A 57671-nucleotide genomic window follows, 5' to 3' on the forward strand; every position below is an offset into this window, starting at 1 on the left:
GCAGAACACCACCGACCTGTTGTTCCGCGAGCTGTGGTTGCGGCCCGATCTCGCCCCGCGCGACCGCAGCCTGGTCACGGTGACCGCGCTGATCGCGACCGGCCAGGCCCTGGCGGTGCCGTATCACCTCAATCGCGCGCTCGACAACGGCCTCACCCAGGCCGAAGCCGGCGAGGTGCTGACCCAGCTCGCGTTCTACACCGGCTGGCCGCGCGTGTTCTCGGCGCTGCCGGTGTTCAAGCAGGTGTTCGAGCAGCGCGCGGCCAACGCGCACTAATTCGCGCATTCATTGCCAGAGGAACATCCGATGAGCACTTTGCAACGCAACGGGTCACAGGCCTTCATCGACGGCGGCACCATGAACTTCACCGGCCGCGCGCGTTTCGCGCCGCTGTTCACGTCGGCGGGTCCGGCGCCGGTTTCCGGCGCGGTGGTCACCTTCGAACCCGGCGCGCGCTCGAACTGGCATACGCATCCCTGCGGCCAGATCCTGATCGTCACCGACGGCCTCGGCTGGACGCAGTGCGAGGGTGAACCGAAGCTGGAAATCCGCCCCGGCGACGTCATCACCTGCCCGCCCGGCAAGCGCCACTGGCACGGCGCATCGCCCCATTCACCGATGACCCACATCGCCATCGCCGAGGCCGATGGGCGCGGCATGGTCGTCGACTGGATGGAGCCGGTCACCGATGCGCAGTACCACAGCCCACTGGACACCTCGAGGTAAGCCGCCATGCGCGCAACGATCATGTACCAGGCCGGCGACGTGCGGATCGAGAACATTCCCGACGCTGCCATCAGGCAACCCACCGATGCGCTGATCCGCGTCGCCCGCGCCTGCATCTGCGGCAGCGACCTGTGGCCATATCGCTTGAAGCCAGCCGATGGCCAAGGCCAGAACATGGGCCACGAGGCCATCGGCGTGGTCGAGGCCGTCGGCCACGACGTGCGCACGATCGGGGTCGGCGACGTGGTCATCATGCCGTTCGCCTGGTCCGACGGCCGTTGCGAGTTCTGCCACGAAGGCTTGCAGACTGCGTGCGTGCACGGCGGCTTCTTCGGCAATGCCGAGGTCGGTGGCGCGCAGGCCGAGGCGCTGCGCATTCCGCAGGCCGACGGCACGCTGTATCGGCTGTCGACCGGCGAGGATCACGCCCTGATGGCCTCGCTGCTCACGCTGTCGGACGTGATGGGCACCGGCCACCATGCGGCGGTCGTGGCGCGCGTCGGCAAGGGCCGCAAGGCGGCCGTGATCGGCGACGGTGCGGTCGGGCTGTGCGGCGTGATCGCGGCCAAGCGCATGGGCGCCGAGCAGATCATCATCATGGGCCGGCATCCCGCCCGCCTCGCGCTGGCCCGACAGTTCGGCGCCACCGACGTGGTCAGCGAACGCGGCGCTGCGGCCATCGAGCGCGTGCGTGAATTGACCGGCGGTTTCGGCGTGCACTCGGTACTCGAGTGTGTCGGCACCGAGCAGGCGATGGCCACGTCGATGGGCATCGTGCGCGCCGGTGGCGCCGTCGGTCGCGTCGGCGTGCCGCACTACGACGTCGTGCCGCAGGCGCAGCCGATGTTCTACCGCAACGTCCTCGTCGGCGGCGGCCCGGCGCCGGTGCGCGCCTATATCGACGAACTGCTGCCCGACGTGCTCGAAGGCCGCATCCAGCCGGGCCTGGTGTTCGACCGCACGGTGGACCTGGACGGCGTACCCGACGGCTACCGCGCGATGGATGCGCGCGAGGCGATCAAGGTGATGGTGCGGCCCTGAGCCGCATCGAGCCCGGCTTCACGCGGGACGAATCCCGAAAGAAGTGGCAATGGCAATCCCTGTGCCCCATACCAAACTCGAGGCGGCCTCATGATCGGATGGCCCAAGAACACATTGGACAGGATCGCCGCAAGCGACGACCTGCATATCGCGCCGTTCCGCGATGACGGCGTCACCCATGGCACGCCGACCTGGATCTGGTCGGTGGTGGTGGACGATGCGCTCTACGTGCGCGCCTACAACGGCACCCGTTCGCGCTGGTACCAGGCCGCGCTGCGGCAGAAGGCCGGTCGCATCAGCGCCGCCGGCACCACGCAGGAAGTCGCCTTCGCGCCGGTCGACGGCGCGACCAACGACCGCATCGACGAGGCCTATCGCACCAAGTATCGCGGCAGCCCCTACCTCGCGCCGATGATCGGCCAGCGCGCACGGGCGGCGACCATTCGGATTTCCCCAGCTCCATCGACACTGCAAGGTCCATGAATCATGCACACGCGCACGCTCGGCCCGCTCCAAGTCTCCGCCCTCGGCCTTGGCTGCATGGGCATGAGTTTCAGCTACGCGACGAAACTCTCGACGCCCGAAGGCGTGGCACTGATCCGCGCCGCGGTCGATCGCGGCGTGACCTTGTTCGACACGGCGGAGGTCTACGGCCCGTTCACCAACGAGAAGCTCGTCGGCGAAGCGCTGCGGCCCGTGCGCGACCAGGTGGTGATCGCCACCAAGTTCGGTTTCGACATCGATTTCGCCAGCGGCGAGAACCGCGGCGTTTGCAGCCGGCCCGAGCGCATCCGCCAGGCGGTCGAGGGTTCGCTGCAACGCCTCGGCGTCGACACGATCGACCTGCTGTACCAGCACCGCGTCGATCCGAAGGTGCCGATCGAGGATGTGGCCGGCACGGTCAGGGACCTCATCGCGCAGGGCAAGGTGCGTCACTTCGGCATGTCGGAACCCGGCGTGGCCACGCTGCGCCGCGCCCATGCGGTGCAGCCAGTGGCCGCGGTGCAGAACGAGTACTCGCTATGGTGGCGCGCGGTGGAAACGAACGGCATCCTCGCGGCCTGCGACGAGCTCGGCATTGGCCTGGTGCCGTACAGCCCGCTCGGCAAGGGTTTTCTCACCGGCGCCATGGGCAAGGATTTCAGGTTCGGTGACGGCGACTTCCGCCAGTCGGTGCCGCGCTTCGCGCCCGCGGCGATCGCGAACAATCAGGCACTGGTGGACCTACTCAAGCGCGTGGCCGGCGACAAGGGCTCCACGCCGGCGCAGATCGCACTCGCATGGCTGCTGGCGCAGCGCGATTTCATCGCGCCGATTCCCGGTACCACCAAGCTGCATCGGCTCGAGGAGAATCTCGGCGCCGCGAATCTCGCGCTGACGGCAACCGACCTGCGCGAGATCGAACAGGCCGCCGCACGGATCGACATCGTTGGCGAGCGCTACGCGCCGGCGCAGCAGGCGATGGTCGGACGCGAGGCAGCGCCGCAGCGTTGACGCAAGTGAGGTCGGCGTGGGGCCGCATCGACGCGCGGCGGCCGGCCGGCCCGCGCGCAACGCGTTCCGCGTGCCGCCAGGCTCAACCCCAGGCCCGCGCGGCGCTGGCGGCGATGGCCAGCACCATGACGGCGCCCGCACGCAGCAGGTCGATGGCATGGCGCCAGGCCAGTTCGTCCTGTTCACGGCCGATAGTGATGCGACGGGCGTGGATCTGCTGGGACATGACGCGGCTCGCTGCTGGATTCCCCACAGTCGTCACTGCATCATTCGTGCCAGTTGCCGGAGCCGCGACCGTGGCGGCCACGGCGCGCGGCGGCGCAGCGGGTGGCGCATGGCGTGGCTGGCCGTGACAGCCCGCGGCAGGAACTGCCACGCCGCGCACCGGCAGGCGCGCGCCGGCGCGCTCAGGGCGCGATCTTGCGCTTGAGCGCCTGCGCGAGTGGCGCCGGCAGTTTCGGCAGCGAGCGCAACAGCCATGGCAGCAGCTTGCGGCGCGTGCCGGCCAGCGCTTCGGGAATGATGGCATCGATCAGGTGTGGACCGCGCTGCGCGAACGCATAGTCGAGCGCCTTGCACAGGTCCTCGGCGCTGTCGACGCGTACCGCATGCACGCCCATGCCCTGCGCCAGCCGCGCGAAGTCGAGCGGCGCGCCGCCCAGCTCCAGTTGCGCGCGCGCCTTGGGCCCGCCGGCCTGCGTGCCGACGCGGTCGAGCTCGACGTTGAGCACCGAATAGGCCGCGTTGTTGCAGATGATCGCGGTGACGTCGAGCTGCTCGCGCGCCAGCGTCCACAACGCCTGGATCGTGTACATCGCCGCCCCGTCGCCGACGAGCGCGACCACCGGCCGCCGCGGACAGGCCAACGCCGCGCCGATCGCATTGGGCAGGGCCTGGCCGATCGCGCCGCCGGTCAGCGTGAGCAGGTCGTGGCGGGGCGCACCCTGCGTCATCGCGCCGAGCATGAGGCCCGAGGTGATCGCTTCATCGATGAGGATCGCGCCCTCCGGCAGCAGATGGCCGACCGCCTTGCACAACTTGGGCGCGCTGAGACGGCCGCGTGGCCGCACCGGGCGCTGCGCAACCTGCCGCTGCGCCTCGCTGTGCTGCGCGTCGAGCAGCGTCACCAGCGCGTCGAGGCTCGCCTCGGCATCCTGCGCGCTGCCCGCCAGCGTGTGCACGGTGCAGCCGTCGGGCACCAGGTCGCTGGGCTTGCCGGGGTAGGCGAAGAACGACACCGGCGACTTGGCGCCAACGAGCACGAGGTGCCGATACGGCGCGAGCTGCACCCCGGCCATCTCGGCCAGATAGGCGATGCGCTCGACCGGCGGCAGGCCCGCACCGCGCTGCATGCGGGTGGGAAACACTTCGGCGAACAGCTTGACGCCATGGCGCGCGGCGATGCGTGCGGCGGCGACCAGACCCGGCTCGCGCAGTGCGCGGCCGCCGAGCAGGAACGCGGTCGGCGCGCCGCTGCGCACCACGTCGGCGATCGCCGCGAGCGTGGCGGCGTCGGCGCAGGGTGCGGGCGCGAGCACGGGCGGCGCACTCGGCTCGCCGCCCTCGCCCCACGACACGTCGGCCGGCAGGATCAGCGTCGCCACCTGCGGCGGATGTGCCTGCGCGGCGGCGATCGCCTCGACCGCGTCGACGCACAGCGTCGCCGTGGTGCGCGCGCTGCGCACGAATCCGGGCGAGACATTGCGGGCGACGGTCTCGATGTCGGACTGCAACTGCGCGTCGTACTTGACGTGCCAGGTCGCGTGGTCGCCGACGATGTTGACGATCGGCACCTGCGCCTTGCGCGCGTTGTGCAGGTTGGCCAGGCCATTGCCGAGTCCGCAGCCCAGGTGCAGCAAGGTCGCCGCCGGCTTGTCGGCCATGCGCGCGTAACCGTCGGCGGCGCCGGTGGCCACGCCTTCGAACAGCGTCAGCACCGCGCGCAGGCGCGGCTCGCCGTCGAGCGCCGCGACGAAATGCATTTCGCTCGTGCCCGGATTGGTGAAGCACAGCTCGATGCCGGCATCCGCCAGCGTCTTGACCAGTGCCTGTGCGCCATTGCTCATCGAACCGCTCTCCCGTGTCCTGGCCAGTGTGTCCGCCGCGGCGCGCCGCCTTCAACGCGGCGCCGCGCGCACGAGGTCGGCGCATTTCTCGCCGATCATGATGGTCGGCGCATTGGTGTTGCCACCGATCAGGGTCGGCATGATCGAGGCATCGGCGACGCGCAGGCCGGCGATGCCATGCACGCGCAGCTCGTGATCGACCACGCTCATGGCGTCGCCGGCCGGCCCCATGCGGCAGGTGCCGACCGGGTGGTATTCGGTATCGGCGCTGCGGCGCAGCTCGCGCGCGATGCCGTCGGGATCGTCGCTGGCCAGCGGCGCCAGCATCGCGCCGCGCCACGGCGCGAGCGGCGGCTGCGCCATGATCGCGAGCGCACGCTGCACGCCCTTGACGAGCTGCGGCAGGTCGGCCGGATCACTGAAATAGCGCGGGTCGATCAGCGGCGCGGTGCGCGTGTCGGCGCTGGCCAGCCGCACCTCGCCGCGGCTGCGCGGCCGCAACAGCGTCACGTGCAGGCCCATGCCGTGGCCCAGGTGCAGCTTGCGGTTGTGGTCGTCGACGATCGCCACCACGAACTCGATCTCGATGTCGGGCACGGCCAGTGCCGAATCGGTGCGCAGGAACGCGCCGGCCTCGGCCACGTTGCTGGTGATGCAGCCGCGGCGCTCGCGCCGCCACTGGCCGATGCCGCGCCAGATCATCGCCGCGCCGGCCAGCGAGATGCCGAAGCCGCCGTCACTGCGCGGCGAGCGCCAGTTGAGGCTGGCGCTGATGTGGTCCTGCAGGTTCTGGCCCACCCCCGCGAGCTCGTGCACGACCTCGATGCCGAGCGCGCGCAGCGGCGCGGCCGGGCCGATGCCCGAACACATGAGCAACTGCGGCGAGCCGTAAGCGCCGGCGCAGACGATGACTTCGCGGCGCGCCTGCAGCACCTGCGGGCGACCGTCGAGCATGACCTCGACCCCGCTGACGCGGCGCCCGTCCCAGCACAGGCGCCGTGCGGTCGCGCGCGTGAACACGGCGAGATTGGCGCGCGTGCGGGCCGGCGCGAGATAGGCCCGCGCCGCGCTGCAACGCTCGCCGTCACGCATCGTCACCTGCGCAGGCCAGCAGCCCTCCTGCTGCGCGCCATTGCAGTCGTCGGTGCGCGCGATGCCGCTCGCGACACAGGCTTCGAGGAAGGCCTGCGAGCTCGGGAACGGACTGCGCAGCCAGCTCACCGCAAGCGGACCGCCGCTGCCGTGATAGTCGTTGGCGCCGAAACAGGCGCTGTCCTCGCCGCGCTTGAAGTAGGGCAATACGCTGGCGTAGTCCCAGCCGGGATTGCCGGCCGCGGCCCAGTCGTCGTAGTCGCGCCGATGGCCGCGGCAGTACACCATGGCGTTGATCGCACTGCTGCCGCCGAGCACGCGCCCGCGCGGCTGGAAGCCGCGGCGGCCGTCGAGCCCCGGTTGCGGCACGGTCTGGTAGCGCGCCACGTGGCGACTGATCGCGCCCGACACCGCAAAGCCGAGCGGCGCGCGGATCAGCACGCTGGCGTCGCTGCCGCCGGCTTCGAGCAGCGCGACGCGGCACTGCGGGTCCTCGCTGAGCCGCGCCGCGACCGCGCAGCCGGCCGAGCCCGCGCCAACCACGATGCAATCGAATTCGTGAGCCATGCGCTCAACCTCCAGCCAGGATGGAGCGCGCCGCCGCGCGCGCGGTCAGGATGCAGCCCGGCAGGAAGGTGCCTTCGAGCGAGCGCTTGCCGCAGGCGCCGCCACCGCCAAAGCCCGCCGCCTCGCCGACGCAGTACAGCCCGGCGATCGGCGTGTCGCTCGCGTCGAGCACGCGACTGCCGAGGTCGGTGCACAGCCCGCCGAGGCTCTTGCGCGTGATGAGCTGCACCTGCACCGCGATGTAGGGCCCGGCTCCGCGCCGCTGCAGCGGCGCCGGCTTGCAGGTGCGCAGACGATCCGACCCCCACTGCCGCGCATGGCGGATCAGGCGCAGTTGCGCGTCGTTCTCGAGGCGTGCGCCGCGCGCGAAATTGGCGTCGAACGCATCGACCGTGGCCTGCAACTGCTGCGCGTCGACATCGAGCGAGGCGGTGAGCTCGTTCATGCGCGCGGCCAGTTCGGCCAGCGTGTCGGCGACGAGGAACTGCCGGCTCTCGCGCTGCATCTGGCGCAGCAGGCGCGCGTTGCCAAACAGCGTCTCGGCGAGGAAGTGCAGCCACTGGCGGTCGCGGATGCGCGCATTGTGCTCGGCGCCCGAGATCGCGAACTCGCGCAGCGCGATGCGCCGGTTCATGAGCTGCCAGGTCCACGGCTGCGCCTGTTGCGCCACGCGCTGGCACAGCCAATGCGTGTCGAAGCCGGTGACGAGCGGTTCGGGACCGATGCGCCGGCCACGGTGATCGAGCCACAGCGCCGACTTGCACGGGATCAGCGACAAGCCGTGGCCCGGGAAATGCGGATACGGATGCTCGATGCCGGCCGCGTAGTTCCACATCTCGCCGACATGGGTCAGGCGCGCAGCGAGCGCCTTGGCGGCCCAGTGGTGCAGGACGCCATCGGCCAGCGGACTGGCGCCATTGAGCATCCGCGCCGGCTGCGGTCGTGCGCGCGGCCAGTTTGCGCGCACCTGGTCGTGGCTGCCGTTGATGCCGCCGCTGGCGAGCACCACCACGGGCGCGTCGATGTACGTGCGCGCGCCGCTGGCTTCGTCGCAGGCCCAGGCGCCGCAGACACGTCCATCGTGCAGTTCGAGCGCGTCGACGCGGTGACCGTGCAGCCGTTCGAGCCGGCCGCCACGATCGGCCTGCGCGAGCGCGTCGATGAGCGTGGTCGTCAACGCCAACGACGTGCCCCACACGATGTGGTAGCGCGGCAATGAATTGCCGTCGCCGTGGCGACCGCGCTCGACCCAGTTGACCGCCGGCATGAAGCGCACACCGGCGGCGACGAGCCAGTCGTGCACGTCGGCGCGCGAGCGCTCGGCATAGTGACGCGCCCACGCCACCGGCCAGCGCTCGCCGGGGTCGAGCTCGCCGAAACGCAGCCAGTCGGCCAGCGCGCGCTCGGGCGTATCGGCAATCTTGAGGCGCGCCTGCAATGGCGTGCCGACGAGGGCCATGCCGCCGAAGGCCCAGCGCGCGAGCCCGCCGAAGCGCTCGCGTGTGTCGCGGTCGACGAGGATCACGCGCTGCCCGCCGCGCAGCAGCTCGAGCGCGGCGACGATGCCGGCGATGCCACCGCCGATCACCAGCACATCCGCCTGTCGTGTCGTCACTGCAGCCCCCTGCGCGAGCCACCACGCACGCTGCGCGATGCCGCCCCGGCTAGCCTACCCGAGTCGATGGTGGCGCGGTCAAGCATGGCGAGAGATGCCGGCGCGCAGCGCCACGCGCGCCGCCCGGCTCAAGCCGCGTCAGCGGCCAGCAGCCCGACGAGCTCGCGGCCATTGCGCACGCCCTGATCCTCGTAGTTGTTGTTGAAGATCACATGCACGCGCGCGGCCGCCGCGGCCAGCGCGCGCAACGGCGGCACGAACTGCGCCAGTTCGGCCCGCGAGTAGTCGTAGTTGAAACGGTCGCTGGCGGCCGCGAGGCCCGGCTCGGTCCAGGTGGCGGCATTGCGGCCATGCAGGCGCAACAGCGCGAGCGTGGGCGAGGTGACCTCCCACACCGCGGGAATGCTCTGCTGGAAGCCCTGCGGCTCGTCGACGACCACATTGCACAGGTCCAGGCTGCGTTCGAGCGCGAGCGTGGCCGCGCGTTGTGCCGGCGCGAACCACGAGGCGTGGCGGAACTCGATCGCGACGCAATGCCCGGGCAGGCGCGCGCGCACGTGTTCCAGATACGCCTGGTTTTCGCGCCGCGCGGTGAACCACGGCGGAAACTGGAAATGCAGCGCGCCGAGCTTGCCGGCCTGCGCCAGCGGCGCCACCGCGGCGCTGAAACGTGCCCACAGCTCGTCGCGCACTTCGCTCGGCAGATCCTTGTAGTAGATGTTGCTGCGGGTGCTGGCCGGCAGCGCCGCCAGCAGGTCGCGCGGCAGCGCCTGGCGCGGCGTCTGGTGCTGGGTCAGCGCGCGAAACGCCTTGACGTTGAAGGTGAAGGCCGCCGGCGTGCGCTCGGCCCACAAGGCCGCGTTGCGGGCGCTCGGCATCGCGTAATACGACGAGTCGACCTCGACCAGCGCGAACTGGCTGGCGTAATGGCGCAGGCGCAGTTCGGCCGTGCTGCAGCCGCGCGGATAGAAGCGCTTGCAGTCGATCAGCGTCTTGTCGGTCCAGCTCGCGGTGCCGACGAGGATCGGGCTCATGCCGGCATGCTAGCGCAGCGGCGGCGCCGGAACCGCGCTGCGCCACATGCGTCCAACGCCGCTCCACGCTAGACTCGGCGCCGATGCGACACCGGCCTGCCAACTCCGTAGCCACCGCAACGCGGCCAGCGCGCCGCGCGGCCGGCGCCTGCGCGGGAGCGACGCGATGACGCCGCTACGGTGCCTGCGCACGCGGCGCTGGCGGCTGCGCCTGGCCTGCCTGGCGCTGTTCGCGCTGCTGCAGCAGGTGGCGATCGCGGCCTGGGCCTGCCCGGTGTTCGAGCAGCAACCGGCCACGCCACCGGCGGTGGCCGGCCACTGCCATGGCGAGCCGGCAGCACCGACGCGGCCGAGCACCGATGTACTGTGCAGCCAGCACTGCCAGGGCAGCCATCTCACCAATCCCGACCTCAGGCTGCCGCAGGTGCCGCCGCTGGCGCTGCCGCCGGGCGCATTCGCGCTGGGCCAGAGCCTGCTGCCGCAACCGGCCGCACGCGCCTACCACGATGTTCCGCTGTGCCGCTCCGATCCACCGCCGGCACGGCGCTTCTGCAGCCTGCAGATCTAGACCTTCGACCGCACACCGTGAATGCGCGCCACCGCAGCGTGGCGCGTGGCTTGTGCCGTGTCCGGAGGTTCCATGTCCCGCGTTCGTCATCGTTTCCTGCGCCCATCTGCGGGCGCCGTACTGGTCGTGCTGTGGCCGCTCGCCGCGGCCGGCCAGGAATTGTCCCTGAACGCAGCGCTCGCGCGCGCCGAGCAGGCCGCACCGGCTCTCGTCGCGCGCGCGGCGCAGCTCGATGCCGCGCGCGAAGACGCGGCGCGCGCCGCAGCCCTGCCCGATCCGCGACTCGTGGTCGGTGTGGCGAACCTGCCGATCGACGGAGCGCATGCCTTCGACCTGCGCGCCGACGACATGACGATGAAGCAGATCGGCCTCATGCAGGAGATTCCCGCACGCGCCAAGCGCGAGGCGCGCGCCGCGCTCGCGGCGCGCCAGGTCGATGCCGCGCAGGCCGACAGCGAAGCGGCCCGGTTGCGCCTGCGCCAGGCCACCGCGCAGGCCTGGATCGCGCTGCGGGCGGCGCAGGAGCTGATCGACGCCATCGAGGCCCAGCGCGAGCAGGCCGCGCTCGCGATCGAACTGGCCAAGGCACGCCTCGCCGGCGGCCGTGGCAGCGTGGTCGATGCGATGGCCGCCCAGGCCGCCGCGCTCGACCTCGACAACCGCCGCGACAGCGCCCAGGGCCAGCTCGAAGCCGCGCGCGCCGCACTCGCGCGCTGGCTCGACGTCGATCCCGCGCATCTGGCCGCCAGCGGCAGCTGGCCCGATTTCGCCGCGCTGCCGACCAGCGAAGCCGAACTGCTGGGCCGGCTCGACCACCAGGCCGCGCTGCTGCCATGGCAGGCGCGCAGCGACCTCGCCCAGGCCGCCGTCGATGTCGCGGTGGCCGGCAAGCGCCCCGACTGGAGCATTTCCGCCAGTTACGGCCAGCGTTCGCGCAGCCCCGGTGGCATGCGCCGCGACGACATGCTGATGTTCGAGGTCGCGGTCGGCCTGCCGCTGTTCGCGCGCAATCGGCAGGATCGCGATGTGGCGGCGCGGCGCGCCGAACTGGCCGCCGTCGAGGCCGAACACGAGGACGCGCGGCGCGCCCAGCTCGACACGCTGCGCGAGACGCTCGCGCAGTGGCACGCGATGCAGCGCCTGGTCGCGCGCAAGCAACAGCAACTGCTGCCGCTCGCCCACGACCGCAGCCGGACCGCGCTCGCGGCCTATCGCGGCGGCGGCGCGCTGCAGCCTTGGCTCGACGCGCGCCGCGACGAACTCGAACTGGAAGTCGAGCACACCACCCATCTGAGCGAACTCGGCCGCGCCTGGGCCGCGCTCGCCTTCCTGCTGCCGACCGCGGAGACCACGCCATGAATCGTCGTCCATCCACTCGCGCCGTGCGCCTGGTTGCCGCCGGCGCGATCGCGCTCGGCACGCTCGCTGCCGCATGGCTGCATGCGCAGTCGGCCACGACGGGCCGCGAGCCCGCGAGCGGCGATCCGCACGCAGGCCGCGCGATGCCGGCGCCCGCGAGCGGCGATCCGCATGCGGGCCACGCGATGCCGGCGCCCGCGAGCAGCGATCCGCATGCAGGCCACGCGATGCCGGCGCCCGCGAGCAGCGATCCGCACGCGGGCCACGCGTTGCCGGCGCCCGCGAGCGGCGATCCGCACGCAGGCCACGCGATGCCGGCGCCCGCATCGGCCGGATCGGCCAATGCCGAGCGCAAGGTGCTGTACTGGTACGACCCGATGGTGCCCGACCAGCACTTCGACAAACCCGGCAAATCGCCGTTCATGGACATGCAGCTCGTGCCACGCTATGCCGACGAGGCCGGCGGCAGCAGCGTGCGCATCGATGCGGGCGTGCAGGCCAACCTCGGCATCCGCACCGCGCCGGTCGAGCTCGGTACGCTCACGCGCAGCCTGCGTGTGCCAGGCACGCTGGCCTGGAGCCTGCGCGACGAGACCGTGGTCAGCGCGCGCGTCGACGGCATCGTCAGCCGCCTGCAGGTCAAGGTGCCATTCGAGGCGGTCGCGCGCGGCCAGCCACTGCTCACGTTGCTCGCTCCCGAGTGGAGCAGCGCCCGCGCCGAAGCACAGGCGCTGGCGCAGGCCAGCTCGCCCGCCGCACGCGAGCTGCGCGCAGCGGCGCAGGCGCGCCTGCGCGTGCTCGGCGCCACCGGGCGCGGTGGTGCCGACGGTGTCGTGCTGACGGCGCCGGGCGCCGGTGTGGTCAGCGAGATCCTCGTGCGCGAGGGGCAGACGGTCGCGCCGGGCACGCCGCTGATGCGCATCAACGATCCGCGCGTGCTGTGGCTCGAAGCGGCGATCCCGCAGGCCGACGCCAGCCTGCTCGCCGCCGGCACACCGGTCGAGGCCAGCGTCGATGCGCTGCCGGGTGAGTCGTTCCCGGGCACGATCGATGCGCTGCTGCCGCTGGTCGATGCGGCCACCCGCACGCAGCGCGCGCGCATCGTGCTGGCCAATCCGCAGGGCCGGCTCGCGCCGGGCATGTTCGCGCAGGTGCGCATCGAGCCACCCGCGCAGACGCGCCGGCCGCTGGTCCCGAACGAGGCATTGATCGCGACCGGCGACGACAGCCGCGTCATCGTGCGCGGCAGTGATGGCCGCTTCGCGCCGCTGCGCGTGCGCACCGGACGCAGCAGCGATGGCCGCACCGAGATCCTTGCCGGCCTGCACGGTGGCGAGCAGGTGGTGGTGTCGGGGCAGTTCCTGCTCGACTCGGAGGCGAGTCTCACTGGCGCCCTGCAGCGTCTGTCGGCACCGGCCGCGCATGACGCGCAGGCCCAACCATGATCGCCGCGCTGATCCGCCTGTGTCTGGCCAATCGCGGGCTCGTGCTCGCATTGGCCGCGGGCCTGGCCGTGTGGGGTCTGTGGGCGCTGCGCCACACGCCGCTCGATGCGCTGCCGGACCTGTCCGACACCCAGGTCATCATCCGCAGCGAATGGCCCGGCCAGGCGCCGCGCATCGTCGAGGATCAGGTTACCTATCCGCTCACGACCACGATGCTGTCGGTGCCGGGCGTGCGCGCGGTACGCGGCTACTCGTTCTTCGGCGACTCGTTCGTGTACGTGCTGTTCGACGACCACACCGACCTGTACTGGGCGCGCTCGCGCGTGCTCGAGTATCTGAGCCAGGTGCGCGAGCGCCTGCCGGCCGGCGTCACCCCCGCACTCGGTCCCGATGCCACCGGCGTGGGCTGGATCTACGAATATGCACTGGTCGACCGCAGCGGCCGTCACGACGCCGGCCAACTGCGCAGCCTGCAGGACTGGTTGCTGCGCTACGAGCTCAAGACGATCCCCGACGTGGCCGAGGTGGCCACGATCGGCGGCATGGTCAATGCGTGGCAGATCGTGCCCGACCCGCAGGCGCTGGCCGCGCGCGGCATCACGATCGCGCAGCTCGTCGCGGCGATCGATGCCGCCAACGGCGCCAGCGGCGGTTCGGTGATCGAACAGGGCGAAGCCGAGCTGATGGTGCGCAGCGAAGGCTACCTGCACGACGCGCGCGCGTTCGAGCAGGTGCCGGTCGCCACTTCCGCCGGCGTGCCGGTGCTGCTGGGCGAGGTCGCCAGCGTGCGGCGCGGTCCGGCGCTGCGGCGCGGCATCGCCGAGCTCGATGGTGAGGGCGAGGTGACCGGCGGCGTGATCGTGCTGCGCAGTGGCAAGGATGCGCTGGCCGCGATCGAGCAGGTCAAGGCACGGCTCGCGCAGTTGCAGGCCAGCCTGCCGGCCGGTGTCGAGATCGTGACCGTCTACGACCGTTCGTTGTTGATCAAGGCCGCGGTCGGCAACCTGAGCCGCAAGCTGGTCGAGGAGTTCCTCGTGGTGGCGCTGGTGTGCCTGCTGTTCCTGTGGCACCTGCGCTCGGCCCTGGTCGCCGTGGTGACGCTGCCGCTCGGCGTGCTCGCGGCGTTCATCGTCATGCACTACCAGGGCATCACCGCCAACCTGCTGTCACTGGGCGGCATCGCGATCGCGATCGGCGCAATGGTCGACGCCGCCGTGGTGATGATCGAGAACACGCACAAGCATCTGGAGCACTGGCGCGACGAACATGGCTGCGAGCCGCAGGGCCAGGCGCGCTGGTCACTCGTCGCGCGCGCCGCGGGCGAAGTCGGGCCGGCGCTGTTCGCGAGCCTGCTCGTGATCACGCTGTCGTTCGTGCCGGTGTTCGCGCTGCAGGAACAGGAAGGGCGCCTGTTCGCGCCGCTGGCCTGGACCAAGACCTGGGCGATGGCGGCTGCGGCCGGCCTGTCGGTCACGCTGATCCCCGTGCTCATGGGCTATCTGATCCGCGGCCGCATCCGCGCCGAGGCGGCCAATCCGCTCAATCGCGCGCTCATCGCGCTGTACCGGCCACTGCTCGACGCCGTGCTGCGCCACCCGCGCATGACGCTCGCCGCGAGCGCCGTGCTGCTGGCGCTGACCGCACTGCCGGCCCTGCGCATCGGCAGCGAGTTCATGCCGCCGCTGGACGAGGGCAGCTTGCTCTACATGCCGACCGCGCTGCCGGGACTGTCGGCCGGCAAGGCCAGCGAACTGCTGCAGCAGACCGACCGCATGATGATGAGCGTGCCCGAGGTTGCGCACGTATTCGGCAAGGCCGGGCGCGCCGAGACCGCGACCGATCCGGCGCCGCTGGAGATGTTCGAGACCACGATCACGTTCAAGCCGCGCGACCAGTGGCGCCCCGGCATGACGGCGCAGAAGCTGCGCGAGGAACTCGACGCGGCGGTCAAGGTGCCGGGCCTGACCAATCTGTGGGTCGCGCCGATCCGCAACCGCATCGACATGCTCGCCACCGGCATCAAGAGCCCGATCGGCATCAAGGTCACCGGCCCCGACACGCGCGTGATCGAGCAACTGGGTCGACGCATCGAGGCCGTCGCGCGGACGGTGCCTGGCGTCGACTCGGCGCTCGCCGAGCGCATCGGCGACGGCCGCTACGTCGACGTGACGATCCGCCGCGACGACGCCGCGCGCTACGGCTTCACCCAGGCGCAACTGCAACGCCTCATCGCCACCGTGGTCGGCGGCGCGCCGATCGGCGAGACGATCGAAGGCCGCGAACGCTATCCGATCGTGCTGCGCTATCCACGCGCCGAGCGCGATTCGCTGGCGGCGCTGCGTGATCTGCCGCTGCTGGCGGCGGACGGCGCCCAGTTGACGCTGCAGCAGGTCGCCGACATCGCCGTCAGCGCCGATCCGCCGATGTACCGCAGCGAGAACGCGCGTCTGGCCGGTCTGGTCTACGTCGACGTCGGCGGCGGCGACCTGGGTTCGGTGGTGGTCGCGCTGCAACGCGCCGTCGCACGCGAGGTGCCGCTGCCGGCCGGCTACAGCCTCGTCTGGTCGGGCCAGTACGAATACCTCGCGCGGGCGCAGGCACGCCTGCGCTGGGTGGTGCCGGCGGCGCTCGTGCTGATCTTCGGCATCATCCATCTCGTGTTCCGCCGCATCGACGAGGCGCTCATCATCATGCTGAGCCTGCCGCTGGCGCTGGTCGGCGGTTTGTGGCTGATCTGGCTGCTCGGCCATGCGCTGTCGGTCGCGAGCATGATCGGCTTCATCGCGCTCGGCGGCGTCGCGGCCGAATTCGGCGTCATCATGCTGCTGTACCTGCGCCAGGCCTGGGAACGGCAACTGGCGGCTGGCCAGGCGCCGACCCTCGCCGCACTGCAGGCCGCGATCCGCGACGGCGCGGTGCAGCGCGTGCGACCCAAGGCGATGACCGTGGCGGTGATCCTGGCCGGCCTGCTGCCGCTGTTCGTCGGCACCGGCGCCGGCTCGGAAGTCATGCAACGCATCGCCGCGCCGATGCTCGGCGGCATGCTCACGGCACCCCTGCTGTCGATGCTCGTGATCCCGGCCGCCTACTACCTCGTGCGCCGCCGCGAGATCGCGCGGCGGCGCTGAGCGCCGGCACGGCGGGGGCGGCGCGGCGGGAGCCGCCCGCCACGCCCAGCGCCGATCAGGGCGCCTGCGTGATCGCGTCGAGCGCGCCGATGCGGTGCATCGGCGCCAGCAGCGCAACGAAGCCACTGCCACGCGGCACGAACAGGAAGTCACCGCCGACATGGCCGGCGAAGCGCAGTTGTCCGTACTGCGGCTCCTGCTGTTCGCCATAGCCATCGGCCGCGCGCTGCACGCGCGCCGCGATCTCCTGATAGAGCTGGCGTGCCTCGAACGGCGCGTCGGCGTGCCGCCGCAACGCATCAAGGAACTCCGCGGCGAATACCGAGTGGCCACCGCGACCGCCATCCATGACCTCGCGGATGTTTCCCGAGCTCATGACCTTGCGGCTTGGAATGCGCGCGCGACGCTGCATCGCCGCGACATCGCCAACCGGACCGTCGTCGACGATCGATTGCACGAACACGCCCGAATAGCACGAATCGGCCACCACGAGGATCTGCCGCGCGCGCATCACGCTGATCTGGTCGGTGACGTCGGACGAGGAGATGAAATTGGCCACCGAATCCTTGTCGCCATCGACCGGCACCCAGTAGCCCTGCAGATTGCCGGCGTCCCAGCTGCCGTGGCCGGAATAGAACACGATGAGATTGTCGTTCTCGCCGAGCTTTCTGCGCAGCTCGGCCAATGCGCGGAAGGTCTGCGCGCGCGTGGCATCGAGCAGCAGTGTCACCTCGAAGCCATAGCGCTCGCGCAGCGTGGCGGCGATGTCCTCGGAAGTGTGATGTGGCGTGTCCAGTGGCGCCCAGCTCGCATAGCGTGCATTGCCGATCACGAGTGCGTGGTAGCGGCCCGGCGCTGCCGCGTCGGCCGCCGCCGGCGCGGGCAGCGCGCTGTCGCCGGCAAGCAGCAGTGACAGCAGCGCGCGACGGCCACTGGTGTCGAGCGCCGAGACCTCGACCGGCGTCGCCTTGCCGTCGAAACCGATGTCGGCCGCGTAGTCGCCATCGCCGAGCGCTTCCGCGCGATGCTCACCGATCCGCACCTCCTGCAGTGGCGATTGCGCGCGCACGCGCACGCGGATGTGGGTGCGCGCGCCGCCGCGCACTCGCACCACGGTCAGCCCACGCACCGGCGTGGGCGCGGGCTCGACCAGCTCGATCTGCGGCGCGTCCGACGCGGGCGCCGGCACCGCGGGATCCTGCTGGGCCAGCTGTTGCGCCGCCCCCAGCTGCTGCGCGGCCTGTTCCGCGCTGGCCTGGCGCTGGATCTCCTGTTCGAGCGCCTGTTTGATATTGCGCAAGGTGCCTTCGATGCCGCTGCCCGACCCGCCCGCCCCCTCCCGTTGCAAAGCCTCACGCAGACGCGCCGCCTCATCCTCGAGTTCGCGCTGGCGCCGCGCTGCACTGTTGCGCTGTGCGCGCGCCGCGCGTTGCGCCTCGGCGAGCTCGCCCTGCAAGGCCCGGATCTGCACATCGCGCGCACTCACCTCGCCGGCGTAGGCCAGCGGCTGCTGCAGATTCGCCGCGCGCCGGTACAGTTCCAGCGCCGCCTGCGCGTTGCCGCCACTGACGAGGCCACGCTCGTAGAGCATGCCGAGCGCGGTCATCGCCTGCGCACTGCCGGCATCGGCCGCACGCTGGTACCACTGTGCGGCCTTGGCCGGATCGCTCGGGCGGCCCAGGCCTTTTTCGTAGATCTGACCGACGTTGTACTGCGCCTGCGCATCGCCGTCCTCGGCCGGCGCCAACCACACGCGCAGCGCAGTCTCGTAATTGGCACGATCGGGACCGGCATAGTAGCCACCACGCAGGCCGCAATCATCGGCGCTGGTGCGGATCGCGCGCGCGCGACCGGTGGTCGCGTGTGCGGTGCCGATGTGCAGGATCACGCCGGGCAACTCGCAGTCGACGATGTCGTAGCTGTCGAGCCGCCCGGTGGCGACGGTGGCGCAGGCGCCGAGGAAACTCAGCCCAACGAGGATCGAAAGTAGTCGGATCATGGGGTCAGCCACGCAAGGTCATAGCGGAACTCGCACACCGAGCAGCAACGCGCGACTACGATAGTCGCTGCGCCCGAAGCCGGTGTCGAAGCCGACGAAGGCCGATATCGGTTGCGCGCGCAGCGAGGTCATCCAGGTCAACGCCAGCCGCGCGGTTCCGTAACGGCGATCAGGCTTCTCGAGCGGCACCACGACCGACGGCCCGCCAGCCATGAGCCGCGCGAAGACCGCTTCGACATTCTGGCTGTCGGCCTGGTACTCCACGGCGAGCGAAGGAATCCACACGCCACTGCGCGTGCTGAAGGCGCGGTCGATGTTGGCGCCGGCACCGAGCGTGGCGCGGCTCATCGAAGTCCCGCTGATCGACAGGCGGTCATTGCAGGCGCCCTGTTCGGTGAAGGCATCGAGCGAGGCGTTGACGCGTTGGTAGCGCAGGTACGGCGTGAACCGCAGCGCGTGGTGGGCGAGCGAATAACCCGCCTCGATCATCAACGCGCGATGGGTGCTGGCGGTGCGCGCGGTCAGGGCCGCTCCGCAGCCGGGACGACGCAGATCGAAATCCTCGCCGCCGACATTGAGCGCGGCGCTGACATAGGCACGCTCATACGGCAACCATTGCCCGTACAGCGAGCCGCTGCCGCCGTGGGCGCGCTGACGACCACCACCGTCGACATCGGTATCGGCCCGCATGCCGCCGAGCGCGGCGCCGACGACGAACCCCGGGGTCAGTCGCCAGTCCGCGCCAAGCGTGAGGCCACGACTGCTGACTTCGAAGCCGTTGCGCCGACCGCGGACCGGATCGCGTTTACCCATATCGACGCTACCGGCGACGAAGACGTTGAAGCGCTGCTGGCTGCCCTGTCCATCCTGGCCGGCAGCCACGGGCACGCTGCCGTTGCCGGCGTTGATCGCGATGCCCGAGCCGGCAGCCCCGCTGCGCAGACTGCGCAGGTGGCCACCGATATTGTCGAATTGCACGAGCGGTGTATCGAGCGATTGTTGTATGAGCGGCCACACGATCGCCTCGGCGGGATCCTCGATCGCGGCCTTGCGGTTGCGAATCGGTACCTGCACGCATACATCGGAGCGGTCGCGCACGCAGGCGGTCAGCGTGGCCGCCAACGCGCTGTCACGCAGCGTGAGCGTCGGCACCGCCGTGCCGTCATCAGCTGAACGCAGCGTCGCATCGATGGTACCGGCCGCGGCGGGTGCGAGGACGAAATCGAGCGTCGACCCACCGATCGGTTGATCCTGGCCGTCCTTGACCGTGAACGAAACCGCCGTGGCCACCTCGGGCGGAACGATCAGGATGCTCTCGCCCGAGGTGAGCACCACACTCACCGAGCGCTGATCGGGCCCGCGCAGCAGCAAGGTCAGGACGTCGGTCGATGGCGGTGGCGGCGTGACCGTGACGCGGCGGTTGCCGCTGGCGCAGCCGGGCACGAAGCGCAGCGTGGCCTGGCCAAGCGCATCGGTGGTCAGACTGCCGCCCGCCGGTTGATCATGGTCGACACAGCCGGCCTTTTGCGTCGAGGCCGCCTCGGCCTGGACCTGCCAGGCCAGGTTCGCTGCCGCGACCCGCTCGCCATTGACGTCGAGGGCAACGATCGGCAACGCAACTTCGACGCCGGGCGTCGCCACCAGTGGCGGTGCGGCGGCGCCGAGCGCCGCGTGCACGATCAGATCAGGTACCGCGCCACGAGCCAGGTCGACGACGAGGAGTTGGGTGGATGGTGGCGGCGGCGTGATCGTGATGCGGCGACTGCCATCGGCGCAGCCGGGCACGAAGCGCAGCATGGCCCGTCCGTTCGCGCCAGTCATGAGGCTGCCGCCACTGGGCTGATCGTCGTCGACGCATCCGGCCTTGCCCTGCGTCGCCATCGTTTCGATCTGCCAAACCAGGATCGCTCCCGCCACCAGCGCGCCATTGGTATTCCGGGCGACGATCGGCAATGCCATCTCGACGCCTGGCACGAACTCGAGCGCTGGCGCGTCGTTGGCGAGTTCCGCGTACACGGTCGGGGGAGGCGGCGGGGCACGCGTCAGATCCAGCACGAGCAGCTGGGTCGATGGCAGTGGCGGCGTGATCGTGATGCGGCGGGTGGCATTGGCGCAGCCGGGCACGAAGCGCAGCATGGCGTGGCCGCCCGCATCGGTCGTCAGGGTGCCGGCACTGGGTTGATCGTCGTCGACGCATGCGGCGGTCGGTTGTGCAGATCCCATCGCCTCGACTTGCCAGGCCAGTGTTGCTGCCGCCACTGGCTCGCCGTGTGTGTTCAGCGCAATGACCGGCAGCGCCACTTCGACGCCAGGCGTGAACTCGAGCGCCGGTGCGCCATTGCCGAGCGCCGCATGCACGAATGGATCACGCACATCGATCTCGATCGTCGTGACGACCTCGATCGCCTTGGGGGCGATTGTCCCGGATGCCGCGAACGGCGCGCCGCAGATGAGCACCGCGTGTGCCGTGAGCGTGTAGTGGCCGGCCGGAACGTCTTCCCAAACAACACTGTAATAGGGATCCAGATCCGTGTCGCCGATGTATTTCCCATTGGCCGAATAGTCCACGTCCCCACTGCAGTCCCAGCCGGGAACGCCGGGCACGACGAGGGTGCTCAGGGTGATTTGCGCCGGCTCGTCGAACACGGCGCCATCGGTCGGACTGACGAACGTGATCTGCGTAGTCGACTGGGCGGCCGCCGGAACGAGCCACAGCAACAGCAGCGCCAACAGCAGGTGCAGGCACCGATGCCAACGACGCGCCATGCGCGCAACCGATGGCGCCGAAGTCGATGCGTCAAGAGCCGTCGCCGGCATGAACGCCTCCTTGAAGAACGAGTTGGATACGACCGCCGTGGTGCGCGGTGCACGACTGCCCGCCTCGGCAGCCGTGCCTTGTGGTGCCTTGAATCAGACGACTCAGCCCAAGCGGAACTGCACCCGACGATTGCGCGGATCGAACGGATGTGCCGAATCGAGCGGCGCGCGCTGACCGAAGCCGTGGGTCTGCAGGCGCTCCGCGGAAATGTGATGCTGCTGTTGCAGGTAATGCTTGACGGCCTCGGCGCGGCGCTGCGACAGCAGCTCGTTGAACTGCGGCGTGCCGGTGGCGTCAGTGTGGCCATCGATGACGATGGTCGTGGCCGGATCGAGCAGCTTCAGCCCCTCGGCGATCGCGTCGAGCTGAGCCGTGGCCTGGGGCTGCAGCTGCGCCGAGCCCAGCGCGAAGCCGATTGCGACATCAAGCGTGCCGCCGGCTTGGACATCGCCGCCAACATCGGTGCCGGTTGTCGCATCGACCTCGGCCGCCGATGGTGCCGGCGTGGCGGCACCGTCATCGAACGACAGGCCACGCGTGCGAACCCGTGGACGGAAATTCTGCCCCGCCAGCGCGCGCGCCACATCGATCGGCCGCGGCACTTCGTTGGTGCCGATGTAGCGGGCGTTCTGCGCCTGCGCGGTCGGCGCGAGCGCGGCGGCGAATGCGGCGAGAACGGCGATGCGGAAGTTCATCTCGATGCTCCAGGGGTGGGTCCGCTGCATGAGTCGGCGCCGGGGCGCGATCGGTTCAAGGCGTTTTGGGCGGCCGCGGCGCCGGCAGACGTTCCACGCCGACCACCGAGCGCACAGCTGGCGCCGCACGCAGGCCGTCGGTGGCGGCGATCGCGCGCTGGCTCGGCACGGCCAGGTAATAGTCGCCGCCTTCGCCGGGGCCGGCGACGATCGAGGCCTGGTAGCGCGCGAGCAGCAGCCGCATCTGGGCCTCGCTGACCGCTGGATCGAACGCGACGCGCAGCAACACCGAATCGGCTGGAATGTGCGCGCCCGCCGTCTCGTCATGGGTGGCGCTGCCGCGCATGAGGTTGTGTCCATCGGTGCGCGTCACCAGCAGCGCGACCGATTGGGCCACCACGACCAGCAACGTGCAGGCCAGCGCGGGCCGCAGCCAGCCCTCGGGCAACGCCAACAGCCGACCCAGCAATGACCTGACCGGCGCCTGCCGCGAAGCGGGCGCGTCGCGGCGGGCCACGTGCGTGCCTGTTTCGCGGCGGATCCGCTCCAGCGTGCGTTGCAGCGCAATGTCCTCGGCCACGGCATCAAGGCGGCTCTGGCCTGTCGCAACCTGCTCCCAGAACGCCAGTTCGTTGCGCAACGCCGGATCGTTGCGCAGCCGGCGCGCCAGTTCGGCGCACATGGGCCCATCGAGGGTACGGTTGACGTACCAGGGCATTGAGTCGTGCAGGTCAGGCATGATTGGCGGTCCTCGTACTGGCGCGTCCTTCGTTGATCAGCAACAGGCGCAGGCAGTTCTGGATGTTCCTGCGCGCGTGGAACAGGCGCGTCTTGACGGTATTCTCGGGACAGTCCTGCAACACCGCGACGTCGGCCAACGGCGCGCCCTCGTAGAACACCAGATGCAGGCATTCGCGGTGCACGTCTGACAGCTTGTCCATGCAGTTGCGTACGCCGCGCTCGCGCTCCTGCGCAGCGACCGATTCGAACGCCGACACGTCCTCGGCCGGCAATGCCTCGTCGATCTCGGTACTGGTGGCGTCGAGCAGGCGCGACGGCGCGCGCAAGCGATCGAGCACGCGATGACGTGCGATGCCGAGCACCCAGGTGGAAAAGCGCGACCGCCCCTCGAAGCGCGTCGGGTTGCGCCACACCTCGAACATCGTGTCGGACACGACTTCTTCGGCCTGATCGTGGTTGCCGAGCAGACGCAATGCGTAGGCAAAGATGCGGCGTCCCATCGCCCGATGCAGCGTGATGAACGCCTGCTCGTCGCGAGCGGCCACACGCTGCAGCAGATACAGCGCCGTGTCATTGTCCAGATCAGATCCCGCGGACCGCGTCTGGGATGCCGAGTCAGTGCGCATGGGTATGCTCCCGCCCATTCACTCTATCACGCACAATGCATTCTGCAGGTCGTACAGGCGCAGGCCTTCGCCCTTGCCGGTCGCCACCGGCACCGAGCGCTCGGCCTCGGCCGGCGGCGCCGCAACCGTGCGCTCGACGATGAGATAACCCTTCTGCCAGCAGCGCAGCGTGTGGCGCTTGCCTTGCGGCGCTGGCAATGCGGTTGCAGTGAGCGATTCGATCTCGCCCAGGCCACGCGCGGCGCTGGCTTCACCGGGCTCCACCGCCGCCATGACGCGCTGCGTCACGGCCATGCCGCAGGCAACCCACGGCATCATCAAGATCATCGACCAGGCACGCTTCACGACTCAGCCCCCATACGGATTGGCGGCAAGGGCGGCGCCCACGCCCTTGAACTGGATTGCCGGCGCGACGGCATCGGGTGCCAGCCGCGTCAACAGCGCGCGCAATGCCGCCAGATCCTTGATTGCCGGCAGCGGCGCCAGATCACCGCCGGGCAGTGCGCCACCGAGCGCACTGTCGATGTTGCGCGTGGTGACGAAGCACTGCAGGTACTGCACGGTGGGCGCGGTGGTGATCTGGAAGCGGCCGGCCGGCAGCTCCAACGCGCGCCCGGCTGCCAGGCGCGACTGACCCTGCCAGCGGTTGGGATGGATGCGTGCAATCACGCCGGCCTCGTCCTGCAGGAAGCAGTACGCGTACGAATCGAGACTCGCCGTCAGCCGAAAGCGCACGGCGGTCGACTTGGCCGGATCGACCGGCACGGCCTGCAGCGTGGCGCGCAAGGTGGGCTTGGCCGCAGCCTCGAGTTTGGCCATCACCTGCTGCTGGTCGGCAGCGAAATGCGCCTTCATCAGCGCCAGCGAGAACTCGCCGCTATAGGGTACGCCAAGCACGTCGAAGTAGCGTCGCAGCGCGGTCTTGAATGCCGTCGGATCGGTCGGCTTGCCATCATCGGGCAGCAAACCGATTGCAGTCAGGTGACGGATATAGAACGCGAGCTTCTCGGCGCCGCCCATCCCATCCTGCCAATCCTCGATCTCGGCAACGACGTCGGGCTGGTTGCCATCCACGCCAAGGCATTTCCAATACGGCACCTTGGTGAGCTTGCCGATGAGCTCGATCGCCGACAGCTCGACGAGGTTGCGCACGGCAACAGTCTTGCCGTCGGACTTGGAAAAGCTCGTCATGTAGTTCACGCCGAGCTTGGAGAACGCCGCCTCGCCATCGAGGCCGTCACCTTCCTGCAGGATGGCGGCGCTGTTGCGCGAATTGACGCCGGGCACGATCGAGAAGTCGCTGGCGCGCACCATGGTGAGATCGAGTGCGAGCATGTTGATCGAAGTGCTGCGCGAAGCGCCCACGCCAAGAAAGTTCTTGCTGGCGATGCCGAGCGTGAGGCCGGCATCGGCAGTGCGCTTGGCCAGGTTGTCGTCGAACTGGGTGATGGAGCCACGCACGGTATAGGTCGGGATCAGCTCGGCCTGGAACGCAGCCAAGGAATTGGACTGCAGCATGTACGAGCTGAGGTTCTTGACGTCATCACCGAACGCCATCGTGCGGATCGCATGGCTGCGCCGCGTCATCTGCGACATCGCCGAGATGAACATCTGCGTGGTGCCGACCGAGACCTTGCCGGTCTTGTCGTTGAGATCCTCGACCAGCAGCGATGCGCTCGCGCCATAGGTCTCGAGCATCTCGTCCATGCAGCGCAGCGGCTTGTCGAAATCGGTGACCACGCGCTGCACCGGCAGCATCGTGCGCTGCACGCGCTCGCCGTACTCCTTGACCACCGGCGTGCGCGTGTCGGCCATGGACTGGCAGCCGCCGAGCGCGGTGACGAGCCCGGCCGCCAGCGCTGCGCTGCGCAGGAAGCGCGTCAGCGATTGCATAGCTGCACGATGTTGCCGGTCACGACCGTGACCGCCCGGCGCGGCGTCGGCGTGCGAGTGGGTGAGTTCGATTGCGGGCTGGCCACGTTCATCTCGCAGCTTTCGCTGGTTTGTCCAGGACTGCGGATCGCCGACTGGCGGCCGTTCTTGCCATCCTCGTAACGGTGGATCTTCGACAGTTCCTTGACGACGCTGGCGCGCGTGCCCTCGTCGAGGTCGCGGATGCTCGATCCAATACTGCCGCCACCAGCCCACACGGCCTGGGTCGCCAGCATGCCGGCGGCGATGAGCATCGATTGCAAGGTGGTCGTTTTCACCGTGGTACCTCCGTCAGGGCGATGGTGGATGGCGTGCCAGACGGCACGCCATCGGTCACTGGTGACACCCCGCGATCACTCGGCGTTGCCGACCTTGATGTCCTGCGTCGCCTTGGAACCCATCACGGCCGCGTTGGTCACGATGATGTTCTTGGTGGTCAGCGTGGCCTCGCCACCGTTGGCGGCATTGCCGAGCTTGAGGTTCTGCTTGGCCGTCGAGCCCATCACGGCCGCATTGGTCTGGATCAGGTTGTCGAACTTGACCGTCGACTTGCCGCCACCGCTGGCGTTGCCGATCTGTGTGCTCTGCTCGGCCTTGGAACCCATCACCGCGGCGTTGGTGACGATGACGTTCTTGCCGTTGACCGACGACTGGCCACCGTCCTTCGCATTGCCGATGTCGATCGACTGCTTGGCGGTCGAGCCCATGACGGCGGCATTGGTGGTGATCACGTTGTCGATCTTGACGTCGGACTTGCTCTTCTGCGCGTAGGCAACCGGCGACAACGCGAAAGCAAGCACGATGGCGGCGACGAGCTGGTTCTTCATGGGAATCTCCTGGATGAGTTCGATCAGGGTTGTGGTCCCCCGGTGGTGCTGTCGCTGCCAGTCCGGTGGTGTCCGTTCAGCTCAGTCGCATCGCGGCGCACGCAGGTTCAAACGATTTTTCGGGCCGACCGGGCAGGCCCGTCCCGCCGGGCACGCCGGAGCAGGCCCGCGCCGCGCGCACGACCGCGCCCGATGCAGCCGGGGACTGGCCAACACGGGTCCTTGCACAAGGGCGGCGTCACCAGCGTCCGCGGCCAGGCGCCGCCGCATGGCGGTGCGCCACGGACGACGCCCGCGCGGGCTAGCCGGGCGCGCTCAGATACAGCGCCAGCGCGAGCATGAGCGCGGCGTAGGCGCCGGCGATCACGTCATCGAGCATCACGCCAAGGCCACCGTCGACGCGGCGGTCGGCCCATGACACGGGCCAGGGTTTCCAGATGTCGAACAGGCGGAACAGCGCGAAGCCGGCCAGGAGCCACGGCCAGCCACGCGGCGCGAATACGAGCGGCAGCAGGGCGAGCCACTGGCCGACGAACTCGTCGATGACCACGCAACCGGGGTCGCTGCGCTGCAGGCGCGCCATCGCGACGTTCGCTGCCCACACCCCGAGCGCGAAGCCGAGCGCGAGCAGCACGAGATACCACGGCCACGGCAGTTCGCGCAGCAGGGGCCACGGCAGCAGCGCGGCGAGTGAGCCGGCGGTGCCGGGCGCGAGCGGACTGAGGCCCGAGCCGAAGCCGCAGGCGATCCATCCGCCCGGGTGACCGAGCAGCGCACGCCGCTGCGCGCGGTCGAGGCTCATGCGAAGTGCTCCCAGCCGGGCTGCGCCAGCGCGACCGGTCGATCGGCCGCATCGACGAGCTGCACGCCGCTGCCGGCCACCACGCTGCCGATCCGCGTGGCGCCACAGCCGAGTGCGGCCAGCTCACGCAATATGAAGTCCTCGTGCGCGGGCGGCGCGCTGAACGCGAGCTCGTAGTCGTCGCCGCCGGCGGCCTGCAAGGCGATGCGCAGCTCGCCGGCGCAGGCGGCGCGCAGCGCCGGTGACGCCGGCAGTTGCGCGGCGTGCAGGCGGATGCCGACCGCGCTGCGGCGCGCGACGTGGCCAAGGTCGGCGACGAGTCCGTCGGAGACGTCGATGCAGGCACTGGCGATGCCGCGCAGCGCGATGCCGGCGGCGACGCGCGGGGTGGGCCGGCGCATGCGTTGCAGCAGCGCCGCGCGACTGGACGGGTCCACGCCGTCGCGCCGCGCGCGCGCTTCATCGAGCCAGCGCAATCCGGCGGCCGCATCGCCGAGCGTGCCGGTGACGAACACCGCGTCGCCGACCTGTGCGCCGTCGCGACGCAGCGCGCACCCGGTCGGTACCAGGCCGTGCGCGGTGACGCCGATCGCGAGCGGACCGCCGGTGGTATCGCCACCGACCAGCGCCACGCCATGCAGTTGCATGAGCTCGGCAAAGCCGCTCGCGAAGCCGTCGACGAAGGCCGCATCGGCCTGCGGCAGCGTCAGCGCAAGCAGAACCCAGGCTGGCATGGCGCCCATCGCGGCCAGGTCCGACAGGTTGACCGCGAGCGCCTTCCAACCGATGTCGGCGGCATCGGCGCCGTGCGGAAAATGCACGCCGGCGACCAGGGTGTCGGTGGTGACGGCCAGCTCATGGGCGGCGGGCACGCGCAGCAGGGCCGCGTCGTCACCGATGCCGAGCACCACATCGGCACGCGCGCCGGTGCAGCGATCGCGGATGCGCTCGATCAGCGCGAATTCCATCGCCCGCGTCCGCCGCGCCGTCAGCGCGAAACGCTGTATTCGGCCGCGCGCAGGCTGGCCGCGAGCCGATCGAGAACGCCGTTGACATAGGTGTGGCCATGTTCGGCGCCAAACCGCTTGGTGGCCTCGACCGCTTCGTTGATGACGACGCGATAGGGCACGTCGATGCGCTCGCGCAATTCATAGGCGGCGATGCGCAGCGCGGCGCGCTCGATCGGGTCGACCCGCGCAACCTCGCGATCGAGCAGCGGCAGCAGCAACGCATCGAGCTCGGCCTGGCTGCGCGCCACCCCGCGCACGAGCTCCTCGAAATACGGCAGGTCGGCGATCTGCATGTCCTGCTCGCTGCGGAACTGCTCGACGATGCCCTCGATGCGGTTGCCCGACATCTGCCAGGCATAGACGGCCTGCAGCGCGCGTCGCCGCGCCCGCGACCGCGCGGCCGGATCGACGCCGGATGGATGCGATGGCTGGCTCATGGTGTCCTCCACAGGTCGATCATCTCCAGTGCGGCCAGCGCGACTTCCTCGCCCTTGTTGCCGTGCGCGCCGCCGGCGCGTGCCTGCGCGTCGGCGTGACGCTCGACGGCAAGCACGCCGTTGAGCACGGGCAGGCGGTGGTCGAGCGCGACCCGCAGCAGGCCTTGCGCGCAATTGTCGGCGACATGTTCGTAGTGGCGGGTGTCACCACGCACCACGCAGCCCAGCGCGAGCAGCGCCGCGTAACCGCGCCCGGCCAGGTGCGCCGCCAGCTGCGGGATCTCCCAGGCGCCGGGCACGCGGACCACGTCGATGTCGGCCTCGGCCACGCCATGCGCCTGCAGGCAGCGCCGGGCGCCGTCGACCAGCGCATCGACGATGGCCGGGTTCCAGCGACTGGCGATGATCGCGATGCGTGCACCGGCATGCGGTCGCAGCTCGCCACTGAGCGTTGGCATGGGTCAGATCGTTCCAATCGGGCGGGCCTCGCGGCCCGGCGGGTTGCGGCCCGGCGCGCACGCTCGTGCGTGCGCCCGCGGGCACCTGCCGCCGCCGGCGCAGGCCAGCCCATTGTCGCGCGTTTTTGCGCTCATGCGGTGCCGTCGCGCGGCAGATCCTCGTAGCCGTCGACGTCGAGGCCGAAGCCGCCGAGCGCGGCGAAGCGGCGCGGCGTGCCGAGCACGCGCAGGCGCCGCACGCCGAGGTCGCGCAGAATCTGCGCACCCACGCCATGCAGGCGGCCATCGTAGGCACCATCGGCCCCATCGACCGCCACCGCCTGCAGGCGCTCGAGCACGCGCTCACCCTCGTCGGGCGCCGACAGCACCACCACCACACCCCGCTCGCTGGCGGCAATGCGACGCAGCGCCGCGGTGGCGGTGATCGTGCCGGCGCCCTCGCGCAGATGCAGCACGTCGCTGCCGGTGTCGCGCAGGTGCACGCGAGCGAGCACCGGTGCGGCGCCGTCGACGGCGCCGCGCACCAGCGCGAAATGCGCCAGCCCGGCGAGCTGGTCACGGTAGCCGACGAGACGGAACGGGCCGAATTCGGTATCGACCTCGCGTTCGAACACGCGCACCACGGTGCGCTCATTGCGCAGCCGGTGACGAATGAGATCGGCAATCGTGCCGATCTTGAGCCCATGCTGCGCGGCGAAGCGTTCGAGCTCGGGTCGCCGCGCCATCGAGCCATCCTCGTGCAGGATCTCGACCAGCACGCCGGCCGGCTCGAAACCGGCCAGCGCCGCCAGATCGGCCGCCGCTTCGGTATGGCCCGCGCGCGTGAGCACGCCGCCGTTGCGTGCGGTGAGCGGAAAGATGTGGCCGGGCTGGGTCAGGTCGGCCGGCCGGGCATCGGCGCGCACGGCGGCCTGCACGGTGCGCGCGCGATCGAAGGCGGAAATGCCGGTGGTGACGCCTTCGGCGGCCTCGATCGACACCGTGAAATTGGTGTGGTGCGGCGAGGTGTTGTTGGCGACCATGGGACGCAGGCCGAGCTGGCTGCAGCGCGCCTGGCTCAGCGCCAGACAGATCAGGCCGCGCGCCTCGCGCGCCATGAAATTGATGTCCTCGGGCCGCACTTTCTGCGCCGCCATGATGAGGTCGCCTTCGTTCTCGCGATCCTCGTCGTCGACCACCACGACCATGCGGCCGGCGCGGATTTCGTCGATGAGTTCGGGAATGGTGGCAAAGGACATGGCGTGACCGGGAGAGCGTGGCGGAAATGTGCGGCGCGATATTTGCCCGCGCCGGGCGCGGTTCAAGTGGCGGCGTCGGTGCCTTGGGCAAGGCGCTCGGCGTAACGCGCCATGAGATCCACCTCGAGATTGACCGCGCTGCCGGGACGGGCGCCGCCGAGGCTCGTGGCGAGGAGCGTATGCGGGATCAAGCTGACGCCGAAGCAATCGCCGGCGAGCGTGTTGACCGTGAGGCTGGTGCCATCGACGCAGATCGAACCCTTGACCGCGATGTAGCGCATCAGCGCGGCGGGCGCACGCAAGGTCCAGCGCTGCGCGCCGCCGGCCTCCGGCTCGATCGCCACCACCTCGCCGATGCCATCGACGTGGCCGCTCACGAGATGGCCGCCGAGCCGGTCACTGAGCCGCAGCGCCTTTTCGAGATTGACGCGCGCCGCGGGCGCCAGCGCACCGAGCGTGGTGCGCGCGAGCGTCTCGGCCGACACGTCGGCACACCACTGGCGGCCCTCGCGCGCGACCACGGTGAGGCAGACACCGGCCACCGCGATGCTGTCGCCGAGTGCGACGTCGGTGAGGTCGAGCGAGCCCGCGTCGATGACGAGGCGCGCACCGGCGCCCTGCGCCTGGCGCGCGACGATGTGGCCGACGGCCTGGATGATGCCGGTGAACATCGTCTACTCCGCGCCGCTCGCCGCGGGCCGCAGCAGCAGGCGCCAATCGCTGCCGATCGCGCGCTGCTCGACCAGGCGCAACCGCCAGCGCGCCGCCATGTCCTGCAGCGGCGGCAGGTGCAGCAGCGGGCGCGCCGCATCGCCGAGCAGAACCGGCGCGATGTACAGCAGCAGCTCGTCGACGAGGCCGGCGGCGAACAGCGCACCGCACAGGGTCGGTCCGGCCTCCACCTGCACCTCGTTGGCGCCGCGCCGCGCGAGCTCGGCCAGCACCGCAGCCAGATCGAGGCGGCCGGCGTGACTGGGCATCGCGAGCAGTTCGGCGCTGCCATGGCGCGCACCGCCGAGCGTGGCCGGCGGCGCATGCAGCAGCAGCGTCGGCGCGCTCGCATCGAGCACGCGTGCCTGGGCGGGGATACGCAGCGCGGCATCGAGCACCACGCGCAGCGGCTGCACGAAAGGACTTGGCGCGGCGGCGGCGGCAATGCCTGCGCGACCGCCGGCCGCGTCCGCCGGTGCAACGTGCACGTCACCGGCCGCCGCACCGAGCCGCACGGTCAGGCGCGGATCGTCGGCCAGTACGGTGGCGCTGCCGGTCAGGATCGCGCTGCTGCGCGCGCGCCAGTGCTGCACGTCGGCACGCGCGCCGTCGCCGCTGATCCATTGCGAGCGGCCGTTGGCGAGCGCGGTGCGGCCGTCCAGGCTCATCGCGAGCTTGATGCGCAGCCATGGCCGCGCGCGCTGCATGCGACTGCAGAAGCCGCGATTGAGCTCGCCGGCCGGCTCGGCCAGCAGGCCGACATCGACCGCGATGCCGGCCTCGCGCAGCCGCTGCAGGCCGCGTCCGGCGACTTTCGGATTGGGGTCGGTCATCGCCACCACCACGCGCGCGACACCGGCGGCGATGAGCGCATCGACGCAGGGCGGCGTGCGGCCATGGTGGGCGCAGGGTTCGAGCGTGACGTATGCGGTGGCGCCGCGCGCACGCTCGCCGGCGGCATGCAATGCGAGCACTTCGGCGTGCGCCTCGCCGGCACGCACGTGCCAGCCTTCGCCGACGCAGGCATCGTCCCGCACGAGCACGCAGCCGACGCGCGGATTGGGCTGCGTCGTGTACAGCCCGCGCGCGGCCAGCTGCAGCGCACGCGCCATCCAGGCGTGGTCGGCGGCGCTCGCGCTCATCGCGGTGCCGGGCACAGCCGATGGCGGGGCGGCGCAGCGGCGCCGGCGCACACCGGCGCCAACGCGGCATCGACCCTGCGCGTGGCGCACGGCGCATGTCGCTCGATGCGCGCGCCGCAGCAGCTCATTCGTGCAGCAACGGCAGTTGGATGTCGGTGCCGGGCAGGTCGCGTTCGAGACGCTCGATCTCCTCGCGGAACGCCTGCACGTCCTCGAAACTGCGGTACACCGAGGCAAAGCGCACGTAGGCGACGTGATCGAGTTGCTTGAGCTCGTGCATGACGAGCTCGCCGACGCGCAGACTCGGCACTTCGCGCTCGCCGCTGCGGCGCAGCTCGGTGATGACCGCGCGCACGGCCGCGTCGACGGCCTCGCTCGCAATCGGCCGCTTCTGCAGCGCACGGCGAAAACCGGTGCGCAGCTTGGCCTCGTCGAACGGCTCGCGGCGACCGTCGCTCTTGACCACATTGGGCAGCTTGACCTCGGCGGTCTCGAAGGTGTTGAAGCGCTCGCCGCACTGCTCGCACTCGCGCCGGCGCCGGATCATCGTGCCGTCGTCGCTGACGCGGCTGTCGATGACGCGAGTGTCGGGATGCTGGCAGTACAGGCAGTGCATCGTCAGCAGGCGCCGAAGTCGGGCGACAGGAATGCAGGCCGCGCATGCGACGCGCTGACTGCGCCGGCCCGTCCGCCGCGACTCGCGTGCACGCGCTCAGCCATACACCGGGTACTTGCGGCACTGCGCGACGACCTTGTCGCGCACGGCGGCGAGCACCTGCTCGTCATGCGGCGCGTCGAGCACGTCGCAGATCCAGCCGGCCAGATCGACACAGTCCTGCTCGCCGTAGCCGCGCGTGGTCACCGCCGGCGTGCCGATGCGCAGGCCCGAGGTCACGAACGGCTTCTGCGGGTCGTTGGGCACCGCGTTCTTGTTGACCGTGATATGGGCCTTGCCGAGCAGGGCTTCGGCATCCTTGCCCGTGAGCGGCTTGCCGATCAGGTCGACCAGCATGAGATGGTTTTCGGTGCCGCCCGACACGACCTTGTAGCCACGTGCGATCAGCGTGCGCGCCATCGCCTTGGCGTTCTTCGCCACCTGCTGCTGGTAGGCCTTGAACTCGGGCTCGAGCGCTTCCTTGAACGCGACCGCCTTGGCCGCGATCACATGCATGAGCGGACCGCCCTGCAGCGCCGGAAACACGATCGACTGCAGCTTCTTGACCAGCTCCTCGGACGGATTTTTCGCCAGCACGATGCCGCCGCGCGGGCCGCGCAGCGTCTTGTGCGTGGTCGAGGTCACCACATGCGCATGCGGCAGCGGGCTCGGATAGACGCCGGCGGCGATGAGGCCGGCCGGATGCGCCATGTCGACAAACAGCCAGGCGCCGACCTTGTCGGCGATGGCGCGGAAGCGGGCCCAGTCCATCACCTGCGAATAGGCCGAGAAGCCGGCCACCACCATCTTGGGCTTGTGCTCGAGCGCAAGGCGTTCGATTTCGTCGTAGTCGAGCAGACCGTTGGCATCGACGCCGTACTGCACGGCGTTGAAGACCTTGCCCGACAGGTTGACCTTGGCGCCGTGGGTGAGGTGGCCACCATGGGCGAGGCTCATGCCGAGGATCGTGTCGCCCGGCTGCAGCAGCGCGAAGTACACGGCCTGGTTGGCCTGCGAACCCGAGTGCGGCTGCACGTTGGCATAGTCGCAGTCGAACAGCTGCTTGACGCGCTCGATGGCCAGGCTCTCGGCCACGTCGACGTACTCGCACCCGCCGTAGTAGCGCTTGTGCGGATAGCCCTCGGCGTACTTGTTGGTGAGCACGCTGCCCTGTGCCTCGAGCACGCGCGGGCTGGCGTAGTTTTCCGAGGCGATCAGCTCGACGTGATCCTCCTGGCGGCGCTGCTCGTCGGCGATCGCCTGGGCCAGTTCGGGATCGAAACCTGCGATGCGGGCATCCTTCGGAAACATGGCGGAACCTGTGCCGGGGCGGGAGACGGCAATGGTACCGCGTTGCAGCAGGAATTATGCCGCCGGCCGGGCCCGGCGCGCCGTTTCGCATGACGCAGCGTGCCTTGATCGGCGATAATGCGCGGTTTCCCGACCTACCCTGCCCGCCACGCTGGCGGCGCGCGCCTGCCCGGAGCCTGCATGCAATACATCTACACCATGATCGGCGTCAGCAAGACCGTGCCGCCCAAGCGCCAGATCATCAAGGATATTTCGCTGTCGTTCTTCCCGGGCGCCAAGATCGGCCTGCTCGGCCTCAACGGTGCCGGCAAGTCGACCGTGCTGCGCATCATGGCCGGCGTCGACACCGACTTCCAGGGCGAGGCGCGGCCGCAGCCCGGCATCAAGGTCGGCTATCTGGCGCAGGAGCCGCAGCTCGACCCGGACAAGACCGTGCGCGAATCGGTCGAGGAAGGCGTCTCGGAGGTGCTCGACGCGCAGCAGAAGCTCGAGGCGATCTATGCCGCCTATGGCGAGGAAGGCGCCGATTTCGACAAGCTCGCGGCCGAGCAGCAGCGGCTGGAGAACATCCTCGCCGCCTCGGACGCGCATGCGCTCGAGCGCCAGCTCGAGGTGGCCGCCGACGCGCTGCGCCTGCCGCCGTGGGACGCGAAGATCGGCCAACTCTCGGGTGGCGAGAAGCGCCGCGTCGCGCTGTGCCGGCTGCTGCTGTCCAAGCCCGACATGCTGCTGCTCGACGAGCCGACCAACCATCTCGATGCCGAGTCGGTGGAATGGCTGGAAAACTTCCTGCACGACTTCCCGGGCACGGTGGTGGCCGTGACCCACGACCGCTACTTCCTCGACAACGCCGCCGAGTGGATTCTCGAACTCGACCGCGGCCGCGGCATTCCGTGGAAGGGCAACTATTCCTCGTGGCTGGAGCAGAAGGACGAGCGGCTCAAGCAGGAGGAAAACCAGGAAAAAGCGCGCCAGAAGGCGATCCAGCGCGAACTGGAGTGGGCACGCCAGAATGCCAAGGGCGGTCGTTCCAAGGGCAAGGCGCGCCTGGCCCGCATCGAGGAACTGCAGTCGGTCGACTACCAGAAACGCAACGAAACCAACGAGATCTTCATTCCGCCGGGCGAGCGGCTGGGCAATTCGGTGCTCGAATTCAAGCACGTGTGCAAGTCGTTCGGCGATCGCGTGCTGATCGACGATCTCAGCTTCATCGTGCCGCCCGGCGCGATCGTCGGCATCATCGGCCCCAACGGCGCCGGCAAGTCGACGCTGTTCAAGATGATCACGGGCCAGGAGCAGCCCGACAGCGGCGAGATCGTGACCGGCCCGACCGTCAAGATCGCCTACGTCGACCAGAGCCGTGACAAGCTCGAAGGCAACCACAACGTGTTCCAGGAAGTCTCGGGCGGCGCCGACATCCTCAACATCAACGGCGTCGAGATCCAGTCGCGCGCCTACATCGGCCGCTTCAACTTCAAGGGCCCCGACCAGCAGAAGATGGTCGGCTCGCTGTCCGGCGGTGAGCGCGGCCGCCTGCACCTGGCCAAGACCCTGCTCCAGGGGGGCAACGTCCTGCTGCTGGACGAGCCGTCCAACGATCTCGACATCGAGACGCTGCGCGCGCTCGAGGATGCCCTGCTCGAGTTCCCGGGCAATACCTTCGTGATCTCGCACGACCGCTGGTTCCTCGACCGCATCGCCACCCATATCCTCGCCTTCGAGGGCGACTCGCATGTCGAGTTCTTCCAGGGCAACTACCGCGAGTACGAACAGGACAAGAAGCGGCGCCTGGGCGAGGAAGCCGCCAAGCCGCATCGCCTGCGCTACAAGAAGCTGGCCTGACATGCGGCCGATGCGCGCCCGCGGGCGGATGCAATGCCGGGCGCGCGCGGAGGCGCCGCGGTGAACGCGACGCGTAATTTCATGACGGCGCTGCGCCAGGCATGGCAGCGCCACGACTCGCTCGTGTGCGTGGGGCTGGACCCCGAGCCCGCCCGCTTCCCCGCGCAGCTGCGCGACCACGCTGACGCGACGTTCGAGTTCTGCCGGGCAATCGTCGATGCCACCGCCGATCTGGTGTGCGCGTTCAAGCCGCAGATTGCCCACTTCGCGGCGCTGCGCGAGGAGGCTGCGCTCGAACGGCTGATCGCGCACATCCACGCGGCGCACCCGCAGGTCCCGGTGATCCTCGACGCCAAGCGCGGCGACATCGGCTCGACGGCACAGCATTATGCGAGCGAGGCATTCGACCGCTATGGCGCCGATGCGGTGACGGTCAACCCCTATCTCGGTCACGACGCCCTGCAACCGTTCCTGGCGCGGGCCGACAAGGGCGTCATCGTGCTGTGCCGCACCTCCAATCCGGGTTCGCGTGACCTGCAGGAACTCGACGTCGGCGGCCGCAAGCTCTACCAGCACGTCGCCGAACTGGCTGCGCGCGAATGGAACGGCCACGGCAACTGCGCACTCGTGGTCGGCGCGACCTGGCCCGAGGAACTGGCACAGGTGCGCCGCCTTGTCGGCGCGATGCCACTGCTGGTGCCCGGTGTCGGCGCCCAGGGCGGCGATGTCGCAGCCGTCGTGAAGAATGGCTGCAGTGCCGATGGCGGCGGCCTCATGATCAGCTCCTCGCGCGCGATCCTGTACGCCGGCGACGATCACGACTTCGCCCACGCCGCCCGCGCGGCCACGCTCGCGTTGCGCGACGCCGTCAACCAGCACCGCCGCTGATCGCTGCGGCGCGGGCGCACGCCCTGCAACCGGCCGCCCGCGTGACGGCTGCCGCGCCATGTGTTTTGATAGCCCGCTGTGACTGCGCCCGGCAGTCGCGGGGGGAGAGGAGAATCCAATGAGTGCACAGTCCGGCGCGGCCCAGCCCGTCGCCCAGCTCACCGTCCGCGCGGTGATCCTGTCGATGATCCTGGCGGTGATCCTGGCCGCGGCCAATGCCTATCTCGGCCTGTTCGCGGGTCTGACCATCGCCACCGCGATCCCGGCGGCCGTGGTGTCGATGGGCGTGCTGCGCCTGCTCGGCGGCGGCACGATCCTCGAGAACAACATCGTGCAGACCGGCGCCTCGGCCGGCTCCTCGATCGCGGCCGGCGTGATCTTCACGATTCCCGCGCTCATCATCCTCGGCTACTGGCAGGACTTCCGTTATTCGTGGGTACTGGCGATCGCCGGCCTCGGCGGTCTGCTCGGGGTACTGTTCTCGGTGCCGCTGCGGCGCTCGATGATCGTCGAGGAACCGCTGCCGTTCCCCGAGGGCAAAGCAGCCGCCGAAGTACTCAAGGCCGGCGACAATCCGGGGCCGGGGCTGCGCATACTCGGCTTCTCGGGTCTGCTCGGCGCGCTGGTCAAATTTTCGGCCGAAAGCGGCCTGCGCCTGATTCCCGACAACGCGGTCGGTGCCGGCTTCCTTGGCAAGTATCTCGGCTACCTCGGCACCAACCTGTCGCCCGCACTGCTTGGGGTCGGCTACATCGTCGGTCTCAATGTCGGCATCGTGGTGCTGTCGGGCAGCGTCCTGTCCTGGCACATCGCGATCCCGCTGTACCATGCGTTCTTCCTCGCCAGCGATCCGGCGCTGGCGAGCAGGATCGTCGATGCGAGCGCGGCCGATGCGGCCGGTGCGATCTGGTCCTCGCAGATCCGCTATCTGGGCGTGGGCGCAATGCTGGTCGGCGGCGTGTGGACGCTGTTCTCGCTGCGCAAGTCGCTGCTCAACGGCGTCAAGAGCGGCTTCGCCGCCGCGCGCAAAGGCGCCGACGCGGTGGTCGCCGAAACCGAACGCGACATTCCGATGAAGTGGATGCTGGTGGCGCTGGTGGCCTTCGTGGTGCCGCTCGCACTGCTCTACCACGCCATCGTCGACAGCTGGGGCGTCGGGCTCACCATGACCGTGATCATGATCGTGGCTGGCTTCCTGTTCGTATCGGTGTCGGCCTATCTCGCGGGCCTGGTCGGCTCCTCCAACAACCCGGTGTCGGGTATCACCATCGCGACCATCCTGTTCGCCTCGCTGGTGCTGGTCGCGCTGCTCGGACGCCAATCCCCGATCGGCGCAGTGGCCGCGATCATGATCGGCGCGGTGGTGTGCTGCGCGGCGGCGGTCGGCGGCGACAACCTGCAGGATCTCAAGGCCGGTTACCTCGTCGGTGCGACGCCGTGGAAGCAGCAGCTCATGCTGGCGATCGGCGCGTTTTCCTGCGCCCTCATCATGGCGCCGGTGCTCAACCTGCTGGCGGCCGCCTACGGCATTGGCGCGCCAACGCCCGAGCACCCCAATGCGCTGTCGGCGCCACAGGCGACCCTGATGGCATCGGTGGCCAAGGGCATGTTCGGCGGCGAGCTGCCGTGGACGATGATCGGCATCGGCGTGCTGGTGGGCGCCGCCATCATCGCGCTGGATGAATGGCTCAAGGCACGCAAGTCGAGTTTCCGCGTGCCGGTGCTGGCCGCCGCGATCGGCATCTATCTGCCGCTCGAACTCATGGTGCCGATCTTCCTCGGTGGCCTGCTCGCGCATTTCGTCGAGAAGAAGCATGGCGTGGCGCCACACGACGAAGCCGAACGCGACCGCATCCATCGGCCGGGTACACTGTTCTCGGCCGGCCTCATCACGGGTGAGGCGCTCACCGGTATCCTCATCGCGATCCCGATCGTGGTGTCGGCGCGCGCCGACGTGCTTGCGCTGCCGGCCAGCCTGCACTTCAACCAGTACGTCGGGCTCGCCGTGCTCGCGCTGGTGGGCTGGCTGCTGTATCGCAGCGGCGCACGCGCCAAGTCCGGCTAACTGCGCGGCGCACGCGGGCGCGCCGGCACATCAGCGCCGATGGGTTGGCGCGTGCGGGCGTGACCGGCGCAGCGCGAGCCATGGCGCCTGCCAGGCGAAGTGCGCCCACAGTCCGCACCACACCAGCGCGCGCAGCAGCGGGTTGCGCGCGGCAGGATCGAACTTGGTGAAATAGCGCCACATGCCGCGGTGCTTGGCACGCGCCACGAACACGGGCCGCGCGCGGCTCGAACTGCCCTGCAGGTGGGTGATGCTCAAGGTCGACACGAAGCCGACGCGCCAGCCGGCGTCACGCACGCGCCGGCACAGGTCCAGATCCTCGACGTGCAGGAAATAGCCTTCGTCGAAGCCGCCCAGCCGCGCGAACACCGCGCGCGGCAGCACCATGCAGGCGCCGGATACGGCCTCGAGGTATTCGACCCGGCCGGAGGCGCCAGCCGGCATTTCCACCCCGGCCCAGCCCGGATGGCGCCGTTCCCAGCGCGCCAGGCCGCTCAGCGTCATGAACACGCGGCGCAGGCTCGGGTCACGTCGTCGATTGCCGCGCGCAGGATGCCCCTGCGCATCAAGCACGCACAGGCCCAGCAGGCCGATGCGGCGATCGTCGTCGAGCGCGGCACGCAGGCCATACACGGTGTCGGCGCGCAGCTCGCAGTCGGGGTTGAGGAACACCAGTACATCGCCACTCGCCATCGCGGCGCCGCGATTGCAGGCCGGCCCGAAGCCGAGGTTGGCGGCGTTGCGCAACACGCGCAGACGGGTATCGGCAGCGTGCGCGGCGAGCAGGCGCTCGACCTCGCCATCGCGCGAGGCGTTGTCGACGAGGATCAGCTCGAGCGCGTCGGGCTGGGCCAGCACCGAGGCCACGCAGGCCCGCAGCGGCGCACCGCTGTCGGCCGCGACGACGATGATGCTGGTCAACCCGGCGCGGGCGGCGTCGGCCATCGCGGTCGCACTCAGACGGCACCCAGCAGGCGTTCGCCCTGGTCGCGCGCATGCGCCCACAGTGCCGGCCAGACTTCGCACAGCGTGGCCAGCTGCGTCGTCTCCTCACGCAACAAGCGCGCGCAGCCGGCATCGTCGCCGCCTGCAGGCCAATCGCCCAGTCGCGGGGCGGCATTGGCGAGCAGCGCCTTGCCGTTGGCCTCGATGATCGAGCGCACGTCGGCCTGCCAGTAGATCGGCGCATCGGTGGCAGCATCGAATTGGTGCTGCAGGCGTTCGATGAGATCGGACCGCACGTAGGCCAGGTATTCGCGCAGCTGCTGCACGGCGCCGCGTGGACTGGAGCCGGCCACGTCGCGCAGGTGTGCCACCAGCACCGCGAGGCGCTGCGCAGGGTCGCTCGAGTTGAGCTGCGGCAACTGGCGCCGCACGAAGTCGGTGACGAAATAGTTGAACTTGGGCGTGTGCGCGCTGAAGGTCAGCGTGCTGCGCTTGCGCTGGGTTTCCTGCACGTGACCGATGGCCAGCGGCAGCTCCAGCGCCAGCGCGTCGGGATGGCACAGCGAAACGAGGTTGGAGAACAACGCGTCTTCGCCGCGCCCCGATGGATTCGTGCACGGCAGCAGCACGCTGTTGTCGAGCGCGAACGGCGAGAAGTTGGCCGTGGGCTGTGCGCTGGCCTGGACCTGGCCATACCAGATGCTGCCGGCCTCCATGTTGCGCAGGTAACTGTCGCGGTCGCGCACGAACTCGGCGCGCTGCTCGGGTGGCAACTGGTACAGCCACAGCGTCGAGTCGGTGCGCGAGCTGCCATAGCTGCCATGCTGGGTGGCCAGCACCGCGGCATCGCCGCGCAGATGGTCGAGCCGGTTGAGGGCCAGACCGCGCAGCGAAGCGGGATCGAGCGCGTAGGCGGCGCGCTGGGTCAAGGCGCCGAGCGGCTGCCCCAACGCGGCCAGGTGCAGTTCGAACGGATCGCCATCGACTTCGCTGCCTGCCGCCAGCGCATTGTCGAGATTGCGATGGAAGCGGGTCACGCCATGATGGCTGAGGTCCGGATCGAGTCCGGCGCGGGCCTCGTCGAGGCGCCGCAACGGCAGGCGATGATCGTCGTCGAGCAGGACCGCTCGCGCGCCGGCGCTGAGCAGCAGCATGAGGTTCCAGGCGCGGCCGCCGCCAAAGCGGCCGGCCTTGTCCTCGCCGAGCGCAAAGCCGGCAAGCACCGGCGCGGCCGCCGGTACCGCGCGGGCAAGGCGCTCGGCCAGGCGGCGCGCTTCGGTCGCACCGACATAGGTGAGCTTGCAGCCGGTGGCACGGGCAAACTCGCGCAGCAGGTCGCGGTGGCGGTTGGCGGCGTCGCGCGAGCTCGAGTCGTCGATGAGAACGTAATGGCGGTTGGCACGATGACGGCGCTCGTAGTCGCTGAGCGAAGCCAGCAGGTGCGCCAGCTGGTCGGGGCGGTCGCAGGCGCGGATGAACACGCCGCGCAGTGGCGCTGGCGAGCGCGCGGTGGCCTCGGCGCAGCGTTGCACGAAGCTCGTTGCCGATACCAGCAGGCCGCGATTGACCAGCCCCTCGAACACGCGCAGCACGCCCTCGCGCTGGCCGGCAAGACCCGTGATCGAGCCCATCACGCGCTCGACGTGCTCGTCGAGACTGCGGAACTGGCGCGTCTGGTCGAGCGCCTGCAGGACCTGGTAGGTCATCACATGCGTTTCGCCGCTGCGCTTGACCTGGAAGATGCACTCGTTGTTCGACAGCGAGGCGACGACGCCATCTTCCGACGCGTACAGCGGCGCATCGGGATCGACGCGCGGCGGCGACGATGGCGTGGTGGAGTAGTTGATCTGGTAGCCGAACTGCGTGCTCATCGACGTATCCGGCATCGGCGGGTCAGGCCGTGCCGTCTGCTTTCCTGTGCTGCGCGGTCGCCAGCGCATCGCGCAGGCGCTCGAGCTCGGCTTCGAGCTCGGCGATGCGGGCACCGGCGGTCATGTTCTTGCGGATTTCGTGATTGTAATGGGTATAGACCGATTCTTCGCGGTCGCCGAACAGCGACAACGGCGGCAACCGGGCCGGCAGGGCGGTCCTGGCGCACACCGCGATGAAGTAGAGCGGCAGGTAGCCCAGGCCGGCCTCGACCGCCGCGCCATCGGCACTGGCGGTGTGCGCCTCGTGGGCGCCGGGGATCGCGTCCAGCGCCCAGATCGCCGACTGGAACAGCAGCTTCTGCCCGTACAGGCGCAACTGCGCGAAGCGCGGTGTCAGCAACGCAAACAGCTCGTCGCGGTACAGCTCGCGGACGTGGAACGGGTTGTGGAAACCGGTGAGGTCGCTGTAGGCATGCCGGTCGGGCGACGACAACACGAGGATGCCGTCGGCGGTCAGCACCCGGGCGAATTCGTCGAGCAACTGCTCCTGCGCCGCGAGATGCTCCAGTGTCTCGAACGACACCACGACGTCGAAGCTGCCGTCGGCGAATGGCAGCTGCGTCACGTCGGCGCGCTCGAAGCCCAGGTTGGCACGGGCGCCGTAGCGGGCACGCGCGTGCGCGATCGCGTCCGCATCGACGTCGACGCCGGTAACCGAGCCGGCAACCGCGGCCAGCAAGGCGCTGCCATAGCCTTCGCCGCAGGCCGCATCGAGGACACGCTTGCCGGCGACGAGGCCGCGCGCGAATGCATAGCGGTGCCAGTGTTCGTACCAGATTTCGCGCACGCACTCGGGGGTGAAGCGCTCACCGGTGAACGGCAGCGGTTGCGAATCGCTCATCGGACCACCTCATCTTGATCGCGCCATCGGTGCGGCAGGCGCACCATGCCCAGTTCGCGGCTGGCACCACGCACCGTCACGCCGCGTTCCCAGGTGTCGAAAAGGCGGATCCCTTCGGGATCGAGCGGATGGATGCGCACCAGGTAGGTGCCGGGCAGCAGGTGCAACGCATCAAACACGAGCTCGCAGGCGAATTCGTGCGCGCCGATCCGCTGCGGCTGATAGCCATCCATGTCGCTGGCGACGCCATACACCGGCGTGCCATCGACACGCACGATGCCAACCATGAGCACCGGGACGCGTCCCTCGCGTGAGCGCACCCGCGCGCGCACGATCAGCGGCTCGCCGTCGTCGAGCAGCAGCGGCGTCTCGGCGTCGTGGCCATTGATGCTGGCTTCGCCCAGCGAGAATTCGACGTCATGATCGCGGGCCGCGGCGGCGCCACCCGCATCACCCGATTTGCGTTCCTGGAAGGCCAGGTAGGCCTGGGTCACGTCGAACACATCGCCGATCATCTCCACCCGCCCGTCGCGCAACCAGCACGCGCGCTGACACAGCTTCTGCACGTGGTACATGCTGTGCGAGACGAGAATGAGCGTACCGCCGCCATCGAGGTAGTCCTGCATCCACTTGATGCACTTCTTCTGGAACGCTTCGTCGCCGACCGCAAGCACTTCGTCGGTGATGAGCAGATCCGGTCGCAGCACCGCCACGATGGCAAAACCCAGCCGCACGACCATGCCCGACGAGTAGTGCTTCACCGGTTCGTCGATGTAGCGGCCGATGTCGGCGAATTCGATGATCTGCGGCAGACGCTCACGCAACGCGGCGCCGCCGAGCCCGTGCAGCGCCGCCGTCATCGTGATGTTGTCGCGACCGGTATGCTCGAGGTGGAAACCGGCGCCCAATTCGAGCAGCGCGCCGATCTCGCCATGCACGCTGACGCTGCCGGTGGTCGGGGTGAGAACGCCGGTGATGAGCTTGAGCAGGGTCGACTTGCCGGCGCCGTTGGCGCCGATCAAACCCAACGACTCGCCGCGACGCACTTCCAGGTCGACATCGGCCAACACGGCAAGGCTGTCGGTGGCCCGCTGCGAGAACAGCAGGCGCCACAATGCGCGCAGGCGGTCGCGATTGCGGAACGCCTTCGGATAGGCCTTGCCGAGCCCGTTGGCACGTACCAGGACCTCGCTCACAGGAAGTCCTCGAAGTGCCGGTCGAGGCGCCGGAACAGCCCATAGCCGCCGAGGGCGACCAGCGCCGCGACCAGCAGCGCCACTGCGGTGGCGGCCCAGGACACGCTGCCATGGCCGAGCACGAGTGCGTGGAAGGCCTCGGCGTAATAGGTGAACGGGTTGAGCGACAGCCAAGGCTGGATCGCTGGCGGCAGGATCGTGCGGTCGTAGAACACCGGCGCGCAATACATCAGCAGCGGCAACACTTGTCCGAGCAACTGCACCAGGTCGCGCACGAAAACCTGCAGGGCCGCGAACGCGAAGGCAAAACCGAGCGCGAGCGCGAACAGCGGCAGGTAGAGCGCGAGTGCCGGCAGCAAGCCATCGAGCAGACGGACATGATCGTCATGGAACGCGAGCACGATGACGATCGCGATGAAACCGGTCAGGTGCACGACAAAGCTCGCACACACGCGCGAGACGACGAGCATCGCGCGCGGCAGCGCCACCTTGCCGATGAGGGCGGCGTTGTCCTCGATGGCGCGGGTTGCGTTCAACACTGCATCGGCGAACGCCGTCCACGGCCACAGCGCCACCGCGAGGAAGGCGACATAACCGGGCGCGTCGGCACCGGGGATGCGCGCGTGGAACACCTTGACGAACACGAACGCGAAGATGGCCAGCTGCAACACCGGCTGGAAGATGGCCCAGAACATGCCGCCAAAGCTGCCCGTGTAGCGCGAACGCAGGTCGCGCAGCACCATCTGGCGCGCAAAGGAGAGCGATGTCGCGTTTTGCATGGATCCGCAGCCCCGTGGCCCGACTGTGTCATGTCGGGGTCTTGCCATTGTGCGCGAGGCGCCGGTTCGATGCAGCCGCGCGCGGTCGAGCCGACCTGCTGCCGCTGCCGACGGCGTCAAGGGTGACACCGCATCCCGGAAAGCCGGGAGGTCACTGGCGTCCTCGTCGGCTCGGGGACAGGCGTCGGCAACAAATTTCGCTGCGCGCCGACGCCGAGCAACGACTGCCGTACCCACATCGCGCGACATGACGCCCTGTGGGTCGGGCGCGCGCTGCGCGGCCGACCTGGGCGCCGGTGTGCTGTCCCTTGAGCGCAGTGGCGGCGCACCGCAGGCGCCGCCGCCCGGCATTGCCCTAGTTCGATGGCGCCGCCGCGCCACCAGGCGCATAGCGAGTCTGGAGCGACCGCACGAGGTCGGCATTGAGATCCAGAGGTTGCTCGGCCAATTCGCTTGAGTGCGCCCGCGAGGCCTTGTCGGTATAGGCCGTGGACAGATCCTTGATGATCTGCGGCTTGGCCTGCTCGAAGGTCGGAACAACGTCGGACGAACGACTCAGCAGCTTGATGATGTGGTAACCGAAGGTGGTCTTGACGACAGGCGAGATCTCGCCGGCCTGGCGCAATTTGACCACGCCCGCCACGAAGTCGGCGTCGTACACCTTCGGGTTGGCCGCGTCTTCGAGCTTGCCGTGGTTGCTGACCTTGCTCGGATCGTCGGAATATTGCTCGACCAGCGCCTCGAACGATCCGGGTTCGGCGCGTGCCTTCTGCTCGACCGTGCGCGCCAGCGCCTGCGCCTCGGCATCACTGCGCGAGGTCGTGTTGATGAGGATGTGCTCCACCACCGCCTGGCCACGCTGGATGTACTTGTCCTTGTGAGCAAGGAATTCCTCGCGTGCCAATTGCGACAGGTCGGGAACCTTGATATCGCGGTCGAACTGCTGGCGACGGGCCAGTGCCAAGACTTCGTCGGCGGCAAGCTCGGCTTGGCGGGCGATGAGCGGATCCTTGTCGAGACCGGCTGCGCGCGCCTCGGCAGCGAGCTGCTTGGTCATCAACAGGTTGTCGATCGCCTTCTCGATTCGCGTCGGACTGGCGAAGAAGCCCGCGCGCTTCTCCGGCGGGATCTTGGCGGCAAAAGCGTCAACGTCTTCGAGCGTCACCGTCACGCGTTGGTGCTCAGGTGCCAGGCAATATCAGCGTGGGCGGGATGAACCAGCGGCTGTGATCAAAGATTGCCAAGGCGCGAGGTTCAATGGTGGCGATTCAAACTCACGGTCATCTGGCGCGCGTTCGAGTTCCGGAAGAACGCGTTGGCGCACGCATTAGCTACCGCCGGCAACGCCTGGGAGACAACCCAAGCCGACTACTGTCACGCACCAGCATGATGTGGCACGCGCCGGTGGTGTCCGCCGCGAGACACCTGCTGCCGGATTGACGCGTCGTCGACGTGAACATGACGTTGAGGTAGTAGTCGGTGTTGGGCTTGAGGTAACAGAACCACTTTGAGGGCGGCGTCTGTCCTGTGGAATCGAATTGCCAGTTCAGAACGCCGCCGTCATCGGCCTGCACGTTGGTCGCGTAGCACGCATTCGTCGAAGGATCCCCAGCAAAGTCGCCGCAGGTAGTGCTCAGCGAAACGGATACTGGATCGCTGCCACCATATGTCGACGACGCGAAATACCCTGCTGGCGGTGTCGGCCCAACCGCAGGCGTCTTGAAGTGAACACCGAAATAGCCGTTGCGCGGCATCAGGTAACCCGGCGCCGAACCGATGATGCCAGGCCAGGCAACAGGAGGCGGCGGTGTCGTCGGTGCGTTGTAACCCCAGATGTTCGCAAACTCGGTGAACGGCACTGCGGTTCGCGTACCCTGAGGCACTACACCGTACTTGATGTCCGCCTGCGCCAATCGGACGCGCTGGGCAGTGTCTGGCTGACCAGCCAGACGCGGATCGCCTGCGGGGATCGTTCCTGAACAGGCTGCGGTGCCGGGGTCGCTGAGCGTAAGAACGGCCTGCCCGGTATCGACGGCCGATTGCTGGCCGAGCGAACACGTCATCTTGAAGGTGTAGGCACCCGCCGTGGCGGTGGTCGGGAGGGTCACGCTCTGCGACAAGGTACCGGTCGCCGGAATCGAGAACGGACCGGTCCAGCCAGCCCAGCCGCTGCTGATCGTGCCGGTTGCAGTCTGGATCGTGCCAGTACACGCCATATTGGCCAGCGCGGAATTGGTCGGCGCCGACACCGTGACCGTGGCGGGGTTCGGCGGATTGCCTGTGGTGGCGGCCGTCGGCGTCACCTGCAACGCGACTGAAATCGGCGTCGCGCTCGCGACGGTGACCACGGCTGGAGTCGCGCTCGAGACGGCCACGTTGTCGCCATTGATGCAGGTGAGCATCAACTTGAGGTTGTCGCCTGGGCTGAGTCCGGCCGGCACCACGATGCTGCGCGAGAACTGCGCGGCGTTGGGGTCGAACGCAGTGGTCCAATTGGTCACCGTGAGCGGGGTCGGATCGGCGTTGCGCGTTGCGCTGCCCGTGCACGACACCGCATTGGTCATGGCAGGCCAGGTCACGGTGACGCCACCGCCGACGCTCTGCGTAGTGGGTACGGCGGTCAGCACCGGAGCGGGCGACGGCGCCGCTGCGGGGATGTGCGGTGCAGAACCCGTCTTGTAGCCACTCGCGTTGCTGCAGATGACGCCAAAGCTGTAAGTGCCGCCCTGCATCGGGGTCACGGGCTCGTGATGTGCACCGGCCGGCGAATTGATTGCCGAGCCGACGACCCAGCCCGTGATCGTCGCGCTGGTGACGTTGCTGCTGGCGGTCCGCACACAGACCGATGCGTCCGCGGAGACCGACCAGTTGACGTAGAACGGCTGGTTGATCTGCGGCGTGAACGCCGTCACGGTCCCCGCGGCATCCTGCGAGATCACGATATTGGTCAGCTGGAAGTCGGCGGAGCTGCCGCCGATCGGCTGGCAAGCGTGCGAGCCGGCGGGTTCCTCGGTCAACGTGACGCCATCCATGACCAAGGCGGTGCTGCCGGCGGGATCCAGATGCACGCCAGCGGCATCATTGGAACTGGCAACGCAAGTCACGGGAGCAGCGCCGCTCATCGTGTTGAGGCGCACTGTGGTGGTGGCAGCGGATGCGGCAGACGCGGCGCAGGCCGCGCCAGCGACAACAGCCAAGAGAGCGAGCCTGCGCGAGGCAAACTGGGTCATGACGGCCTCGTGGTGAGGTGGTGGGAGCGCGCGGATTATACAGAAGCGCCTGTGAAGCGAACGTGGCGTTGCACTGAATATTCAGCAACGCGGTTTTAACGAAATCACATCGTGCCGCCGTGCAGATCCGCATGTGTGGCGTCGCGTCAGGGTTCGAACGGACGAACTGGGGGCGCGATGATTTCTCCTTTCACGCGCCGAAGCCGGGCGGAGGCCCATCGTCAACACTGGGCCTGAGGTGCAAACCGTGCGAACGCGCAACGTGCGTCGCCATCGGATGAAATTGCAGGACCGTGCAAGCAGCGGCGCGTGACGCGGTCGTTCCGGATATTGGCGCATGGCCAAGCAGCCAATGCGGCGACGCGCTCAGGTTCAAGTCCGCCGGCGGAACAGACGCAATCATCGCGGCCGGCTCGTCCACGCGGTTGGACGCGCAAGGCGCGCCTTGCCCCAATCGACGCGCGGGGCAATCTCTACGCGAATTCATCACGTCACCAGTGGCTGCACGGAAGCCCCAGCCGGTCACGGGCTCCATGCGCGCCGCTCGCAGACGTCATTCATTGCCTGCTGCATCCGTGCCGGGGCTGCCAGATATCGAGGACTGTCGACGGCGCATCGCGCATCTGGCCCGACCAGAAAAAGAAAAGGGGGGCTTGCGCCCCCCTTTTCCCTCACAACCACAACAACTGGCAAACCTATCAGGAGCAAGCCTGAATCGGCTGACCAGCAGTGTTGACGTCGTTGCAGGTACGGTGTGCACGATGACGCCACACACCGTTGTAGTTGGCCGAAGCCGAACCACGCTGAGCCACGGCGGCCCAGAAGCCCGTTGCCGGCAAGCCGTAGAACCGGGTGGCGTTGCCGCTGTTCGGATTGATACCGCGCGGCAGGATGTGACCGCCATCGCCCGACGCGAGGTCGAGACCAGCCCAGCCGCCCGTATCGCCGAACGGATTGACCGTACGATACAGCTTGGAGCCGAACACCGTCGACTCACCCGGAGGCGAGGTCTTGGTGAACGAGATCACGTTGACTTCGTACGGCAGGAACGGCGACTGCGCGAAGCACGAAGCATCCGGCGGCGACGGGCAGCGCGGGATGATCGTGTCGGTGCTGCCTTCTTCGTGATCGTAGGTGCTCAGCGTGATCGCGATGCGCGACTGGCTCGCATCGGTGGCGCCGAACTTCTCGGCGAACGGCGGCAGCACATGGCCCGGATACAGGGCATTGTCGACGTAGAAGCGCTTGGTCGGGAACGTGACGACCCAGTCACTCTGACCGCCGATCGCGGCATTGATCATGTACTCGTTGTACACGGTGTCGGCCATGAAGATCGCGCTGACGGCGTCTTCACCGGCGGCGTAGTCAGACATGATCAACGCACCGTTGTCGCCAAACACGTAGGAACGTGCAATACCGGCCAACGCAGGACTCGCGCCCATCGGATTGGTACGTGCATCCTGCAGCGTCGGGAACAGCGACGACGGACCGGTGTAGTTGACGAGATACGAGAAGCCTTCGATCGCGTCGGCGTTGTAGCTGAACGCCGTACCGTTCGCCACGTTGGCGATCCAGGCGCCGCCGAACAGACCGCTCGTGGGTGGCAGCAGCTGACCAGGGATGACGACATCGTCGCCAACCGGCGCCGCACAGGTCGGCACGCCACCGTCCGGGTTGCCGTTCTGCTTGTGGGTGATCGCCCTGCCAAGCGAGGTGGCCGGGTCGATATCACCCATGAGGATCATCTCGAGGTAACCCTCGCGCGTACGATCCTTGGTCTTCGGGCCGGAGTCCTTCGGAATCGGGCCGCTGGCGCCGATACCCGAACCATCGAAACCACCCGTGCTGAAGCTCCACGGCAGGCTCGGCAGGTAGTCGATGCAGCTCTCGTCGATCGTGTTGATCGCGGCGCCATTGGAGCCGTCGTCGCTGATCCACGCAGTCCACACGTCGGCGGCGGACAGGTACAGGTTGAAGTCGAGCACTTCGCGGCTGTTGTAGCCTTCGAGGAAGCGGACCTTGACCGCCTTGCCGTATTCGGTATCCGTATTGACGACGGAGATCAGCGTGTCCTGACCCTTGTTGACCGTGTAGTACGGATAGAGCAGAACCTGACCCAGGCCATCGGGATTGAGATCGACGGCGTTGGCCAGGCCCGCGAAGCCGGCGATACCGGCGATGCCGGCGACGACGGCAGTCGTCAAGCTGTTTCTTTTCATCGCAACACTCCTAAATTTTTAACCACAGGGCTTTTTGCTTTACCGCCAACCCACGCCAAGCGCGCAACGCACGCCTCACATGAAGGTCAGGCTTCGGCTCGGGCATGTTAAGCGAAAGGAAAGATCCATGCAATCCCTGCCCAACACGCACAAAAATCCAACCAAGTCAATCATTTGGCAAATAGTACCACTGCCCATCTAGGCGCAGCCAGGTTTCGCTCTGCCTGCTCGTGACGTCGGTGCGGCGCTCGGACTTGCCTGGGACCGGCATCGAGTAGGTAACCGTCACCTGAACGTCGCAACGATCGCCATCGCAGCTCTTGCCCTGGAATTCGGCGGACTTCCAGATGACAGGGCGATTGTTCATCGCCGTCGCATATGCCTCCCGCGTCTGCGTGGCGCGATAACCGGGCGTGAGGTAGTCGTAGGCCTTCTCGGCCTCGTGCGCAATGAGGTAGTTCCAGCGCTCGACGCTGCGCTTGTCGATGATGTCCGGGTTGCTCTTGTCGACACAGCCGGCGACGAGCGTGACGCCTGCAGCCAGCACGAGCGCTGCGCAAGTCCTGATGAGATCATTGGTCACTGGTGGGTTCCTGCTTGATCGTGGTGGATTCGTGCAGCGGATGTGTCTGCACCTGACCTGCGGGTTGCGTCGACTCCGCCGCCGGTGTGGCGGCCCGTGCGCGCAGCGGACGCAGTGATTCGAATTGCTTGATGTAGTCGGCCGTGACCTGGCGTGCCTCGTCGCTGTTGTTGATCACGCGCGGCGTGATGAGCACGATGAGCTCGGTGCGGTCGCTGCTGTTCTTGGTCGAGCCGAACAGGTTGCGCAACACCGGCACCTTGCCCAGCACGGGCACGCTGCTGTTGCTGTCCTGCTTGATTTCCTTGATGAGGCCACCGAGCAGCAGCGTCTGTCCACTCTGCACCGCAACCGAGGTCTGGATCTGTCGCTGTGCAATCGGCGGATTACCACTGCTCGTGGCAGCCGCGCCGGGCGTGCTGACCTCCTGCTGGATGTCGAGGTAGACGAGTCCGCCGGGATTGACGCGCGGCATCACGTTGAGCGTGACACCGGTGCTCAGATACTGCACCGAGCCAGTCATGCCGCCATAGTAATTGTTCGACGTGCTGGTGCCCGTGCCACTGTTGACGCCACTGATGGCGCCCAGCCCATTGTAGTAGGTCTGCACGACTGGAATCTGATCGCCCACCGTGAGCGAGGCTTCCTGGTTGTTGTTGACCACGAGCGATGGCGCCGACAAGGTCTTGGCGACACCATCGGACTCCAGCGCACTGATCGCGACCTGGAACTTGCTGTTGAGGAACGAGTAGAAGAAGCTGGCCGAGGTTGGTCCCGGACCCTTCGCGCCCGCCGTGCTGCCGCGACGATGGTACTGATTGGGGTACTGATACTCACTGCGGTCGCTGTCGTACACGCCCGGTGCCGTCATCAGGTTGCCGAGCCACCATTGCACGCCGTACTGGAGATCCCCGTGCAGCGTCACCTCGAGGATGCGTGCCTCGATCTGGACCTGCAGCGGCGGCGTATCCAGGCGCCGGATCGCGGCCTGCATCTGCTCCCACTCGAAGGGCTGCGCCATCACCATGATCTGGTTGTTTTCCTCGATGGCCGAGATGCGGATATCCGACTCGCGCTTGCCGCTGCCGGTGGCGGCTGGTGCACCGGCAGTCGCGCCTGCCGCCGGCGCCGCCGGCGCGACCTTTTCCTGATTGGATTGCGGCCGCAGCGAGCTGCCGTAACTCATGCCACCGCCGATGCCACCGCCCGCTCCACCGCGACTGTTGAGCGAGGTCGAGCGCAGGCCCGGTCCCACGCGACCCGACGTGCTGCTGCGATGCGTGCCGCCGCTGGTGCCCAGGAAGATCTGGCTCAGATAGTCGGCCAGGTCCGGCGCCTTGAGGTTCTTGACGTTGTAGACGTACAGCTGCACCGCGTTCTCGGCGCTGCCACGATCGAGTCGGTACAACCACTCCTCGGCCTGCTTGAGGTACTCCGGCTGCGGAGTGATGACGATCATCGAGTTGGTTTCCTCGATGGGCATGAAGCGGAACATGCCGGCCAGCGGCGACTCGCCCTCGGTACCGAACAGCTTCTGCAGGTCGGGCATGAGCTTGGTCACGTCGACGTGCTGCATGTTGTAGACACCGATCGACATGCCGCGCAGCCAGTCGACGTCGAAGGTGTCGATCGTGCGCTGATAGTTCTCCAGCTCCGATGGCGTGCCGGCCAGCACCAGCAGGCTGCGGTTGGGATCGATCTGCACGAATGCGTCGGCCTTGGCGTAGGGCTTGAGCAGCTTGGCCATCTCGACCGGCGAGATGTAGCGCAGCGGAAAGATGCGCAGGCCGTAGCCGGGCTGCTGGCTGGAGCCGAGCTGCGGCGTCAGCTTGCCGGGAATGGCATCGCGCGCAGCCAGCACGGTGTAGCGGTTGCCCTCGCGCACGAGCGCATTGCCAGTCCACGACAGGAGCATCTCCAGCACCGGCATCGCGTCCTCGCGGCGGATCGGCCGCGAGGTCGAATAGGTGACGTTGCCACCCACGTTCGGCGCAATCGTGTAGTTCTCCTGCAGCATGTCGCCGAGGATCGCCTTGACGACGGCCTGGATCGGCTGGTTCTCGAAATTGAACGTGACCTGGCCTTCGCCGCCGCTTGCGCGCGGCACCGGCTGGGTCTTGAAGAACTTGCCGGTACCGAGCTCGATCTCGGGCTTGGGTGGCGGCCGGTCCGCCTTCGCCTCGGGACTGATCGCAATGCCCTGCACCGTCTCGTCACTGACGGGTGCCGGCGTTGTTTCCAGGATGGTGTCGGCGGTCAGCACGTCGGCATGGCTCGTGTCGGCGCGGGTGGCAGCCGGCGGCGTGCATCCGGCCAGCAGCACAAGGCCGAGGCTGAGCAGCAGGACTGAGAGTCTGGATCGCACTTGATGGGCTCCCTTCACTTCTTGTCAGGCGCCGGCGGCGCCGGTTCCTTGCGATTGCGTTCGGCTTCCTCGCGCATCTGGCGCCGCCGCTCCTCGATGCGTTTGGCCAGATCGTCGGTACCCGCCTCGCCGCCCTTGGTCTGCGGCATGCTAAGCGGAGCGCGTGGCGGCGCCGCCCTGGGCCCACCTGCCGGTCCGGCCGGTGCGCCACCGGCGGTTTCGAGCTCGACCTCGGTGGTTTCGGCCGCGGCGCTGCGGAACACCGCCACCCGCGGCTTGAGCTCGACCAGCGTCCATGCCGCCTGGTCGCCTTCCAGCGGCATTCCGACCTTGAGACTGATCGGCTGGTTCCGCGTCCGGTCGAGCAACATGGCCACGCGCACGTGGTTGATCTCGTCGATGATCACGCCGGTCAGCTGCACGTTCAGCGGATTGACCGGCGGCGCGCCGGCGTCGGCGTCGGCCAGGGCGTCGATCGGCGACGGCTGGCGATCCTCGTTGAACAGCGGGTGTGCGTCGATCGCCGTGTAGGTGCCGGGCGCCGGCATTTGCGGCGTGTGCTGGTCGATCGTGGGCAGCGCGTGCGCATCCTCGCCGTCGCGCGGCTGCGTATCCCAGCGGTAACCACGGCCGAAGCCGGCGTACTGCACCACGAGCAGCAGCAACAGCACGCCACAGGTCGCGGCGAGGATCCGGGTAGTCAGGCGGGCGGCGCGCACGTTCATTTGGTCTTGCCCGGCTGGCGCAGGTAGCCCGAAAGGTTGAAACGCACGTCGAGCGGAATCGTCGCCACCTTGGCGCCGGGCGGCCGGTAGGTCTGCTGCTTGTAGATCATCACCTGGTCGACGAACAGATACGGCTTGCCGCTCTCCAGGTCCTGCAGGATCGCCGCCAACGGTTCCAGGTCGCACTTGAGCCGCGCCTGCACCGTGACCCGCAGGTACACCTCATCCTGCGTCCCCGCGTAGCTCTGCGTGCCGTTGTTCTGGCAGCGTGCATCGTTCTTCACATGATCGGTCATCGCCTGCTTGAGGCGCTGGATCAAGGCCGCTTCGGCGGCATTGCGATCGACCTCGGCCATGAAGGCGGGGTTGCCCTGTTCATAGGCTTTGACCTCGCCCAGGCGATGCTCGATGTCAGGTTGCTGCTCGATGATGCGGCTGTACTTGAGCTGTTGGTCGCGCAGATCCTGCATGTCGCTCGCGAACTGCAGCTGTGGCGCCACGAACCACCAGTGCACGCCGACCAGATAGACCAGCAACAGCACGATGAGCAGCAGCACCACGGCCAGCAGGCGACCGTCCTTGGGCTGGAACCTACTTGCCGCCATGGCTGGCCTCCTTGCTGCCGGCGGGTGCCAGCGCGGCCGGCTGCCGGCCGGCGCGCCTGCCGCCGACGCGGTCGGCCTGGCGCCGCGCCGGCCGGCGTCGCTGCGGCCGGCGCCGCGGGGGCGGTCGCGGCAGCGCCCGTCGTGGGTTGCGGATTGCACTCCTTCAACTCGGCGTTGATCTGGAACCGCTCCTTGCCCGTGCGCGGGTCGGGTTGCACCTGGCCCTGGAATCCCGGATTGCCCAGGCAGGGCGACGCAGCGAGCAGCGCAATGAGCTTGGCCGCCTCGGTGGCCTGGCCCTGCAACTGCACCTGGTTGTTCTCGATCTGCAGGCGTTCCAGATAGGTGTCGAGCGGCACGCGCTCGGTGATGTCATTGATGAGCGCCACGATGGTCGGACCGGTGCGCTTGCGGTCGACCAGGAAGTTGGCGCCGGAAATCGAATCGGTCAGCGTCTGCCTGAGCGCAGCGACCTGCTTGGCCTGCTTGGCCGCGGCATCGACCTCGACGCGCATCGCGTCGAGCGCGGCTGCGCGGTTGGCCAGCGACTCGTCCATGTTGAACACGAGCAGCAACAGCGCCGCAGCGGCCAGGCCGATGTTGAGCGGCAGGCGCCAGTCGCGCCGCCGCGCGCGCCGTTCGGCCGGCAGCAGGTTGACGTGCCGGCGCGCGGCACCGGCCGCCCCCGTCCACGCGTCCACGCCATCGAGCTGCGCCACCACACCCGGCAGCGCCGCCAGTTCGGCGTCCAGTTGCGCACGCGGCATCAGCACCAGTTCGACGCGCACGTTGCGGCCGGCGGCATCCTCGCCCAGCACGCGGCTGTCGAAATAGACCTGATCGGCCTTGAATGGCGTCTGCCGATCCATCTCGAAGCCGAGCACCTGCGACAGGTTGTCGGCGGCAGCCAGCGGCAGGTTGAGGACGCGCGTCAGCGCACGCTCGCCGGGGATGCACAGGACCGTGCGCAGGTTGGGATCCTCGATGCGCTCGCGCAACTCGCGGAACTGCGCCGCCTGCGCTTCGACCGGCTCGCCGCGCCCGATGCGGCCGTACTCTTCGATCTGCTCGCCGCGCTCGCGCCATACCACCAGCGCCTCCGGCTGCAGAGCGACCAGCAGCGATTCCGAGCGCTCGCCAATCAGCGTCTGCCAGCGTGGTGGCAGGCACGCCAACAGCTCACGCCCCCACCACGCGAAGAAACGTGGCAGCGGCGTCTTGGCCAGGCGCGCGCGGGCGCGCGCGATCAGTCGGTCGACAGTCGGATTCACGGCTTTCAGGAAGTTTCCCCGTCACGCCAGCGCAGGATCACGAACGGCCGGCCGGCCGCGTTGACCCCACCCATGCGGATGGTGGCATCCAAGGTCGTGCTGGCCCCATTGGGGAGCGTCGCACGGGACTGGACACTATACGTGACGCCCCCGCCGCCCGCCACGGCGCCGATCGAAACCCCGCACAGCGGCTCGCCGGGCGGCGGCGTGTCGCCCGGCTGGATGGCCTGGCGCTGCGCAATGATTTGCCGGGCGCAGTCGGCGGTCATGTCTGGCAGGGCCTCGAGCGCTTCGAGCGGGGCGTACTGGGCATTGGGCGTACCTTGCGCGCTGAACACGGTCAGAGCGGGTTCGACCTGGGTGAACAGCTCGTAGTTCATCCCCAGCACCTGTTGCAGCTCGGAGACGGTCGTGAATGGCGCATTGGCGGGCCCATAGGACAAGCCGGCCGCCTTGTAGTCGCCCTCCTCGGCGCCGTCGAGCGAGGTTTCGTCGTCGCCGTCCACCCAGTCGCGGATCGCGGCCGCCAGCGCCTCGGCTTTTTCCTCGGTCACCCCGCGCGCCATGAACAGGTTCTTGAGGGTGGCCGGATCGGCGCTGTTGAGGTTGATCTTGCCCGAATCGTCGGTGATGCGGACCTCGACGTCGGCATTGCCGAAGCCGAAACTGTAGGGCCGCCCGTCGCCGACCCAGCGCAACAGCGGATCGGCCTTGCGCAATTCGTACACGGCGAGATTGAGGCCAGCCTCGGCTGCGTAGCGCGCCTGGGTGGTATCGAACATGTGCCGCGCCTGCAGGTTCTCGGTGCGGGCGATCAACGAGAAACTGCCGAGCAGGATCGTCAGCATGGCCACGACCCACAGCACGAGCACGAAGGCCAGACCGCGCTGACGGGACCGCACACCGTGGGCGAACGCGCGCTTCATTCCTTCCTCGCATTGGGTTGGGCGCGTGGATTGGGGCGTGGTCGCTGCGGCCCTCCATCCAGCTGCATGCCAGGCATGTTGCGCGTCCCGAACGGCATCTGCTGGCGCACCGCACCCGCATCGAGCATGAGCGGGATCTCCATGTCCGGGAACTCGACCTGCGCCTCGGGCAGCATGCGCAGGCTGATGCGCACCATCACCGGCGTCACCGCCGCGTCGTCCCACTGGTCGGACCAGTCGGTGAGTTCGCCATTCTCGTCGATGCGGCGGAACTCGAAGCGGCCATCGGCGATCTGGTCGAGCAGAACCGCGGGCTCGATGTCGCCGCCCTGCAGGCTCTCGTCGTAGCCATTGAGCATCTGCGCGGTGAACACGAGCTGCCGGCCGCCACGGCGGTTGCCGATCAGGCTCAACGTCTGCACGTAAGGCCCGCCCTTGGACAGATAACCCGGCATCGGCGCCACGAAGCGCATGAAATCGCGCTTGCCGTCGAAGACGAAATTGGCGCCGGTATTGTCGTCGCGACCAAACGCCAGCGGCAGGATGCGGCTGATCTGCCGCCGCACGAATTCCTGCGCCACGCGCACGCGACTGGTGCGGTCAATGGCCAATTCGCCCGAATGCATCGCGTGCACGGCCGTGCGCACGGCGCCGACCGTACCCGCCAGCAACAGGGCCAGCAACAGCAGGGCCAGCATCACCTCGAGCAGGGTGAAACCGGTTGCCGCAGGTCGCATCGGCCGCTGGTTCATCGCGGTCTCCGGCGCATCGGGTCAGCCATGTTGAGGCCGACGCCCGGCATGCCATTGGCGGCCTGCTCGGGGTTGACCGCGCGCAGGGTGCTGAAGTGCGCGCTGCGCGGCGTGCCGCCATGGCGTCCGCCCCAGGACACGACGAGGTCGACCTCATACAGGTCGAACGGCGCGTCCTGCGGCCCGCCCATGCCATTGGCCATCGCCTGCGCCGCTGCATTGCGCGACTGGTTCTGCGCCTGCGCCAACTGCTGCGCATTGGCCGCCACCAGTTGCGGCGGCGGCTCGACGGCCGCCGCATCGATCTTGTGGATATCCAGGTCCCAGTTGTAGGTGTCATCGAAGCGACCGCTGGTATGGCCCTCTTCCACCGGAATGCCGACGCCCACGATGTCGAGCCTGCTCTGCGCCCACAACGCAGCCATCGTGTAGTCCGCCGACATGCGCGTGTTGCGCATCGCCGCGGTGAGCACCGACATCAGCACGCCGATGGCGATCGCGAACACGAGAAATGCCGCGACCATCTCGATCAGGCTGAAGCCGCGCATCGAGCGACGGCGGGCGAAGGCTGGCGAAGATTGTTTCATGGACGGATGGACAGCGCGGCCGGCGGCGAGTTCGCCGCCGCGCCTACTCGCCGCGTTCGTTGAGCTCGATGTCGCCGGTCAACCAGGCGACGTTGATGCGCCACTCGCGCTGGCCTTGCAGCACCGCGATGTGGCCGCCAGTGGAACTGCCGTCGGGAAAGAAGCGGATGCCGCCGCTGTTGGCACCGGTCTGCTCGATTTCGGCCGTGGTCAGGCGCAGGTTCATGCCCTCGGGCAGCTTGACCGCAGCCTTGCCCGGCGCGGCGTAGGAGTTGTCGTCGAGGTCGAGCACGAGCGCCTGCGACTTGCCCTTGACGATCGCCTGGCCGCGCGTGTAGCGCAACGCCGCCACCAGATCGCGGCTCGCGGCGCGGATCTTGGCC

Annotated in this window: 51 protein-coding genes and 1 pseudogene (2 of these 52 only partly in view); 12 read left to right on the forward strand and 40 right to left on the reverse strand. The window is 68.8% G+C overall.

Annotated features, from left to right (window positions below):
• From KF903_RS08935 to KF903_RS08955, 5 genes are all read left to right on the forward strand, one after another.
• On the forward strand, positions 1 to 277 hold the 3' end of the coding sequence (locus KF903_RS08935; protein WP_291213790.1) for a carboxymuconolactone decarboxylase family protein. The gene continues 446 nt to the left of window position 1, outside the view; 277 of the gene's 723 nt are visible here — the last part of the coding sequence; its start codon lies beyond the left edge, outside the window; the stop codon is at positions 275 to 277.
• A gap of 81 nt (positions 278 to 358) precedes the next feature.
• Positions 359 to 727: a cupin domain-containing protein gene (locus KF903_RS08940; RefSeq protein ID WP_291213930.1), complete on the forward strand. Its 369-nt coding sequence runs from the start codon at positions 359 to 361 to the stop codon at positions 725 to 727.
• A gap of 6 nt (positions 728 to 733) precedes the next feature.
• The gene (locus KF903_RS08945; protein WP_291213792.1) at positions 734 to 1768 is read left to right on the forward strand and encodes a zinc-dependent alcohol dehydrogenase family protein; all 1035 of its coding nucleotides are present in this window, start codon (positions 734 to 736) and stop codon (positions 1766 to 1768) included.
• 90 nt (positions 1769 to 1858) lie between these two features.
• Entirely contained in the window at positions 1859 to 2251 is a 393-nt protein-coding gene (locus KF903_RS08950) for a DUF2255 family protein (protein ID WP_291213794.1), read from the forward strand.
• A gap of 3 nt (positions 2252 to 2254) precedes the next feature.
• A complete protein-coding gene (locus KF903_RS08955; RefSeq protein WP_291213796.1) occupies positions 2255 to 3262 on the forward strand; it encodes an aldo/keto reductase in 1008 nt (335 codons plus the stop codon).
• 82 nt (positions 3263 to 3344) lie between these two features.
• On the opposite strand, the gene KF903_RS08960 is transcribed toward KF903_RS08955, so the two are convergent.
• The 5 genes from KF903_RS08960 to KF903_RS08980 all read right to left on the reverse strand — a co-directional run bounded on the left by KF903_RS08960 (position 3345) and on the right by KF903_RS08980 (position 9636).
• Positions 3345 to 3488 carry a hypothetical protein gene (locus KF903_RS08960; RefSeq protein ID WP_291213798.1) on the reverse strand — a complete coding sequence of 48 codons (144 nt, stop codon included), beginning with the start codon at positions 3486 to 3488 and terminating at the stop codon, positions 3345 to 3347.
• A 181-nt stretch (positions 3489 to 3669) separates the two neighbouring features.
• Positions 3670 to 5328, reverse strand: a complete 1659-nt coding sequence (locus KF903_RS08965) for an acetolactate synthase large subunit (RefSeq protein ID WP_291213800.1) — start codon at positions 5326 to 5328, stop codon at positions 3670 to 3672.
• Between the two features lie 51 nt (positions 5329 to 5379).
• Complete coding sequence (locus KF903_RS08970; protein WP_291213802.1) at positions 5380 to 6987, reverse strand: GMC family oxidoreductase N-terminal domain-containing protein; 1608 nt, start codon at positions 6985 to 6987, stop codon at positions 5380 to 5382.
• A gap of 4 nt (positions 6988 to 6991) precedes the next feature.
• Positions 6992 to 8602 carry an FAD-dependent oxidoreductase gene (locus tag KF903_RS08975; protein WP_291213804.1) on the reverse strand — a complete coding sequence of 537 codons (1611 nt, stop codon included), beginning with the start codon at positions 8600 to 8602 and terminating at the stop codon, positions 6992 to 6994.
• A 128-nt stretch (positions 8603 to 8730) separates the two neighbouring features.
• Positions 8731 to 9636, reverse strand: a complete 906-nt coding sequence (locus KF903_RS08980; protein WP_291213807.1) for a DUF72 domain-containing protein — start codon at positions 9634 to 9636, stop codon at positions 8731 to 8733.
• A 166-nt stretch (positions 9637 to 9802) separates the two neighbouring features.
• Between KF903_RS08980 and KF903_RS08985 the strand changes: the two genes are divergently transcribed.
• From KF903_RS08985 to KF903_RS09000, 4 genes are all read left to right on the forward strand, one after another.
• Positions 9803 to 10204 (forward strand): hypothetical protein, encoded by a 402-nt coding sequence (locus KF903_RS08985; RefSeq protein ID WP_291213809.1) that lies wholly within the window; start codon positions 9803 to 9805, stop codon positions 10202 to 10204.
• A 72-nt stretch (positions 10205 to 10276) separates the two neighbouring features.
• Positions 10277 to 11563, forward strand: a complete 1287-nt coding sequence (locus KF903_RS08990) for a TolC family protein (RefSeq protein WP_291213811.1) — start codon at positions 10277 to 10279, stop codon at positions 11561 to 11563.
• Positions 11560 to 13008: an efflux RND transporter periplasmic adaptor subunit gene (locus KF903_RS08995; RefSeq protein ID WP_291213813.1), complete on the forward strand. Its 1449-nt coding sequence runs from the start codon at positions 11560 to 11562 to the stop codon at positions 13006 to 13008. Before KF903_RS08990 ends, KF903_RS08995 begins: the two co-directional genes overlap by 4 nt.
• Positions 13005 to 16136 carry a CusA/CzcA family heavy metal efflux RND transporter gene (locus KF903_RS09000; RefSeq protein ID WP_291213815.1) on the forward strand — a complete coding sequence of 1044 codons (3132 nt, stop codon included), beginning with the start codon at positions 13005 to 13007 and terminating at the stop codon, positions 16134 to 16136. Before KF903_RS08995 ends, KF903_RS09000 begins: the two co-directional genes overlap by 4 nt.
• Positions 16137 to 16191: 55 nt before the next feature.
• Here KF903_RS09000 and KF903_RS09005 read toward each other — a convergent pair whose 3' ends face one another.
• The 18 genes from KF903_RS09005 to glyA form a co-directional block, all read right to left on the reverse strand.
• Entirely contained in the window at positions 16192 to 18135 is a 1944-nt protein-coding gene (locus KF903_RS09005; RefSeq protein WP_291213817.1) for a caspase family protein, read from the reverse strand.
• A gap of 18 nt (positions 18136 to 18153) precedes the next feature.
• Positions 18154 to 20901 carry an autotransporter domain-containing protein gene (locus tag KF903_RS09010; protein ID WP_291213819.1) on the reverse strand — a complete coding sequence of 916 codons (2748 nt, stop codon included), beginning with the start codon at positions 20899 to 20901 and terminating at the stop codon, positions 18154 to 18156.
• Positions 20902 to 21054: 153 nt separating this feature from the next.
• On the reverse strand, positions 21055 to 21678 hold the full coding sequence (locus KF903_RS09015) for an OmpA family protein (RefSeq protein ID WP_291213821.1): 624 nt from the start codon (positions 21676 to 21678) through the stop codon (positions 21055 to 21057).
• Between the two features lie 25 nt (positions 21679 to 21703).
• Entirely contained in the window at positions 21704 to 22387 is a 684-nt protein-coding gene (locus tag KF903_RS09020) for a hypothetical protein (protein WP_291213823.1), read from the reverse strand.
• Positions 22380 to 23015 (reverse strand): sigma-70 family RNA polymerase sigma factor, encoded by a 636-nt coding sequence (locus KF903_RS09025; RefSeq protein WP_291213825.1) that lies wholly within the window; start codon positions 23013 to 23015, stop codon positions 22380 to 22382. The genes KF903_RS09020 and KF903_RS09025 overlap by 8 nt, the downstream gene beginning before the upstream one ends.
• A gap of 18 nt (positions 23016 to 23033) precedes the next feature.
• Entirely contained in the window at positions 23034 to 23360 is a 327-nt protein-coding gene (locus KF903_RS09030) for a hypothetical protein (protein ID WP_291213827.1), read from the reverse strand.
• A gap of 3 nt (positions 23361 to 23363) precedes the next feature.
• Positions 23364 to 24908 carry a DUF4384 domain-containing protein gene (locus tag KF903_RS09035; RefSeq protein WP_291213829.1) on the reverse strand — a complete coding sequence of 515 codons (1545 nt, stop codon included), beginning with the start codon at positions 24906 to 24908 and terminating at the stop codon, positions 23364 to 23366.
• Positions 24896 to 25225, reverse strand: a complete 330-nt coding sequence (locus tag KF903_RS09040; protein WP_291213830.1) for a hypothetical protein — start codon at positions 25223 to 25225, stop codon at positions 24896 to 24898. Before KF903_RS09040 ends, KF903_RS09035 begins: the two co-directional genes overlap by 13 nt.
• 75 nt (positions 25226 to 25300) lie before the next feature.
• Positions 25301 to 25774 carry a hypothetical protein gene (locus tag KF903_RS09045; protein WP_291213832.1) on the reverse strand — a complete coding sequence of 158 codons (474 nt, stop codon included), beginning with the start codon at positions 25772 to 25774 and terminating at the stop codon, positions 25301 to 25303.
• A gap of 301 nt (positions 25775 to 26075) precedes the next feature.
• Positions 26076 to 26576 (reverse strand): phosphatidylglycerophosphatase A, encoded by a 501-nt coding sequence (locus tag KF903_RS09050; protein WP_291213834.1) that lies wholly within the window; start codon positions 26574 to 26576, stop codon positions 26076 to 26078.
• A complete protein-coding gene (gene thiL / locus KF903_RS09055; protein ID WP_291213836.1) occupies positions 26573 to 27544 on the reverse strand; it encodes a thiamine-phosphate kinase in 972 nt (323 codons plus the stop codon). The genes KF903_RS09050 and thiL overlap by 4 nt, the downstream gene beginning before the upstream one ends.
• A 20-nt stretch (positions 27545 to 27564) precedes the next feature.
• Positions 27565 to 28023: a transcription antitermination factor NusB gene (nusB, locus tag KF903_RS09060; protein ID WP_291213838.1), complete on the reverse strand. Its 459-nt coding sequence runs from the start codon at positions 28021 to 28023 to the stop codon at positions 27565 to 27567.
• Positions 28020 to 28481 (reverse strand): 6,7-dimethyl-8-ribityllumazine synthase, encoded by a 462-nt coding sequence (gene ribH / locus KF903_RS09065; RefSeq protein WP_291213840.1) that lies wholly within the window; start codon positions 28479 to 28481, stop codon positions 28020 to 28022. Before ribH ends, nusB begins: the two co-directional genes overlap by 4 nt.
• Positions 28482 to 28612: 131 nt before the next feature.
• A complete protein-coding gene (gene ribB, locus KF903_RS09070; RefSeq protein WP_291213842.1) occupies positions 28613 to 29719 on the reverse strand; it encodes a 3,4-dihydroxy-2-butanone-4-phosphate synthase in 1107 nt (368 codons plus the stop codon).
• 62 nt (positions 29720 to 29781) lie between these two features.
• The gene (locus KF903_RS09075) at positions 29782 to 30390 is read right to left on the reverse strand and encodes a riboflavin synthase (RefSeq protein WP_291213844.1); all 609 of its coding nucleotides are present in this window, start codon (positions 30388 to 30390) and stop codon (positions 29782 to 29784) included.
• A 3-nt stretch (positions 30391 to 30393) separates the two neighbouring features.
• The gene (gene ribD / locus KF903_RS09080; protein WP_291213847.1) at positions 30394 to 31572 is read right to left on the reverse strand and encodes a bifunctional diaminohydroxyphosphoribosylaminopyrimidine deaminase/5-amino-6-(5-phosphoribosylamino)uracil reductase RibD; all 1179 of its coding nucleotides are present in this window, start codon (positions 31570 to 31572) and stop codon (positions 30394 to 30396) included.
• 124 nt (positions 31573 to 31696) lie between these two features.
• Entirely contained in the window at positions 31697 to 32188 is a 492-nt protein-coding gene (gene nrdR, locus KF903_RS09085) for a transcriptional regulator NrdR (protein WP_291213849.1), read from the reverse strand.
• 96 nt (positions 32189 to 32284) lie between these two features.
• A complete protein-coding gene (gene glyA / locus KF903_RS09090; protein ID WP_291213851.1) occupies positions 32285 to 33538 on the reverse strand; it encodes a serine hydroxymethyltransferase in 1254 nt (417 codons plus the stop codon).
• A 180-nt stretch (positions 33539 to 33718) separates the two neighbouring features.
• Here glyA and ettA point away from each other — a divergent pair, with 180 nt between their 5' ends.
• From ettA to KF903_RS09105, 3 genes are all read left to right on the forward strand, one after another.
• Positions 33719 to 35380 (forward strand): energy-dependent translational throttle protein EttA, encoded by a 1662-nt coding sequence (gene ettA, locus KF903_RS09095; protein ID WP_291213853.1) that lies wholly within the window; start codon positions 33719 to 33721, stop codon positions 35378 to 35380.
• Between the two features lie 81 nt (positions 35381 to 35461).
• A complete protein-coding gene (gene pyrF / locus KF903_RS09100) occupies positions 35462 to 36268 on the forward strand; it encodes an orotidine-5'-phosphate decarboxylase (RefSeq protein WP_291213932.1) in 807 nt (268 codons plus the stop codon).
• A 118-nt stretch (positions 36269 to 36386) separates the two neighbouring features.
• Positions 36387 to 38333, forward strand: a complete 1947-nt coding sequence (locus KF903_RS09105; RefSeq protein WP_291213855.1) for an oligopeptide transporter, OPT family — start codon at positions 36387 to 36389, stop codon at positions 38331 to 38333.
• A gap of 30 nt (positions 38334 to 38363) precedes the next feature.
• Here the strand turns inward: KF903_RS09105 and KF903_RS09110 are convergent, their stop codons facing one another.
• From KF903_RS09110 to KF903_RS09190, 17 genes and pseudogenes are all read right to left on the reverse strand, one after another.
• Positions 38364 to 39278 carry a glycosyltransferase family 2 protein gene (locus tag KF903_RS09110; protein ID WP_291213857.1) on the reverse strand — a complete coding sequence of 305 codons (915 nt, stop codon included), beginning with the start codon at positions 39276 to 39278 and terminating at the stop codon, positions 38364 to 38366.
• A gap of 11 nt (positions 39279 to 39289) precedes the next feature.
• Complete coding sequence (locus KF903_RS09115; protein ID WP_291213859.1) at positions 39290 to 41149, reverse strand: hypothetical protein; 1860 nt, start codon at positions 41147 to 41149, stop codon at positions 39290 to 39292.
• A gap of 22 nt (positions 41150 to 41171) precedes the next feature.
• Complete coding sequence (locus KF903_RS09120) at positions 41172 to 42050, reverse strand: class I SAM-dependent methyltransferase (RefSeq protein WP_291213861.1); 879 nt, start codon at positions 42048 to 42050, stop codon at positions 41172 to 41174.
• Positions 42047 to 43246 (reverse strand): ABC transporter ATP-binding protein, encoded by a 1200-nt coding sequence (locus KF903_RS09125; RefSeq protein ID WP_291213863.1) that lies wholly within the window; start codon positions 43244 to 43246, stop codon positions 42047 to 42049. Before KF903_RS09125 ends, KF903_RS09120 begins: the two co-directional genes overlap by 4 nt.
• Positions 43243 to 44025 carry an ABC transporter permease gene (locus tag KF903_RS09130; protein ID WP_291213865.1) on the reverse strand — a complete coding sequence of 261 codons (783 nt, stop codon included), beginning with the start codon at positions 44023 to 44025 and terminating at the stop codon, positions 43243 to 43245. The genes KF903_RS09125 and KF903_RS09130 overlap by 4 nt, the downstream gene beginning before the upstream one ends.
• A 355-nt stretch (positions 44026 to 44380) precedes the next feature.
• Positions 44381 to 45190 (reverse strand): peptidylprolyl isomerase, encoded by an 810-nt coding sequence (locus KF903_RS09135; RefSeq protein WP_291213867.1) that lies wholly within the window; start codon positions 45188 to 45190, stop codon positions 44381 to 44383.
• Positions 45191 to 45356: 166 nt separating this feature from the next.
• Entirely contained in the window at positions 45357 to 47255 is a 1899-nt protein-coding gene (locus KF903_RS09140) for a hypothetical protein (protein ID WP_291213869.1), read from the reverse strand.
• Positions 47256 to 47953: 698 nt separating this feature from the next.
• Positions 47954 to 49474, reverse strand: coding sequence for a hypothetical protein (locus KF903_RS09145; protein ID WP_291213871.1), 1521 nt, complete (start codon positions 49472 to 49474; stop codon positions 47954 to 47956).
• Positions 49475 to 49640: 166 nt separating this feature from the next.
• Positions 49641 to 50057, reverse strand: coding sequence for a hypothetical protein (locus KF903_RS09150; RefSeq protein WP_291213873.1), 417 nt, complete (start codon positions 50055 to 50057; stop codon positions 49641 to 49643).
• Positions 50047 to 52422, reverse strand: coding sequence for a type II secretion system secretin GspD (gene gspD, locus KF903_RS09155; protein WP_291213875.1), 2376 nt, complete (start codon positions 52420 to 52422; stop codon positions 50047 to 50049). Before gspD ends, KF903_RS09150 begins: the two co-directional genes overlap by 11 nt.
• Positions 52423 to 52436: 14 nt before the next feature.
• Positions 52437 to 53147, reverse strand: coding sequence for a hypothetical protein (locus KF903_RS09160; protein WP_291213877.1), 711 nt, complete (start codon positions 53145 to 53147; stop codon positions 52437 to 52439).
• A complete protein-coding gene (gene gspM, locus KF903_RS09165; protein WP_291213879.1) occupies positions 53144 to 53752 on the reverse strand; it encodes a type II secretion system protein GspM in 609 nt (202 codons plus the stop codon). The genes KF903_RS09160 and gspM overlap by 4 nt, the downstream gene beginning before the upstream one ends.
• 176 nt (positions 53753 to 53928) lie before the next feature.
• Positions 53929 to 54621 (reverse strand): annotated as a pseudogene (locus KF903_RS14270) (PilN domain-containing protein); the annotation flags it as partial.
• Positions 54622 to 55028: 407 nt separating this feature from the next.
• Positions 55029 to 55949, reverse strand: a complete 921-nt coding sequence (locus KF903_RS09175) for a type II secretion system protein GspK (RefSeq protein WP_291213881.1) — start codon at positions 55947 to 55949, stop codon at positions 55029 to 55031.
• Positions 55946 to 56701, reverse strand: a complete 756-nt coding sequence (locus KF903_RS09180) for a prepilin-type N-terminal cleavage/methylation domain-containing protein (protein ID WP_291213882.1) — start codon at positions 56699 to 56701, stop codon at positions 55946 to 55948. Before KF903_RS09180 ends, KF903_RS09175 begins: the two co-directional genes overlap by 4 nt.
• A complete protein-coding gene (locus tag KF903_RS09185) occupies positions 56698 to 57288 on the reverse strand; it encodes a prepilin-type N-terminal cleavage/methylation domain-containing protein (RefSeq protein WP_291213884.1) in 591 nt (196 codons plus the stop codon). Before KF903_RS09185 ends, KF903_RS09180 begins: the two co-directional genes overlap by 4 nt.
• A gap of 43 nt (positions 57289 to 57331) precedes the next feature.
• On the reverse strand, positions 57332 to 57671 hold the 3' portion of the coding sequence (locus KF903_RS09190) for a GspH/FimT family pseudopilin (RefSeq protein ID WP_306582198.1). Its footprint extends 191 nt past the window's final position; the window shows 340 of its 531 coding nt (coding positions 192-531); the start codon falls outside the window, past its right edge; its stop codon occupies positions 57332 to 57334.

The sequence above is a fragment of the Dokdonella sp. genome (assembly GCF_019634845.1).
GTDB lineage: Bacteria > Pseudomonadota > Gammaproteobacteria > Xanthomonadales > Rhodanobacteraceae > Dokdonella_A.

Bases quoted from the DNA above. Each gene is read 5' to 3' on its own strand.
- KF903_RS08940 (WP_291213930.1), top strand. From the start codon at position 359: ATGAACTTCACCGGCCGCGCGCGTTTCGCGCCGCTGTTCACGTCGGCG.
- KF903_RS08945 (WP_291213792.1), top strand. From the start codon at position 734: ATGCGCGCAACGATCATGTACCAGGCCGGCGACGTGCGGATCGAGAAC.
- KF903_RS08950 (WP_291213794.1), top strand. From the start codon at position 1,859: ATGATCGGATGGCCCAAGAACACATTGGACAGGATCGCCGCAAGCGAC.
- KF903_RS08955 (WP_291213796.1), top strand. From the start codon at position 2,255: ATGCACACGCGCACGCTCGGCCCGCTCCAAGTCTCCGCCCTCGGCCTT.
- KF903_RS08960 (WP_291213798.1), bottom strand. From the start codon at position 3,488: ATGTCCCAGCAGATCCACGCCCGTCGCATCACTATCGGCCGTGAACAG.
- KF903_RS08965 (WP_291213800.1), bottom strand. From the start codon at position 5,328: ATGAGCAATGGCGCACAGGCACTGGTCAAGACGCTGGCGGATGCCGGC.
- KF903_RS08970 (WP_291213802.1), bottom strand. From the start codon at position 6,987: ATGGCTCACGAATTCGATTGCATCGTGGTTGGCGCGGGCTCGGCCGGC.
- KF903_RS08980 (WP_291213807.1), bottom strand. From the start codon at position 9,636: ATGAGCCCGATCCTCGTCGGCACCGCGAGCTGGACCGACAAGACGCTG.
- KF903_RS08985 (WP_291213809.1), top strand. From the start codon at position 9,803: ATGACGCCGCTACGGTGCCTGCGCACGCGGCGCTGGCGGCTGCGCCTG.
- KF903_RS08990 (WP_291213811.1), top strand. From the start codon at position 10,277: ATGTCCCGCGTTCGTCATCGTTTCCTGCGCCCATCTGCGGGCGCCGTA.
- KF903_RS08995 (WP_291213813.1), top strand. From the start codon at position 11,560: ATGAATCGTCGTCCATCCACTCGCGCCGTGCGCCTGGTTGCCGCCGGC.
- KF903_RS09000 (WP_291213815.1), top strand. From the start codon at position 13,005: ATGATCGCCGCGCTGATCCGCCTGTGTCTGGCCAATCGCGGGCTCGTG.
- KF903_RS09005 (WP_291213817.1), bottom strand. From the start codon at position 18,135: ATGATCCGACTACTTTCGATCCTCGTTGGGCTGAGTTTCCTCGGCGCC.
- KF903_RS09010 (WP_291213819.1), bottom strand. From the start codon at position 20,901: ATGGCGCGTCGTTGGCATCGGTGCCTGCACCTGCTGTTGGCGCTGCTG.
- KF903_RS09015 (WP_291213821.1), bottom strand. From the start codon at position 21,678: ATGCAGCGGACCCACCCCTGGAGCATCGAGATGAACTTCCGCATCGCC.
- KF903_RS09020 (WP_291213823.1), bottom strand. From the start codon at position 22,387: ATGCCTGACCTGCACGACTCAATGCCCTGGTACGTCAACCGTACCCTC.
- KF903_RS09025 (WP_291213825.1), bottom strand. From the start codon at position 23,015: ATGCGCACTGACTCGGCATCCCAGACGCGGTCCGCGGGATCTGATCTG.
- KF903_RS09035 (WP_291213829.1), bottom strand. From the start codon at position 24,908: ATGCAATCGCTGACGCGCTTCCTGCGCAGCGCAGCGCTGGCGGCCGGG.
- KF903_RS09045 (WP_291213832.1), bottom strand. From the start codon at position 25,774: ATGAAGAACCAGCTCGTCGCCGCCATCGTGCTTGCTTTCGCGTTGTCG.
- KF903_RS09050 (WP_291213834.1), bottom strand. From the start codon at position 26,576: ATGAGCCTCGACCGCGCGCAGCGGCGTGCGCTGCTCGGTCACCCGGGC.
- thiL (WP_291213836.1), bottom strand. From the start codon at position 27,544: ATGGAATTCGCGCTGATCGAGCGCATCCGCGATCGCTGCACCGGCGCG.
- nusB (WP_291213838.1), bottom strand. From the start codon at position 28,023: ATGAGCCAGCCATCGCATCCATCCGGCGTCGATCCGGCCGCGCGGTCG.
- ribH (WP_291213840.1), bottom strand. From the start codon at position 28,481: ATGCCAACGCTCAGTGGCGAGCTGCGACCGCATGCCGGTGCACGCATC.
- ribB (WP_291213842.1), bottom strand. From the start codon at position 29,719: ATGTCCTTTGCCACCATTCCCGAACTCATCGACGAAATCCGCGCCGGC.
- KF903_RS09075 (WP_291213844.1), bottom strand. From the start codon at position 30,390: ATGTTCACCGGCATCATCCAGGCCGTCGGCCACATCGTCGCGCGCCAG.
- ribD (WP_291213847.1), bottom strand. From the start codon at position 31,572: ATGAGCGCGAGCGCCGCCGACCACGCCTGGATGGCGCGTGCGCTGCAG.
- nrdR (WP_291213849.1), bottom strand. From the start codon at position 32,188: ATGCACTGCCTGTACTGCCAGCATCCCGACACTCGCGTCATCGACAGC.
- glyA (WP_291213851.1), bottom strand. From the start codon at position 33,538: ATGTTTCCGAAGGATGCCCGCATCGCAGGTTTCGATCCCGAACTGGCC.
- ettA (WP_291213853.1), top strand. From the start codon at position 33,719: ATGCAATACATCTACACCATGATCGGCGTCAGCAAGACCGTGCCGCCC.
- pyrF (WP_291213932.1), top strand. From the start codon at position 35,462: ATGACGGCGCTGCGCCAGGCATGGCAGCGCCACGACTCGCTCGTGTGC.
- KF903_RS09105 (WP_291213855.1), top strand. From the start codon at position 36,387: ATGAGTGCACAGTCCGGCGCGGCCCAGCCCGTCGCCCAGCTCACCGTC.
- KF903_RS09110 (WP_291213857.1), bottom strand. From the start codon at position 39,278: ATGGCCGACGCCGCCCGCGCCGGGTTGACCAGCATCATCGTCGTCGCG.
- KF903_RS09115 (WP_291213859.1), bottom strand. From the start codon at position 41,149: ATGAGCACGCAGTTCGGCTACCAGATCAACTACTCCACCACGCCATCG.
- KF903_RS09120 (WP_291213861.1), bottom strand. From the start codon at position 42,050: ATGAGCGATTCGCAACCGCTGCCGTTCACCGGTGAGCGCTTCACCCCC.
- KF903_RS09130 (WP_291213865.1), bottom strand. From the start codon at position 44,025: ATGCAAAACGCGACATCGCTCTCCTTTGCGCGCCAGATGGTGCTGCGC.
- KF903_RS09140 (WP_291213869.1), bottom strand. From the start codon at position 47,255: ATGACCCAGTTTGCCTCGCGCAGGCTCGCTCTCTTGGCTGTTGTCGCT.
- KF903_RS09145 (WP_291213871.1), bottom strand. From the start codon at position 49,474: ATGAAAAGAAACAGCTTGACGACTGCCGTCGTCGCCGGCATCGCCGGT.
- KF903_RS09160 (WP_291213877.1), bottom strand. From the start codon at position 53,147: ATGAACGTGCGCGCCGCCCGCCTGACTACCCGGATCCTCGCCGCGACC.
- gspM (WP_291213879.1), bottom strand. From the start codon at position 53,752: ATGGCGGCAAGTAGGTTCCAGCCCAAGGACGGTCGCCTGCTGGCCGTG.
- KF903_RS09175 (WP_291213881.1), bottom strand. From the start codon at position 55,949: ATGAAGCGCGCGTTCGCCCACGGTGTGCGGTCCCGTCAGCGCGGTCTG.
- KF903_RS09180 (WP_291213882.1), bottom strand. From the start codon at position 56,701: ATGAACCAGCGGCCGATGCGACCTGCGGCAACCGGTTTCACCCTGCTC.
- KF903_RS09185 (WP_291213884.1), bottom strand. From the start codon at position 57,288: ATGAAACAATCTTCGCCAGCCTTCGCCCGCCGTCGCTCGATGCGCGGC.